This window comes from Marinobacter sp. P4B1, assembly GCF_001447135.1.
Lineage (GTDB): Bacteria > Pseudomonadota > Gammaproteobacteria > Pseudomonadales > Oleiphilaceae > Marinobacter > Marinobacter vinifirmus.
This window is the reverse complement of sequence record NZ_LLXM01000015.1, coordinates 389,774-446,035: the sequence shown is the minus strand read 5'-3', so window position 1 is coordinate 446,035 and position 56,262 is coordinate 389,774. Positions and strand designations below refer to the sequence as shown.

The following is a 56,262-nucleotide window of genomic DNA, read 5'->3' as shown; positions in this document are numbered from 1 at the left end:
GGAATTCGGCCTTGTCGATAATCAGCACCTGCTTGCCCGCGCCCTCCAGCGCCCGGGCCAGGGTAGCGCCGGCGGGGCCGGCGCCGACAATGATCACATCGTAGTAATCCATCAAATGCCCTCCGGTGTGGCTGGGAAGGTATAAAGATCCTGCCGGCTCCGGGGCAGCTGATTGTTATCGCCGTGGGTGAATACCACCTGGAACAGCTGCAATGAGCCGGCCCGGAAGGCGGCAATGGAGCCGGCCAGGTACAGCCGCCATGCCCGGGTGAAGTGCTCGTCGTACATCTCCGTTACCTTGTCCTGGTTGGCGGTGAAATTGTCCATCCAGTGGCTCAGGGTCTGGGCGTAGTGCAGGCGCAGGTTCTCCACATCCAGCACCGAGAAATCGCCGTGTTCGCAGAGTTCCATAAACTCGCCAATGCTGGGCGGGTAGGCGCCCGGGAAAATCCGTTTCTCGATCCAGGCGTTCATCAGCATCGGCCGGTTACGCCCGATACTGTGCAGCAGGGCAATGCCATCGGGTTTGAGGGAGCGTTTGATCAGTTCCGACAGGGCCGGGTAGTTGTCCTTGCCCACATGCTCCAGCATGCCGATGGAGACGAAGGCATCGTACTGGCCTTCAATGTTGCGGTAGTCGTCTTCCACATAGGTGACCAGGTTATCCAGACCCTGCCGCTCTGCTTCGGCCCGGGCATAGGCCAGCTGTTCCCGGGATATGTTGTAGGCATGCACGGTTACCCCGTAATTGCGGGCCATGTACCGTGCCAGGCCGCCCCAGCCGCAACCGGCTTCTACCACCGTCATGCCCGGTTTCAGGCGCAGTTTGCGGCACACATGTTCCAGTTTGGCCAGCTGGGCCTGTTCCAGGGTGTTGTCTGCCTGTTCGTAATAGGCACAGGTGTACTGCATTTCCGCCGTATCCAGCCAGAGCCGGTAGAACTCGTTGCCCAGATCGTAGTGGTGGTGGATGTTTTCCCTGGCTTCGGAAATTCCGGTAGGCCGGGGGTTGTGGTTGCGCCACAGTGCATCCAGCCATTTCGGCCACTTCTGCCGGGCCGGATGAACCGCCCGGTACATGGCTTCCATAAGATCCGGAAGGTCGCCGTCTACTTCCAGCCGGCCGGCGCTGTACAGGTCTCCGAACGCCAGGTTGGGATTTGCCACCAGTGAATACAGGGCTTTGGGGTCGGCCAGGCTCAGGGTGAACCGGGCGGGTTGCTGTTCCGGTTCGATGGTCTCGCCGTTCCACAGGCGGAAGCGCACCGGTGGCGAACCGGCCATGCGCATCAGCTTGGCCACCAGCCAGCGCTCGTAGCTGTGGGGTTCCCGGTCGGTCTGGCTGTTTTCGAGGGGCAGGGTCAGCACATGGCCCTGGGCTCTTGGGTCGCTTCCGCTATATTCCGGTTTGCGGGCGGTGTTCTGTGTCACGGCAGGCTCTCCCTTTGTTCTCTGTGCTCCTGTGCGGTCCCGAAATCAGGCTGAGAGTCGCGTTTCTGACTCAGTATAGAAAATGATCAGGATTTGTCAGGTATTGGCGAAAACGGAGGGCAAAGCGGGGAGAAAAGCGGGATCGGGCGGGTGCCCGATCCCGGAAGGTACAAGTCTTAGTAAGTAGCACTCATGCCAAACCATTCAGGGAATATGATGATCATCGCCAGCACCAGGATCTGGAGCAGGATGAACGGCAGTATGCCCTTGTAGATATCGGTGGTTTTGACGTTCGGTGGCGCCACCCCTTTCAGGTAGAACAGGGCGAACCCGAACGGTGGCGTCAGGAAGCTGGTTTGCAGGTTCATGGCCACCAGGATGGCGAACCAGAGCATGTTGATGCCCAGGGCTTCGGCCACCGGCGCCAGGATCGGCACGATGATGAACGAAATCTCCACGAAGTCGATAAAGAAGCCCAGAACCAGGATCACCAGCATGGCCAGGATGATGAAGCCCCACTGTTCGCCCGGCAGCATCAGCAGCCATTCTTCCAGAAGGTAGTCGCCGCCGGTGTAGCTGAACACCATGGAGAAGGCGGTGGCACCGATCAGGATGGCGAACACCATGGCGGTTACGCTGACGGTATCCTTGGCCGCATCCCACACCATCTTGAACGAGAACTGGCGATAGATGATGGCCAGGACCACCGCACCCACACCACCCAGTGCGGACGATTCGGTGGGGGTGGCAATGCCGGTAAAGATCGAGCCCAGCACCACCACAATCAGTGCCAGCGGCGGGATAATCGCGAGCAACGCATCGCGTATTTCCTTGCCACGGCTGATGCTGTCATCCGGCGGCATGGCCGGAGCTGTCTGGGGCTTGAGGCGGGTGATCACCAGGATGTAGATAATGTACAGGCCGATCAGAACGATGCCGGGCATCACTGCGGCCTTGAACAGGTCGCCCACCGGCAGGCCCAGCACATCCCCCAGAATGATCAGGATAATGGACGGCGGCACAATCTGGCCCAGGGTGCCGGACGCACAGATAGTACCGGTGGCCAGGCGCTTGTCGTAGTTATGGGCCAGCATCACCGGCAGGGAGATCAGGCCCATGGCTACCACACTGGCGCCGACCACGCCGGTGGACGCAGCCAGCAGTGCTCCCACCAGGATGGTGGAGATAGCGAGGCCGCCCGGCAGGCCGCCAAACAGCCGGCCCATGGACGTGAGCAGCTGCTCGGCCAGCCTGGTGCGCTGCAGCACCACGCCCATGAAGATAAACAGGGGTACGGCCATCAAGACGGTGTTCTGCATCACACTCATGATGCGGTAGGGCATGAACGCGAACAGATCCATGCCTTCAGCGAAGATGCCAAAGAACAGCGCCACGCCACCGAAGGTGAAAGCCACCGGGAAACCCAGCATCAGCATGACCAGTGCCACGCCGAACATAATCATGCCGATCATGCCAGACCTCCCGCACTGTGCTCGCCTTCGTATTCTTTATCACCTGCCATCACCCTCAGGGCGTAGGTGGCCATGTTCAGGCCGGCGGTCGCCATAAACACGGCAGAGAAAGGAATCACGGCTTTGATAATCCAGCGGTGTGGCAAGCCGCCCGGGTCGCCGCTGCCTTCACCCATCTGGTAGGCGTCCTGGGCAAAGCTGTAACCGTAGAAGCCGATCAGGTAGGCGAAGGGCACGACAAAGATCAGGGCGCCAATCAGGTTCACCCAGGCTTTGCGCTTCTGGCTCCAGTTGGTGTAGAACACGTCTACCCGAACGTGGCTGTCTGTGCGCAGGGCATAGGGAATGCCCAGCAGGAACACCACCGAATACAGGTGCCATTCCATTTCCTGCATGGCGATGGAGACGTCGTTAAACACATACCTTGTGAGCACGTCGTAGAACACGTTGGCGGCCATCAGGATCATGGCAATGCATGCCACCCAGCCACACACTTTCGAGACCCAGGCCAGGCCCTCGTCCAGTTTTATTATCCAGCGCATCTGTACATCGTCCTCCGCAGAGCGGATTTTCTGTTCTGATTAGAAAGCAAAAAGCCGGGACCTCTCCAAGAGCGATCCCGGCTCTGTTGCTGCATGGCGCCCAGTTTACTCGACTTCCGCCATGGTGTTGAGATAGGCCCTTTCGGAAATATCCGTGTAAGCCCGGCTCTGCTCCTGGTAGCTCAGCTGGGAATCAATGATCTTCTTGGCGATTGCACTGTCTTCCGCCGCTTCTGTCAGCAGTTTTTTGTTGGCATCGTACATGGCCTGGAAGATGTCTTCCGGGAACTGTTTGATCTGTACGTTCGGGTAGTCTTGCTTGATGTTGGCCCAGGCCTTGGCGTTTTCATGCTGGGAATGTACCAGCATGTCGTAGGAAGCGGTGCGCATGGCTACCCGCATGATTTCCTGCAGGTCTGCCGGCAGGCGTTCCCATACACGCTTGTTGACCAGGAACTGCAGCTCGGTGGCCGGCTCGTGCCAACCGGTGTAGTAGTAATCGGCGATCTGCTGGAAGCCAAGACGCAGATCCAGGGCCGGACCTACCCACTCAACGGCATCAATGGTGTTGCGCTCAAGGGCTGTGTACAGCTCGCCCGGGGCGATGTTGGTGGGGTTAACACCCACCTCGGCGAAGACTTCGCCGGCAAAGCCCGGGATGCGCATTTTCAGACCTTGCAGGTCTTCCAGCGACTTGATTTCCTTGCGGAACCAGCCGCCCATCTGCACACCGGTGTTGCCGCCGGGGAACGACAGCATGTTGTGGGGCTCATACACTTCCTGCATCAGCTCCATGCCGCCGCCGTGGTAGAACCAGGCGTACTGTTCCATGGCGTTCATGCCGAACGGCATGCTGGTGAAGAACAGGGTTTCCGGAACCTTGCCTTTCCAGTAGTAGGAGGCAGAGTGGCCCATGTCGTACTGGCCTGCCTTGACCATATCGAACACGCCCAGCGGCGCTTTGTGCTTGTTGGCGGAGTCGATGCGGATGGTCAGCCGGCCGTCAGACATTTTCTCGACGGTTTCGGCAAAACGCTTGGTTGTGTCACCGAAAATGGGAAAGTTGGGGCCCCAGGTTTCGGCCAGTTTCAGGGTGAATTTGTCTTGTGCCAGCGCCTGTGTGGCGGCAAATGTCGTTGCCACAGCCAGTACAGCCGCGGATAGAACAGAACGGATCTTCATTGCTCTTCTAACCTCTGATGTTGTTGTAATTGTCTTTGGCTCAGAGCCAGCCGCTTTTTGGGTGACCGGCTTGTTCTTGCAGTCTAGTTCACAAACACAATGGTTGTGCTATGCAGCTGCTCGAATTAAGACATATGTCTAAGGCCTCGGAGCTATACGAACGGTTTTCACAAATCGTTCATCCGGCCGATCTGGCTGGCCAGGCGCATGGCTTCATGTTCTTCCAGCGATTTCAGGTCTTCCAGCAGAGACTTGGCTTCGGGGATCTCTGCCTTGCCGATCAGGCTGTCGTAGAGCGCCATGACCTGGTCATGAAAATCAAAGATCTCCCGGGCAATGCCGGCGAAGTCCAGCGCTGAGTAATCGGTGCTGCAGGTCCGGTTTTTTTCGATGGGTTTGTGCACCCCGTAATCGTAAAGCCGGGTTTGCATGGCTTTCGGATCGGCCTGGTTTTCATATTCGGCCACCGCCTTTTCCAGCAGGGTCTCGTGGCTGCTGATGTAATCCAGCAGGGCACTGGCCCGCTCGTCTTTATGCTGGCCGGCCGATTCGTGCAGGCAACGCGCCAGGTGGGCGTGCAGTTGCCGGGTCCAGTCGATCAGGTCTGCGAAGGTTTTGATTTCCATACGGCATATCTCCGGTCAGAATGGCTGTTGAAATGTCGGTTTGTCTGTAAGTCTAGACAATATTCTCTGCCTGCCATGCCCTTTGCCTGTTGATCGGGATCATAAGCCTGATGAGTCGTAGCAATCCCTTCCGTTTCTTCCTGTCCCGGCTGACCGAGGATTACCTGCTGCTGGCACTGGTGGTTGGGCTGGTGCCCTTGCTGTGGGCGGTGTCACCCTCTTTGAGTGAGCTTGCCGGGCTGGTGCACTGGCAAACCCTGGCGGCGCTCACCGGTTTTCTGGTGCTGAGCCGTGGGCTTGAAGACAGTGGTGCCCTGGCCCGTTGTGGTGTTTGGCTGATGGGCCGGTTTCGCACGGAGCGTTCATTGGCACTGGCGCTGGTGGTTTTTTCCTGGCTGTTGGCTGCGGTAGTGACCAACGATGTGGCCCTGTTTATCGTGGTGCCCCTGACTGTTGCCCTGGCCGCGGTGGTGCCGGTTCCGCTGGGCCGGCTGGTGATTTTCCAGGCCCTGGCTGTGAATGTCGGGTCGGCTCTGACGCCCATCGGTAATCCCCAGAACCTCTTCATCTGGCAGACCCGGGGCATCGGGTTTGGTGAATTTATGGCGGCCATGCTGCCCCTGGTGGGGCTGTTGACGTTGGTCTTGCTCCTGGCCACGGTGCTGGCGTTTCCCGCCCGGCCGGTTGTTGTCCGGCCGGCGCAAAGGCCGGTCAACCGCAGACTGTTGTGGGTGTCTTGCCTGTTGTATCCGGGTTTTATTGTGGCGGCGGAGCTGGGCGCTGTGGTTGTGGCTGCGCTGGCCGTTGTGCTGTTGTATGGCCTGCTGTTCCGGGCGGTTCTGCGCGGGGTCGACTGGCTGCTCCTGCTGGTATTTATGCTGATGTTTGTGGATCTCGGGCTACTGGCCGGGCTGCCTCAGACGGATGCGCTTGTGGCCTGGCTGCTGGCACTGCCCGGCGGTGTGATGACGGCATCGGTGGTGGTGTCGCAGTTCATCTCCAATGTGCCGGCCACCATTTTGCTGGCATCCTTGGCTGACGACTGGCAAGCCCTTGCCTGGGGTGTGTCGGTGGGCGGATTCGGGTTGGCGATCGGTTCGCTGGCCAACCTTATTGCCTTGCGCCTGGCCCGGGTTGAGGGGTTATGGCGGGAGTTTCACCTGTGGTCATTGCCGGCACTGGTGCTGGCCCTGGGAGTGGCTGCGCTGGCGCACTACGTTGTTTGATGCGCCTTCGAAACCATCGTAACGCCGGCTTTTCAACACCATAGTGCAAAGCCGCAGCCAGGCTGATGGCAGCAGCCAGGGCGATCAACACGCCCAGCGGGCCGGGCAGGCCGGCGCTGTATGCGGCGCTTATGATGCCGTAGCCGATATTCTGATGAACCAGGTAAAGCGTGTAAGAGATGCTGCCAAGCCACAGCAGCGCCGGGCGTGTAAGGACATTGAGGCGGCCGGCAACGGCCAGGATAAACACGCCGTAACAGCCGAGCACAAACAGGTTGTATGGGGCTTTGTAGGCGACCAGGCAGTGGCCAATGGTGAGTGCCAGCAAGGCGGTGTCAGCACCGCCAGGCCGGCCATGGCGATACCACCGGTAAATCAGCATGCCGCTGATGAACAGTGGCGCGTAGCGGGTGAAGAGCAGGTCCTTGACCAGAAGTTCGAGGCTGTCCGGAATGGCTTTCCACCAGATCACGGCGGCATAGCTGATGAATGTCCAAAGCCAGAGCATGGGCCGTAAGCGCTGCCAGCCTCCGAGCCCGTAAAACAGCAGGGCAATCCAGACATAGAAGGTCGCTTCGATCACCAGGCTCCAGTAGGCGCCGTCTACATGGGGGTGGCCCAGATATTCGTGCAGCAGGGTGGTGTTGAGCAGGGCCGAGCCCAGGCTCACCACGCGATCGTCCGGCCCCATTACTTGCACTGTCAGCCAGGTAAGAACGATTCCCGCCCAGAGTGCCGGCAGCAGGCGAAAGGCCCGGGCCAGGCCAAACTGGCCCGGGCTTCGGGTGCGCTCCAGAGTCATGAAAATGACAAACCCGCTGAGGATAAAGAACAGATGCACGCCGTAACGTCCGAACTCCAGAAACGAGGGGCTGCTGAAGGTGTGGCCGTAGAGCTTGTCGTAATACGGCAGGTAATGGAACAGCACCACGCCGAGGGCAGCGATACCTCGCAGTGAGTCCAGGGCGGTCAGGCGGGCTTGGGCGTTTTGCATTGCGGTTCCGGTTGTCGTCAGGGCAAGTGGTCAGTTTAGTCCTGTGCGGACCGGCCGACTACGGGCTTGCTATACCATTCGATTTCCGTGCGCTGACGGTCTGTTCATTTGCCGGGCCTGACCTGTGCCCGGGTAGGGTATATGATGATAAGAAACCTTGGTCAGGGAGCGAGTGAGATGACGGTAGAGCTGGGTATTATCGAAGGATTTTATGGCCCGGTGTGGAGCTGGGGCGAGCGGCGCCAGCTGGTTAATGCCCTGACCACCCATGGCTATGGTTTCTACCTGTACGCGCCCAAGGCTGATCCGTACTTGCGCCGGCGCTGGCAGGAGCCGCATCCGCCGGAACAGGCCGAGGCGTTGGCGGATTTTGCCGGATTCTGCCGGCGCGAAGGGGTGCGTTTCGGCGTAGGGCTGAGCCCGTTCGAGGTTTTCAATAACTTCGATGACATCGCCCGGGATGCCCTGGCGAAAAAACTGAAAATGCTGGATCGCCTGGGTATTCAGGAGCTGGCCATCCTGTTCGACGATATGCACCCGGATACCCCGGAACTGGCCCGAACCCAGGCCGGAATTATCCGGTGGGTGCAGGAGCATACCGCGGCTGCAAAAATCAGCGTGTGCCCAACCTACTATTCCGATGACCCGGTGCTGGACCGTGTGTTCGGCCAGCGGCCGGCGGATTATCTGGAAACCCTGGGTGCGGAGCTGGACCGCGATGTGCGGATTTTCTGGACCGGGGAGGAAGTCTGCTCCCGGGAGATTTCACCGGGCCACCTCAAACGTATCAGCAAGTTGCTGGGCCGCAAGCCGCTGCTCTGGGACAACTATCCGGTCAACGACGGCGACCGCATGTCCCGGCACCTGCACCTGCGCGGATTTACCGGCCGCCCTGCGGGCAACGCCGCCTATCTTTCAGGCCACGCCATCAACCCTGCGCTGCAACCGGTGCTCACCAGTATTCCGGCCATTACCCTGGCGGAATCCTATCGCCAGGGGCCGGATTACCAGTATGGCCAGGCGTTTTTGCATGCGGCAAGGGAGGTATTGGGGCTGGAGCTGGCGGAACAGCTGCACAGAGACTTGCTGGTGCTGCAGGATACCGGGCTGGGGCGTATCAGCGATGAGAAAAAACAGGCGCTGATGCACACCTACGATGCCTTTGATCACCCGGCTGCCCACGAAATTCTGCGTTGGCTGGCCGGGGATTACCAGGTTACCGACGAAATGGTGGCCACCCAGTAACCCGGTTACTCCAGGTAGTAGTCGAAGGTAGAGACTACACGCACGGTTTTTAACGGCTGCTGTTGTTCCGAAACCCCCGGGGCCTGGTCCCGGGCGAGGATCTGGAAAATCCCCTGATTGGCCCGTCGCAGGCCGCCGAGCTCGGCATCGGCATCCCGGGCAAATTGCTGGGCGGATTCCCGGGCGGCAGCGGTGGCTTCGGCGATCATTTGCGGCTTGATATCGTTCAGGCCACTGAACAAATAGGTGGGGCCGCCGGGGCCGTAGTCCGACGACAGCACCACACCGGAATCCACCAGTTCGCTCACGTTCTGTGCCGCCTGGCGGATACGGTCTATGTCGGTGCTGCGCACCATCAGGGTCTGGTTGATGATGTACTGCTGCTCGTTGTTGTTGCCGGAGTATGGATTGGCGCGGGTATCGGTAACATCCAGCCGCTGCAGTTCAACCGACGACTCCTCAATCGCCTGCAGTTTCAGGAAGGCCATGATGGCTTCGCGGCTGCTGCGGGTTTTGTTCTGGGCTTCATCCAGCGTGCTGCCGGTGGCGACAAAACGGATTGGCCACAAGGCAAGGTCTGCCTGCACCTCGCGTTCCGCCACGCCCTTGACCGTCACGTAGCGGTCGGCCGTGCGCAGCCCCATCAGTCCCTCGCTGAGCAGAGACGCGGCAAAAATGGCACACAGGCCGATGATCAGGGCAGAGACAACTTTCATGCTTACTCCTTGTGATTAATCACAGTTGGTCGTGGTGCGCTGGCCGAACCGGGCCTGCATGGCCTCTCGCTCCCGTTCCGGGTCTCGGAATTCCCGGGGCATGGGCTGGATAAAGTATAGATAGTCGCCTTTGTGACGGTGCTTTGCCAGCGGCATGTCTGCTTCGTTGGCCGGCCATTCGACAGGCGAGATTACCGTGATATCCAGTTCCGGTGCACGTTGTTCCAGCACCGCCACGGTACCAAGGCGCTGCTCGCTGTGGAAGGTGCCGGTGGTATGCACCAGTTGATGCCCGGGCCGGTTGCGGAGCGCTTCCACCATCCGGTGCGCCATGGTGTTATCCCGGAGCAGTTGGGCCTGGTAGGTGTTGAGCATGCGCCCGGAGAGTTCAGCCTGTTCCGTACCATGGCTGCCGCTGATGGCGTCTATGAACTTGTCCCGATATTCCGGGGTGTCCAGGAAGGCCTGCTGCGGCAGGGCTGAGCGCTGCGCTTCCGGCAGTCTGTCCAGGTAAGCCTTACCCTCGCGGCCGACACAGCGAACGGTGTCCGCCGGTGCGTTGGCGGCGATCACCGGTAACTGATGCTGGCGTGCAAATTCCACCAGCGGCCGGTAGGAGGCCTTGTAGTTGTCCCAGGCGTTGGCGTCTTCCAGCATTTCGGTTTCGCCGATTGTGCCGGCCAGGTAGGCATCCACGGCAGCCTGGTGGTCCAGGTTGAACTGTTCCATGCTCAGGATCTGGGCGGGGTTTTGCCGGTACAGGGCTTGTTGCAGCCGGGCCTGGAGCAGGTGAGAGGCGTGGTGGCCATGGTACTCGCCGATCACTACGATATCGGTGTCGGCCAACTGGCGGGCCAGTTCCTGGACGGTAACCGGAGCGCCGGTCTTCGCTGCCAAAACCACCGCATCGTACTGGCTGCTGGGCCGTGCCGGGATGTTGTCTGCCGGCACAGCGGCGCACCCGGTGACGGTGGCGAGTGTTAACAGGAGGCTGGCGAATAAAGGTTTCATAGGAGCTTATACGCTTCGCCGCTCAGTCGGTTTTCTGGCGGGAGTCTTCGCGCCAGTCCGGGCCCAGCCGGGCTTCCACATATTCCCGGATAAACTGCCGGACCTTCTGGGACGGCGTTACATCTTCCTCTTTGCACAGGGCTTCAAAGACCTTTTTCTTTTCCGGGTCAATCAGCAGGGTAAGGCGTGCGGTTCGGTTTTCCTTGGGCATAGGTATCAACGCTCATGCTATGTTAATCAGGTTAACATTGAATGTAATCGTAATGAGCATATAATGATAAGGTCTCGTTCGCAACCAGGAGCCGCTAGCCATGTCCCACCGTGCTCATCTTTTTTCGCTCAGATTCGCCCACGCTGTCCGTGAGGCCTGTATTGACGAGCGCTACACCGGTGGCCGTTTCCTGAAAGATGCGATGGCCGGCATCACGGTCGGTATCATCGCCATTCCCCTGGCCATGGCGCTGGCGATTGCCAGTGGCGTTGCGCCCCAGTACGGGCTGTACACGGCCTTTATTGCCGGCTTTGTGATCGCCCTGTTCGGCGGCAGCCGGTTCAGTATCTCCGGCCCGACCGCGGCCTTTGTGGTTATTCTCTACCCGATTGCACAGAGCTATGGCCTGGGTGGCTTGTTGTTGGCCACCCTGATGTCCGGGGTGTTGCTGGTGATTATGGCGCTGATGCGTCTCGGGCGCTTTATCGAGTATATACCCGAGTCCGTCACTTTGGGCTTTACCGCGGGTATTGCCGTGGTGATTGCCACCCTGCAGGTGAAGGACTTTTTCGGTTTGCCAGTCGAGACCATGCCGGAGCATTACTGGGACAAACTGGCGGTGCTGGGCCAGCAATTACCGGCGCTGGATGCCATGAGCACCCTGGTGGCGCTGGCTACGCTGGCGGTCATGCTGCTCTGGCCCCGCCTGAAAACCCCGGTGCCGCCGCACCTGCCGGCGGTGGTGGTGGGTAGCCTGCTGGCGTTGTGGATGAACAGCCAGGGGGCTGCCGTTGAAACCATCGGCTCCCGTTTCAGTTACCTGCTGCCGGATGGCAGCACCGGTGCCGGTATTCCGCCGTTCCTGCCGGAATTCGCCTGGCCCTGGCAGCAGGCGGGGGCAGCCGGTGAGCCGATAGGGCTGAGCTGGGAACTGTTCCGGGAGCTGATCCCGGCGGCCTTTGCCATTGCTATGCTGGGCGCCATCGAATCCCTGCTGTGCGCAGTGGTGCTTGATGGCATGACCGGCAAGCGCCACAGCGCTAACAGCGAATTAATGGGGCAGGGCATCGGTAACATTCTGGTGCCGTTCTTTGGTGGCATTACCGCCACTGCCGCCATTGCCCGCTCCGCTGCCAACTACCGGGCCGGCGCAGAATCGCCGGTGTCTGCGATGATCCATGCCGTGGTGGTGTTGCTGGCGCTGGTGTCGCTGGCCGGCATCCTGGCCTACCTGCCCATGCCCGCCATGGCCGCGTTGCTGGTGATGGTGGCCTGGAACATGAGTGAAGCACCGAAGGCGGTTCACCTTCTGAAAACCGCGCCCCGCAGCGATATCCTGGTGTTCCTGACCTGCTTCGGCCTGACCGTGGCGCTGGATATGGTAATTGCTATCACCACCGGCGTGTTGCTGGCGGCGGTGCTGTTCATGCGGGAGATGGCGCAGATGACCAAGGTGACCGATATTACCGGTAACAAGCGCATCGTACAGGCGGAGCTGCCCGAGGGCTGGCAGGTATTCAAGATCAACGGCCCGCTGTTCTTTGCGGCGGCAGACCGGGTGTTTGGCGAGCTGGCAGGCCTGTCCCGGCAGGCCAGGGGCCTGGTGCTGTATATGGACGGTGTCACCATACTGGATGCGGGCGGTTTGTCGGCCCTGAACAAGCTGATTTCCAGCTGCCGGAATACCGGCACGGAAATAGTGATTGCGGACTTGCAGTTCCAGCCTTTGCGCACGCTGGCAAGGGCTGGCGTAAAGCCGGAGCCCGGTATCAGCCGCTTTTATCCCACCCTGGAAGCGGCCCTGAATGGCGTTGTTTCTGGCGAAGCCTGAAAACTGCGATAAACTGCCCCGCATAGTTGATGCAAGGGGCAGACATGCTTCCGTTCCGGATTGTTGATCGAATCAAGTTTGTTGTTGAGCGCCAGCTGGTCAAAGGTGCCGGCTTCCAGTTACTGGTGGTGGGCGGTTTTATCGGCCTGATTTCGCTGATTGGCGGCCTGCTGGTGGTGTTGCCGCCGGCCGGTGAGTTCAAGGATGCCGGCTCCGCTATCTGGTGGGCCTTCCTTCGCCTGACCGACCCCGGCTACCTGGGGGACGATGTCGGCACCTGGCAGCGCATTGTGTCTACCCTGCTGACCATCTCCGGCTATGTGGTGTTTATGGGCACCCTGGTGGCCATCCTCACCCGCTGGCTGATTGCCAAGATGGAAGACCTGGAACGGGGCCTGACCCCGGTTACCCTGAAAAACCATGTGGTGGTTCTGGGCTGGACAGCCCAGACCCCGCCGCTGGTGGCCGAGTTGTTTGGTTCATCCGGCCGGATGCAGCGCTTTCTGGAAAAGCACGATACCCAGAAACTGCGGCTGGTTGTACTGGCGGAAGAAGCCAGTGGCGAACAGGTGCACGAGCTGATCAACGAGCCGGGCGTGGGCCGCCGGGCCCGGGAAGTGATCCTGCGAAGCGGCTCGGCTATTCAGCCCGAAGCCCTGCACCGGGTCGCCTGCCTGGACGCTGCGGCAGTGATTGTGCCCAGCCAGGGCCATGATGCCGGCAGCCTGGTGACCTCCGATATCGAAACCGTCAAAGCCCTGTTGTCTATCGCCGCCCAGGCCCGCCATTTCAGTTCTCCGTTGCCGTTTGTGGTGGCAGAAATCCAGGACATGCGAAAGCTCCCGGTGGTCGAGCGGGCCTATCCCGGCTCGGTCGAGGTGGTGGCCGGTGATGCCACCATTAGCCGCCTGATGGTGCAGAACGTGCTGCACCCGAACCTGTCCGAGGTTTACAACGAATTGCTGACCGCCGGTGAAGGCAACGAGATCTTTGTGCGGGGTGGCGAAACCGCCGAGGGCCTGACCCTGAGCGAGCTGGCAACGCAGCGGCCCCATGCCGTCGTGCTGGGCTTGTTGCAGCCGGCAGCCAAAGGCTGGCAGGTTAACCTGCTGGCGCCGTCAGACACGGTGATCCGTAACGAAGACCGGGTAGTGCTGATGGCCAGCGACTATGAACACACGGGGCCGGATGCCAAGGTGGACCCCCTGGCTGCAGTGGAACGCATCAGCGGCTCTGTGCAGCCGAGCCGCCAGCAGGGGCCTCACCGGGTGCTGGTTCTCGGCTGGAACCGGCGGGTGCCGAGCCTGGCGGCGGAGTTTGGCAGCTACGCGGGGCGACAGTTCCAGCTGGACATGGTATCGGCAACCCCGCTGGAAGAGCGTCAGCGTGAGATGTCCCGCTATGGCGTGGACCTTGAACGGATCAATGGCCGCCTGCTGGAAGCCGATTACATGGTGGAAGAAGACCTGCGCAAGCTGGCGCCGGCCAGTTACGACACCGTGATGTTGCTGAGCAGCGACCGGATAGGCTCCGGGGAAGAGGCCGATGCCCGTGCCATGGTGGGTTACCTGCAGCTGGAAGATATTCTGTCGGAATCCACCCGCCGGCCCCAGGTTATTATGGAGCTGAGTGATCCGGACAACCGCCACCTGTTGTATGGCCATCAAAGTGAAATGCTGATCAGCCCGATGATTCTGAGCCACGTCCTGGCCCAGGTGGCTTTACGAAGGGAATTGCGGGTGGTGCTCGACGAGCTGTTCACGGCCGGCGGCGCCGAGATCCAGTTCCGTGATCCCCACGACTACCCGCTGCCGGCCAGCGCGACCTTCCAGTTACTGGAGAAAACAGTCGCGGCCCGGGGCGAGATTGCGCTGGGTGTATTCAGGGCCCGGGCCGATGAGCGGGGGCGCCACCTGGTCATGAATCCGCCCCGTAAACAGTACCTGGACCTGCAGGAGGGAGACCAGTTGCTGGTGATGTGCCAGACCTGAGGCCGGCCCGGTTCAGTCGATGGTATCGAGCAGGGCATCCATGATGTCGTCCATCACTACAAAGCCGCACATTTCGTTGTCTTTCAGTACCAGCAGTCGCTTGACCCGGTAATCGGACATCAGGGTAGCGGCATGCTTGAGGGCAAGGTTTTCGCCCACGCTGATCACCGGCTTGGCGCAGACATCGTAGACATTCAGCAGATCGATATCGCCATCCTCTGCAATCACCGATTTGAGCACGTTGGTATAGGTGATCAGCCCCCAGGCATCGTGTTCGCTCTGGCGCTCGACCACCAGGGATTTCACGTTGTGGCGCTTCATCAGCGTCAGTGCCTCCCGCAGGGTTGCGAAGGGCGAGATCTTGATGATGTCGGTGACCATCACATCTTTGACCAGTTTCATGAGCGCTCTCCGATCAGATTGAGTCTTTCAGGTGTTGTTCGAATTTTTCCACCTGGGCCATGTCGATGCCACCCAGGTGCTCCAGCGGAACGGTAAAGATCAGGCCCTGGGAGTCTGCCGGGTCCGGCATGATCACCTTCTGCAGGGCTTTGAGAATCTCCAGCGACAGGCCTTTTTCCAGCACCATCAGGAGCACGCTCTGGCTGCCGTCGTAGGTCAGGCCGAAGAACGTCTTCTTGGCGGTGTTGCTGATGCCGCGGCCGGTCATGACGGTAATGCCGCCGGCGCCGAGTTCGCGGGCTGCATCGATGCAGTCCTGTTCCAGGTCTTCAGGGACAATTGCTACCAGTGCAGAGAACTTCATTGGGTTTCCTTCCTGCGTTCAGAACGGTATTGGGACACGATGGCATAGGTCATCACAGTAACGATCGGGAAGATCGAGGCAAAGGCAATCAGGCCAAAACCGTCGATCAGGACATTACGGCCTTCTATGCTGCTGGCCAGTCCAATCCCCAGGGCCGTTACCAGCGGTACCGTGACTTCCGAGGTGGTCACGCCGCCAAGGTCATAGGCCAGTGCCACGATGTATCGGGGGGCGAGCAGGGTGAGCAGAATCACCAGAATATAGCCGCCCATAATGTAATAGTGAATGGAATCTCCGGTGATGATCCGGTGCACACCAATGGTGATGCCAACGGCCACCCCCACAGCTACCAACAGGCGAATGGCATTGCCGTTGAGGGCACCCGCGGCGGCTTCTTCCGCCTGCTTGCCGATGGCGATCAGTGCCGGTTCTGCCATGGTTGTGGCAAACCCGATCATCAGGGCGAAAAGGTACACGGGCGCATAGCTGTCCATGGCCATCAGTTGCTCGGCCATGCTGGTGCCGATGGGGAACAGGCCCAGTTTCAGGCCGACAACAAAGGCATACAGGCCGAGGATCACCAGCGCAAAGCCGAAGGCAATCTTCTTCGGATTGCTCAGCTTCCGGCGTAACACCAGGTACTGGAAGAACAGAACGGTGATGATGATCGGCAGCACATCCCTCAACATGCCGGCCAGGTCGAGCAGGGCCGCAATTATGCCGGACTTCGCCGGGGCTTGCGCAACCTGCGCTGTGATGGCCTCCATGGCTGCGGCCCCGGTGCCGCCGGAGTAAACCACCATGCCGTACACCTGCACGGTGATCATGGGCACCATGACGGACAGTGCCACCAGGCCAAAGCCGTCAATCAACGGGTTCCGGCCCCGGATCGAGGCCGCCAGGCCGATGCCGAGAGCGGCGATCAGGGGCACCGTCACCACATTGGTTGTCACCCCGCCGGAGTCATAGGCCAGTCCGACAATTTCCTCCGGCGCAAACCAGGTAACAATCACCACGATGACGTAGCCGGTGATCATGAACCAGTGCAGCGGGTAGCCGAAAATGGTGCGGAAAACCCCCAGGGCAACGACGAACCCCACAGAGACAGCCACCAGTATCCTCAGGGTGAGGCCGTCAATGCGCCCCTCACTGATGGTCTGGGCCTGCTCTGCCACTGCAATCAGCGCGGGCTCGGCAATAACCGCGGAGAATCCCATGGCAAAGCCGAACGACAGCAGTATGGCCAGGGAGCCCTTGCGGGCGAACTGGTTCGACAGGCTTTTGCCCACCGGGAAAATGCTCAGCTCCAGTCCCTGTAAGAACAATGCCACGCCCACGGCAACAATTAACAGGCCGATGGCCATGCTGCCGAGGTCATCCGGCACCTGCTGCAGAATAGCCAGCTGGAAGAAACCGACCACCACGACGATGGGTAACAGATTTTTCAGGGCGTGTAACAACGAATGCAAAAAGGACCGGATATAAAACACGGAGAGCCCTTGTAGGTGCCAGGTGGACGCTGTGGCTGATCCAGGTCAGTCCGGTTAATCCTAGCATGGGATATGCTGGGGGTAATCAAAGAGTTCAGCCCGCGTGCAGGGGGTATTTTTCAGGCATTTAGACCTGCTGATGGGTATTCACAGAAAAAATGCCGAAAATACACCATATAAATTTCAATTATAAATTCGAAAGCACTAAAGTTACGCCCAACGTCATCACCTGCCGGGTTTGTCAGACAGGTGGTTGGCCTCGGAAGCTGCTGGCCGCAGCGTTCCGAACCTTTTGAACATAAACGTAGAAAGGATAGAGATCATGCCCTACGCACAAGACGTCGACCAAATCGCTTCCATCCTGAAGCAGAACCCGACCTGGAACGCCATCAACCCGAAGCACGCTGCCCGCATGCGCGCCCAGAACAAATTCAAGACTGGTCTGGACATCGCCAAGTACACCGCCAAGATCATGCGTGAAGACATGGCTGCGTACGATGCTGACTCTTCCCAGTACACCCAGTCCCTGGGTTGCTGGCACGGTTTCATCGGCCAGCAGAAGATGATCTCCATCAAGAAGCACTTTGGTACCACCAAGCGTCGTTACCTGTACCTGTCTGGCTGGATGGTTGCTGCCCTGCGCTCCGAGTTCGGCCCGCTGCCTGACCAGTCCATGCACGAGAAGACTGCTGTTTCCGGCCTGATCGAAGAGCTGTACACCTTCCTGCGCCAGGCTGACGCATGGGAACTGAACCACCTGTTCCGCGCCCTGGACGAAGCTGAAGAAGCTGGCGACAGCGCCAAGGCTGCTGAGCTGATCAAGCAGATCGACAACCACGAAACCCACGTTGTGCCGATCATTGCCGACATCGACGCTGGTTTCGGTAACGCCGAAGCGACCTACCTGCTGGCCAAGCAGATGATCGAAGCCGGTGCTTGCTGCATCCAGATCGAGAACCAGGTATCTGACGAGAAGCAGTGTGGCCACCAGGACGGTAAAGTAACTGTTCCGCACGCCGACTTCCTGTCCAAGATCAACGCGGTTCGCCTGGCGTTCCTGGAGCTGGGTGTAGACGACGGTGTTATCGTTGCCCGTACTGACTCCCTGGGTGCTGGCCTGACCAAGCAGATCGCTGTAACCAACGAGCCGGGTGACCTGGGCGACCAGTACAACAGCTTCCTGGACGGTGAGTACATCGACGACGCTTCCCAGATCGAGAACGGCGACGTTGTGATCAAGTCCAACGGCAAGCTGCTGAAGCCGAAGCGCCTGGCCTCTGGCCTGTTCCAGTTCAAAGCTGGCTCTGGCGAAGACCGTGTTGTTCTGGACTGTATCACCAGCCTGCAGAACGGCGCAGACATGCTGTGGATCGAAACCGAGAAGCCGCACGTTGGCCAGATCGCTGCCATGGTTAACCGCATCAAGGAAGTGGTACCCGACGCCAAGCTGGTTTACAACAACAGCCCGTCCTTCAACTGGACTCTGAACTTCCGTCAGCAGGTATTCGACGCATGGAAGGAAGAAGGCAAAGACGTATCTGCCTACGACCGTGCCAAGCTGATGAGCGCCGAGTACGACAACACCGAGCTGGGTCAGCTGGCTGACGAGTGGTGCCGTAACTTCCAGCGTGATGCGTCCCGTGAAGCAGGTGTATTCCACCACCTGATCACTCTGCCGACGTACCACACTGCGGCTCTGTCTACCGACAACCTGGCCAAGGGCTACTTCGGTGACGAAGGCATGCTGGCCTACGTTGCTGGTGTACAGCGTCAGGAAATCCGTCAGGGCATCGCTACTGTGAAGCACCAGGACATGGCCGGTTCCAACATCGGTGATGACCACAAAGAGTTCTTCGCTGGTGAAGCGGCTCTGAAGGCCGGTGGTAAAGACAACACCATGAACCAGTTCGGTTAATCGACCGGTCCATGATGTTCCGGTGAGGGCGCAGCCCTCACCGACCACAGAAAACCCCGCATGGCTTGCGCCCTGCGGGGTTTTTGTTTTTTGACACCGGCGTTTCGGGCTATGTGACTGATTTCTGGTGCCAAGAGACTTTCTGCAGTGGTACAGAGGCGACAGGCTGTTTCAGCACTGCAACAGGTTGGAGGTCGGCTGGAAATCCGGGGATTGTACTGAGTGTCGAAAGTGGCTTTTTATTCAGTATGTTATGGGACTTGACCTGGAGTTGGCACGGTAATCGCTCTTACCGTTGTACGGATCTGGACCTTGGCTTACCCGACTACCTGAGGGACTGGGGCGGATCCCGTTAAGCCAATCCCATCAAAAGGACATGACATCATGAAAACTAAAAAAACTCTGCTGGCAGCTGCTATCGCTCTGGGCCTGGGCCTTTCCGCAGGCGCTTACGCCGACCTCGGTGGTAATGGTAGCCCGAACGTGAATGCTGATGAGGGATCCGGAAACACCAATTCCGGTAACGACAACTCAACCACCAATACAACCACAACCACTGACAACACCGATAATTCAGACAACAGCAGCAGTCTGAATGATGCCTTCAAGATTTCCGACGCGGGTAACAACATGTCGGACAACTCGGATAACTCCGATAACAGCGACAACAGCGACAACAGCTCCAGTGTTGCTGACTCGTTCAAGATTGCCGATACCGGCAACAACATGTCGGATAATTCCGATAACAGCGATAACTCCGATAATTCGGATAACTCGGATAACTCCGACAACAGTTCCAGTGTCTCAGATTCGTTCAAGATCGCGGACACCGGCAACAACATGTCAGACAACTCCGATAATTCTGACAACTCTGATAACTCAGACAACTCGGATAACTCCGATAACTCCGATAACTCCGACAACAGCACCAGCGTGAACGACTCGTTCAAGGTTGCTGACAGCGGCAACTCGGACAATTCGGATAATTCCGATAACTCAGACAATTCGGATAACTCTGATAACTCAGACAACTCCGATAGTTCCGACAACAGCACCAGCGTGAATGATTCGTTCAAGATCGCCAGTGACAGTTCGGACAACTCCACCACCAACACTGACTCCAACAACAGCGACAGCAGTGACAACTCTGACAACAGCACCACTACGCTGAACCTGTCGATGGAAGTGTTCATGAACGACGCCGAGCTGAGTGGTTCGGTCACCGGCAGCAACGTCACCTATGGCGATGCCAATGGTGGTGGCTCCTACGTTGACACCCGGACCTCCAACGAGATCTCCGGTGGATCTGCCAACTTCACCGGTGTGGGCGCCATTGCCCAGAACGCCGGCGTTGGCAGTGTGACCCAGGCCAACGTGAGCGTAATGTCCAACCTGAGCGCAGGTGGCACAAACTGAGGCAAAGCAGGGCTGCCTTTTCCGGGCAGCCCTGGCTTGTCGGGAGATGTGTCATGGCCAGAATCATGAACAGAATGCTGATAACTGTGCTGGCGGGATTGCCGGCCCTGGCCGTCGCCCAGGACTGGGCAGGCTTCGAGCCCATGGACGCCGGGCAACTGGAAGAGGCCAGTGGCCGACAGGGCATTCCCGTCCAGTGGCAACTGAATGACACCGAGCAGAATGCCATGGTCAGCGACAACGTATTGTCGGGAAATATTCTGACCGGTGATAACCGGATTTCTGACCAGGCGTTCCAGAACATGAGCGGTGTGGCCACGGTTATCCAGAACACCGGTAACCAGGTGGTGATCCAGGACAGCACCCAGATCAACATTCTTCTTAACCAGTAATCCGGAGGTGGGCTATGGCGATTCAGGCAAAGGTGCTGGCTGGTGCCTTGGGCTGTGCGCTCTGGTCCACCGTTTTTGCCGGTACGATTCTGGTACCCGGAACCGGTGGTGATATTCCCGTATCGGTCAGCAGTTTTCAGGACCGGCGTTTCACTGACGTGATGCGGCAACAATATGATTTCAGTTGTGGCTCGGCGGCATTGGCATCTTTACTGTCGTTCCACTACGACCGCCCGGTTACCGAGCAGGAAGTATTTGCCAATATGCTGGCCCTGGCGGACCAGGACAAGGTGCGCCGAGAGGGCTTCTCGATGCTGGATATGAAGCGTTACCTGGAGGCTGAGGGTTATCAGGCGGATGGTTTCAGAATGCCGCTGGCGGGTATCCGCGACCAGGTGCGGGTTCCGGTGATTGCGTTGGTAACCCTCGGTGGCTACCGGCATTTCGTGGTGATCAAGGGCATCAGTGATACAGAGGTGTTGGTGGGCGATCCGGCCCGGGGCCTGAAAGCCTACAGCGTGGCGGAGTTCGAACAACACTGGGATGGTTCGGCGTTTGTAATCCGCAGCCACCTGGACCAGGGACGTGCAGGCTTCCTGGCAAAAAATGACTGGCCGGGGCTGGCCCGGGCGCCGTTGTTCAAAGGGCTGGGAAGCCCGGCTTTGGGCCACACCCTGCCGTACTGGCCCAGTACACAGGATTGGTGAGGCTATGAAACGCAAAGCGTGCTTTCTGGTTGCCTTCTTGATGCTTGCCGGCACAGCAGGGGCGGAGCTGAAGCTGCCCGTACAAGCCCTGCCGGATGCCGAACTGGCGATGCTGCGTGGCGGTTTCGTGCTGGATGGCTTGGAGATTGCCATCGGCCTGGAACAGCTGGTGGCTGTGAACGGTGAAACCCTGGTGGTGAACCGGCTGAACATCCCGGACCTGAACCAGGCCATGAACAGCGACCGGTTGACGCAACAGGTACAACAGATGGAAACCGTTATGAATGTTCAGGCCGCCGGTGCTGCCGGGATGTCGCTGACTTCTGCCCCGGTGGGTAATGGCGGATGGATGACGGTGCTGCAGAACAGCCTGGACAGCACCACCATCCAGCACATCCGCACCCTCAATATCGAGCTGAACAACCTGGGCGGGGCTTACCGGTTCCCGAGGGATTCCGGCTTGCCCCTGTTGCCCTGAGTCTGCCTTACAGGTTGATCGGCAGTTTCAGGGTGATTTCACTGTTCGGCGCGCTGTCTGTTACCCCCACCGCGACGGTCAGGCTCAGGGTTGTGGAGTCTGATACCCGGTGGGACAGTCCGAAGGCCAGTGAGCCCACCTGGATGCGGTCAAAGTTGGCGGCAAACAGGTCGTTGCCGAACTCCAGGGTGGTCTTGCGGATCACTGAGTGGTCATAGCCCAGGCTGAACGAGGTGCGTTCGTTGAACGCGAAGCCCATGCCGAAACCGAAGCGCACCACATCGCCGGGGTCGACCGTGCCGCCGTTCTCGAAGCCCTGGTCTTCCTCGATGGTCCACACGTAGCTCAGATTGCCGAACAGCACGGCAGGGTCTGACGGGTAGATGAAGGATATTCCGGGTTCTACGGACCAGAAGCCGGAGCCGGTTGGGCGCTCAGCCAGTTCGAAACCAATCGGGTTGCCTTTGTTGTCGGTGAGGACTTTCTGCTCGACATCATAAGGGCCGTCCCCGGTCGGGGCCTTGGCCCGGAAGGTGCCGATCAGGTAGGGCCAGCCATCCAGGCCATCGTTCAGCTGGTAACGCAGGGAAAGCTCGACATCTCCAAGTCCGTCACCGGAGGATTCCCGGACAAAATCGACCGGAGTCCCGTCGAAAACCTCCCGCTCCCGCAAGTCTTCGTTGATGCTCAGGTATGGCACCCGAAAACCGGCCTCAAACCGGCTGGTAAAACCGTACTTCAGGGAGACTGCACCCACGAAGATATCCCGCTGCACTTCCGAGATGTTGATCAGCCCGATCAACAAGGCAGGAATCACGGTATAGCCCTCAATGGCGACCCGGGTCGCGTTGCTGTGGGCGTGGGAGAATGACGGCTCAATGGTAAACCGCCCCGGCCGGGTAACAATGCCCCGGTCTGCGGTGATTGAAGCGATATCCGTGGCTGCATCCTGGGCCCGGGCTTCTGCCTCTGCTTTAGCTGTTGAGTCAGCGGGTTGCTGCGGGCTGGTTCTGCTGATGCCACCAGAGGTGAATTCCGGCGTTGGTGGTTCTGCGTGAGCCAGGGGTATCAGCGCAACGGCGAGTGCCAGGGTGGACAGTTTTGTGTTCATGATCCTTCTCCGTTACCCCGGTCAGGGTTTTGGTGGGAGCTGTGGTTGGACAGATGCTGAAGTTGGTGTTTCTCCAGCAACCGGTACAGGGACACCCGTGAAATCTTCAGCAGCCGGGCGGCCGCCGAGATGTTCTGGTGCGTCAGGGAAAGACTGGTGCTGATGGCTTCCTGGTCGGCCTTGGCGCGGTAGGCCTCCAGCGAGAGCCGGTCGGGGTGGCTGGCCAGCGGTGCGCCCAGCAGGCCCAGGTCTTCGGGCTCCAAACGCAGGCTCCTTGCCAGCAACATCGCCTGGCTAAGGCGGTTCTGAAGTTCTCGCAGGTTTCCAGGCCAGCTGTGCCGCGCCATGGCAATCAGCGTGGCATTGCCGATCCGGTAGCTTTTCCCGCCTCCGGTTTCCAGTATTCGGTCCACCAGGTAGGGCAGGTCTTCCAGCCGTTGCCGTAAAGGCGGCAGGGTGACGGTCAGGTTGCCCAGCCGGTAGAACACGTCTTCCCGGAACTGGTGTTGCCGGACCAGTTGGTCAAGCGGCGTATTGCAGATGGCAATAACCCGTGTATCAACGGTAATAACCCGGTTAGAACCTACGGGTTCAATCTGGCCTTCCTGGAGAAAACGGAGAATGGCGGACTGTTGTTCGGGGGTCAGTTCGTCGGCACCGGCCAGCACCAGGGTGCCGCCATCGGCGGCTTCAATCCGGCCTTTACGGGCCTTTAGCGCGTGGGTGAAAGCGCCACGCTCATGGCCGAACAGTTCGCTCTGGGTCAGCGACGGCGGGAGTGCCGCGCAGTTAACCTTGACCAGCGGCTGGTGCTGGCGATCCGAATGCCGGTGAACAAATTCCGCTGCGGCTTCTTTGCCGGTTCCGCTTTCACCGTAGATCAGCACCGGCTCACCGGTGGCGGCAAACCGGCGCAGCAGGCTCCGGGTGCGGCGGATGGTTTCAGACGGGCCTTCCAGCACAACGTCCTGGTAGCCGAGGTGTCCTGCGCTGTTGTCGGCCTGGTTCAGCCTGCTCATACCCCACATATGGCCCAGGCTGTTGTTCAGGCGCGGCCAGTCGGCGGGCAGGGTGTGGTAGTCCTGGCAATAATCCCGGATCAGCCGCTGTATTTCGGGCTGCTCCTTCTGGGAGGGCTGAACCAGCGCCAGCCAGCAGCGCACCGGCAACAGCTCCAGCCAGTGCCGCACACCCTCTGCCTGTTCCGGTGACAGCCCGGCCAGGTTACATACGCCGACAGGCTTGCCAACCCACCCGGGGTGCAGGGCAACCGGTGGGCTGGCGGCGTTCACAAAGGTGACCTGCCAGTGTTTTTCGACAGGCAGGCCGGTTGTATCCTGACGGGAATCCGCTGACAGCCAGACAAGCGGTCGCTTCTGTTCCATGGTCTTTGCTCCGGCAAAGTGGCTGAACAATCGACGGCTTTTATGATCAGGGGATCTTTCGGGTACTGCTGCGGGAACTGCTATAGTCGTCCACGGCCCTGTGGCCTGCCCGGGTTCAGGGCGGCTGAATCCTCGAGCAGGTTACAAGCAGGTTTCGAACCAATTCTGGAACCTTCCCGTGTTTCAGAGGCTTGCCGGTATGGCCCCTTAACCTGCCCGTCCGGTTTGTAAATATTGTCGACACGGACATCGAAGTGGAGCAGTGATTTGATGTTGTCTGACCAATGGATTGTGTTTCTGGTGCTCGGCATCACCCTCGGGCTGTTTGTCTGGAACCGGCTGCGCTTTGATGTGGTGTCCATGCTGGCCTTGCTGGCAGTAGCTATGGCCGGGCTGGTGCCGTCTGACCAGTTGTTCGCAGGCTTCGGCCACCCGGCGGTGATTACCGTGGCGGCGGTGCTGGTTATCAGTCAGGGGCTGGTCAACGGCGGGGTGGTCGATGCCGTGGCACGGCTGCTCGGCAAGGTAGGCCGTAACGCCGTGTTGCAGGTGATTACCCTGACGTTGGTGGTGGCCCTGTGCTCTGCGTTTATTAACAACGTAGGGGCCCTTGCGCTCTTGATGCCGGTGGCTATCTGGATGTCCCGTAAATCCGGCCGGTCGCCCTCCTTGCTGCTTATGCCCCTGGCGTTCGGCTCACTGCTGGGTGGCACCATCACCCTGATCGGTACACCGCCGAACATCATCATTGCCAGCTACCGGGAGGCAGGTTCGTTCGGCCTGGTGGATTTCGCCCCGGTGGGCCTGGCCATCACTGTGGCCGGTATCCTGTTTATCGGGCTGATAGGCTGGCGCCTGACGCCGAAGCGGGACGATCCTGCTGCCGGCGACAAGCTGTTCAGTGTGGGGGACTACGTGACCGAACTGCGGGTGCCTGAGGGTTCCGACTATGCCGGTAGTACCTTGCACAACCTGCTGACAGCCGGAGAGGGCGACAAGAGTGTGGTGGTGCTGGCCCTGATCCGGGGTGACAAAACCTCTCCGGCACCGTCCACCTACAGCGTGTTGCGGGAAGGGGATCTGCTGCTGGTTGAGGCGGATACGGAAAGCCTGCAGGAGTTTGTGGATTTCACCGGGCTCGCCCTCGCCAATGTCGTCGGGGAAGAGGAAAGCGACGATTCGGACGAACAGGCCGGTGAAGACCCTGGCAAGGCGAGACCTGCCGGCGAGTCCGCGGAAACGCAGATTGCTACCGGTGACGTTCGCCTGACCGAGGCCATTATCACGCCTTCGTCGCAGCTGGTGGGCCGCACCACTAACCGGCTGAACCTGCGGGAGCGGTATGGTTTGAACGTGGTGGCGGTTGCCCGGCAGGGCCATCGCCTGAAAAAGCGCCTGGCCGATATCCGTTTTCGTTCCGGCGACATCCTGCTGGTTCAGGGCTACCAAGACACCCTGATGGGCACCCTGCAGCAGCTGGGTTGCCTGCCACTGGCGGAAAGGGAGTTGAGTCTGGGGCGGCAGAGCAATCTCTGGCTGGCTGGCGGGCTGTTCCTGGCAGCGATTGCCGTCATCCTGTCCGGCTGGCTGACACCACCGGTGGCCCTGGTGGCCTGTGCCGTGGCCATGGTGCTTACCCGCTTGCTGGACACCTCAGAAGCCTACCGGGCCATCGACTGGTCGGTGATTGTGTTGCTGGCGGCAATGATCCCGGTGGGGCAGGCCCTGGAAAGCACCGGAGGTGCCGCGCTCATTGCCGGCCAGATCCTGGATGTGGCCGCCGGGCAGGCACCCTGGGTGGCACTCACGATTATCCTGGTGGGTTCCATGCTGCTGTCTAACGTGGTTAACAATGCGGCGGCAGCGGTGTTGGTGGCGCCCATTGCCCTCGGTATCTCGGCCCAGCTTGGTTTGTCGCCGGATGCTGCCCTGATGGCGGTTGCGGTGGGTACTTCCTGTGCCTTCCTGACGCCTATCGGGCATCAGTCCAATGCCCTGGTCATGGAGCCGGGTGGTTACCGTTTCGGGGATTACTGGCGGCTGGGTTTGCCACTCTCTGCGGTGGTGACGGCCACCGCAGTGCCGATGATTCTGTGGGTGTGGAACTGATCAGTCCTGTAACAGGCCTTTGAAGAAGGTATCCACCAGCGCCGGAGCGATTTCGGCCAGGCGCCAGCGCTCCGGTGTTGCCAGCCAGTCAAAGAACAGGCCCAGCATCTGGGTGTGGAGCAGGTAGGCCGCCTGCTCCGGGGTGAGGCCCGGGCGCAGTTGTTTGCGGATTTCCGGGATACTGAAAATGCTGCTGACAAAGGCCAGGCCTTCATCCGCCAGTTCCCGGTGCTTGTTCAGGGCCTGGTCGGACTCATTCCGGTGGAACAGAATGTAATACACCCGGAAGTACCGGGCATCTTCCGCCAGTTTGCGCAGGGCCACGACACACAGTTCTTTCAGGTTCTCCAGGCTGTGCCCGCCCCGGCTGGCATCGTCTATCATTTCACCCAGTGGTGCCCGTACCCGCTCCAGCATGGCATGAAGGATGTCCTGCTTGTTACGGAAGTGCCAGTAAACGGCGCCCCGGGTAACGCCGGCTGCCCGGGCGATTTCTTCCAGTGAGGCGCGGGCTACGCCCTTGTCCATGAACACCTGCTCGGCGCAGTCCATGATGGCTTCCCGGGTGGCTTCCGCTTCTGCTTTTGTTTTTCGTGCCATGGTTCTCGTGTGGTGGTCTGTGTGTTTGGCAAAGGAGTATAAACGAGAACAGTTTACATACATACACGAATGAATGTATGTTATCGCGCTCTTAATTTTTCCGATCCGGTGTTCAGGAGAACGCACATGCCCTTCGAAAGCTCTCATCGACCGTTGGCCCGTAACGGGCTGATCCTTGCAGGTTTGTCTGCCCTGTTAGTGCTGGCGGGCTGCAGTAACGACGATCAGCCGGCACAGCAGGGTGGGGGCGGCATGCCACCGGCAGCCGTGGTGGTGGAAACCGCTGAACTGACAGACGCCAGTGTGCGCCAGGACTACGCTGGCCGTGCCCGTGGTGCCCGGGAAGTGGAAGTGCGCGCCCGGATCAGCGGTATTCTGGAGCAGCGCCTGTACGACGAAGGGCAGATGGTGAGTGAGGGCGATGCCCTGTTCCGGATTGATCGAAAGCCGGCCGAGGCGGCGCTTCAGCGTGCCCGAGCCCAGCGCCAGGTAGCGGAAGCCAACCTGCGCCAGGCCGAGCGGGAGTGGAACCGGATTTCCTCGCTTTACGAGCGTAATGCGGTTAGTGAGCGCGACCGTGACTCGGCGCAGTCTGCCCTGGAACTGGCCCAGGCCAATATGGCCGTGGCGAATGCCGGCATGACCCAGGCCGAGCTGGACGTGGGCTATACTGAGGTGACTGCACCGATCAGCGGGGTTACCAGCCTGGAAGACTTCCCGGAAGGCAGCCTGATTGATACAGGCACCCTGCTGACCACCATCGTGCAGCTGGACCCGATTCATGTGCGCTTCGCGCTGCCGGAAAACGACGCCACCATCCGCCGGGTTGCCCGTGAAGGCATGGCCAGTGCCGGTGAAGAGCAGAACGTGAACGCCCGGCTGGTGCTGTCGGACGGCAGCGAATACCCGCTGGATGGCCGTATCGACTTCACCGCCTCGACCCTCGACCCGCGCACCGGTTCGGTGTCGGCCCGGGCCGTGTTCCCGAACCCGGAACAGATGGTTGTGCCTGGCCAGTTTGTCCGGGTAAGGGTGGAGTTGCAGTCGTTTGACGACATCATCACCGTGCCGGAAAAAGCGGTTGCCCAGGGCCCGCAAGGCCCGGTGGTGTATGTAGTGGACGACGAAGGCAAGGCCCGCGCAAAGGCGGTTGAGCTTGGCCCGGTTTCCCAGGGCCGGCAGATTTTGCTTGAAGGGCTGGAAGCCGGTGACCGCTTTATTGTCAGTGGCCTGACCAACCTCCGCGACGGCGCACAGGTGAATGTGACCAATGCCGAAGACGGGGAGGGTACTGACTGATGCTACGCACCTTCATAGACCGCCCGATTTTCGCGACGGTCGTCTCCATTATTATTACCCTGGGTGGTGCCCTGGCACTGCTTGGCCTGCCGGTGGAACAGTACCCCAACGTGGTGCCACCCCAGGTGGTGGTCGACGGCCGCTTCCCCGGCGCCAGTGCCGATGTTATCGCCGATTCCGTGGTGGCCCCACTGGAGCAGGAGATCAACGGCGTGGACGACATGATCTACCTGGAATCCAGCGCCACCGACTCCGGAAGCTTCCGGGTAACCGTGTCGTTTGAAATCGGCACCGACCCGGACCAGGCCACCATCAACGTCAACAACCGGGTGCAGCAGGCATTGGCACGGCTGCCCCAGTCGGTGCGGGACCAGGGCCTGAAGGTGGAAGCCCGTTCCACCTCCATCCTGCAGGTGATTACCCTGTCCTCTCCGGACAACTCCATGGATGTGGTGGAAATCTCCAACTATGCCCTGCTCAACGTGCTGGACGAGCTGGTGCGCCTGCCGGGTATTGGTGATGCCTCGTTGTTTGGTGCCCAGGACTATTCCATGCGGATCTGGCTGCGGCCCGACAAGCTAGCCCAGTACGAACTGACCCCCGGTGATGTGGCCAACTCCCTGCGCGGCCAGAACGCCCAGTTTGCCGCCGGCCGTATCGGTGCCGAACCGGCCCCGGAAGGCCAGGCCTTCACCTTCAGTGTGTCTGCGCCCGGCCGGCTGGCCAGCCCGGAAGAATTCGGCGAAGTGATCCTGCGCAGTGACGAGCAGGGTGCCTCCCTGCGCCTGAAGGATGTTGCCCGCATTGAGCTGGGAGCCCAGAACTACGACTTTGCGGCGGTCTACAACGGTGGCGCTACCGTACCCATGGGGGTTTACCTGCAGCCCGGTGCCAACGCCCTGGATGCCGCCGAGGCGGTCGACGAAGCGATGAAGGAAATTGCTGACCGTTTCCCGGCGGGGCTGGAATACAACGTTCCCTACGACACCACCCGCTTTATCGACATTTCCATCCAGGAGGTGATCAATACCTTCATTGTGGCGGTGTTGCTGGTGGTGCTGGTGACCTTCCTGTTCCTGCAGCATATCAACGCGACCCTGATCCCGCTGATTGCCATTCCGGTCTCGCTTGTCGGCACCTTTGCGGGCATGCAGGCGCTGGGCTTCTCGGTCAACCTGCTGACCCTGTTCGGGTTGATACTGGCCATCGGGGTGGTGGTGGATAACGCCATCATCATCATGGAAAACGCCGAGCGCCTGATGAAGGAAGAGGGCATGTCGGCCTACAACGCCGCCGTGGCTACCATCGGCCAGGTTTCCGGGGCGGTAGTGTCGTCAACCCTGGTGCTGGTGGCGGTATTCGCGCCGGTGGCCTTCCTGGGTGGCCTGAGTGGCGAGCTGTACCGGCAGTTTGCGATAACGATTGCGGTGTCGGTGGTGATCTCGGGTATCGTGGCGCTGACCCTGACTCCGGCCATGTGTGCCCTGTTGCTGGGCCATGAGGGCAAGCAGCTGACGGTGTTCCGCTGGTTTGATGCCGGCTTCGACAAGCTCACCGCCGGCTTCTCTGCCGTGGTGGACTGGCTGTTAAGGCACGCGGTTGTCGGCGTACTGCTGTTTGCCGCCATGCTGGGCGGTACGGTCTTCCTGATGAAGGCGATGCCCTCCGGGCTGGTGCCCCAGGAAGACCAGGGCTTTGTGCTGACCGCCTATTCATTGCCTCCCACGTCCTCCCTGAGCCGGACCGAGCAGACCCGGGACGAGCTGGTGCAGAAGATGATAGCCATGCCGGAAGTGAAAGACGTGGTCGCCTTCGCCGGTTTTGACATCATCTCCAGCGCCCTGCGCACCAACAGCGGTGTGGCGTTTGTGACCCTGGAAGACTGGGCGGAACGGGAAGGCGAAGGCCAGGCGGCGGCTGACATTGCCAAGAAGGTGATGGGCATCGGCTTCGGCATGCCGGAAGCCTTCGTGATTGCCTTTACCCCGCCACCCATTCAGGGCTTGTCTACCACCGGTGGTGTGGAAGGTTACATCCAGGCCCGTGGCGGCCGCACCCCCGCTGAAATCAAGGCCATGGCCGACGGCTTCACCCAGGCCGCCAATGCCCGGCCGGAGCTGACCAACGTGCGGGTCACCCTGGACACGGGTATTCCGAAGTACCGAGCCAACGTCGACCGGGAAAAAGCCCAGGCCGCCGGCGTGCCCATCGACCAGATCTTCACCACCATGCAGAGCACCTTCGGTGGCCTGTACGTGAACGACTTCACCCTGCAGGGCCGCAACTGGCAGGTTAACCTGCAGTCCGAAGGTGAGTTCCGGAGCCACCCGGATGATCTGCGCAAGGTGTTCGTGCGCTCCAACTATGGCGAGATGATTCCGCTGAGTTCGCTGGTGGAGCTGGAACGCACCAGTGGCCCGGATATCCTCAACCGGTTTAACGTGTACCCGGCGGCCAAGTTGCTGGCAGACCCGACCCCGGGCCACACCACCGGTGAAGCCCTGACGGCATTGCAGGAAGTGGCGGCGGAGCAATTTGACCGCAACACGCTGCTGGGCTGGACCGGCGAGGCCTACCAGCTGCAGGATTCTGCCGATTCCGGCACCCTGGCCTTCGGCATGGGCCTGTTGCTGGTGTTCCTGATCCTGGCGGCCCAGTACGAGCGCTGGGGCCTGCCGGTGGCGGTGGCCACCGCTGTTCCCTTTGGTGTGTTCGGGGCGGCCCTGGCGTCGTTGTGGCGTGGCTTCCCGAACGACATCTACTTCCAGGTGGGCCTGCTGGTGCTGATTGGCCTGGCGGCCAAGAACGCGATCCTGATCGTGGAGTTCGCAGCCCAGAACCGCAAAGCCGGCATGAGCTCGTTTGAGGCAGCCAGCGCGGCAGCCCGTCAGCGCTTCCGGGCGATCATGATGACGGCACTGACGTTCATTGTGGGCTCTCTGCCGCTGGCGTTCAGCTCCGGTGCGGGTGCGGTTTCCCGCCAGGAAATCGGCACCGTGGTGGTCGGCGGTATGCTGGCGGCCAGTACCCTGGCGCTGTTCTTCGTGCCCTTGTTCTACAAGCTTATCGAAGATCTGGCCGATTGGCGGCGTAAGCGCAAAGCTGCCTGATCGCCGCGATAGCCTGCTGATTGCCGCCTGTGAGTGAGCTGAATCGGTGCTGGCTGTCGTAGTTATAATCTGAAAACCGCCGTCGGTGACTACCGGCGGCGGTTTTTTGTTTGGTACTCTCGTTTATTCATGGCGTATGAAGAGCGAGTTCGGAGAGGCTTTCCAAAAATTTGTGGAGCCAGGGATGGCGGAACAGAAGCGACACATGGATGTGCCGCCAGGAGCGGTTTTTGGAAAGCCTCTCCGAACTTGCTCCTGCACCGAGGTTTCAGGCTAGGGGATATTAGGTCTAAACATGAACAAGAAAGCGCTTCTGGCTGAACTTGAGCTGGCTCGCAGCCGGACAGAACAGCTGATTGTTACTTTGCCCGAAGAGAAACTGGATGTTCCGTATCACCCGGGCGTGAACCCACCGCTCTGGGAAATGGGCCACTCAGCGTTCTTCTACGAGGTCTTTGTCTTTAACCTGCTGGACGGTACGCCCAGCTATGATCCTTCCATGGATGACCTGTGGGACTCTTTCCATGTCGATCACAAAGATCGTTGGAGTCGGGATCTGTTTCCGGGCCGGGAAGAAACTCTCAAGTATTTCAACACCATCTACGACCGGGTTGCCGAACGCATCAACGGTCGGGAACTGACCGATAAAGAGCTGTATCTCTACCGCTACGCCATTTATCACCAGAACATGCACATCGAGTCGCTGATCTGGTGCCGGCAGACGGTGGGTTATCCGGCGCCGGTGGATTTCAAGGGCGATCGGCCGGCTCCGGGCGAGCCGGTGAGCGGTGATGCGCAGATTCCGGCCGGGCGTTGGGTGATCGGGATGCCGGGTGAGTCTGAACGGTATGCGACCGAAGACTTTGCGTTTGATGCTGAAAAGCCACGTTTTGAGGTGGAGCTGCCGGCGTTTGCGATCAGTCGTACCCTGGTGAGTAACCGGGAGTTTCAGGCGTTTGTTGAGGACGATGGCTACAAGCGCCCTGAGCTTTGGTCGTTTGGGGGCCGGAAGTGGCTGGAGACTGAAGTGGATGTAGCACTGGTGCATGGGGTCGCGGAGCCCCGGATGACGGTGCCACGGCATCCGCTGTACTGGCGCTGGCATGAAGGGCACTGGCAGGAGCGGGTGTTTGACCAGTGGCTGCCGCTGGAGCCGGGTGCGCCGGTTACCCATGTGACGTATTGGGAAGCGGAGGCGTTCTGCACATGGGCCGGGCGGCGGTTGCCGACGGAGTATGAGTGGGAGGTGGCGGCGTTGGGTAACAAGCCCGGTGAGCCTTTCCGTCGGTATCCCTGGGGCAACGAGCTGCCAGGTGCGTTGCGGGCGGATATGGACGGCCGGTCCATGGCCCGTAATCCGGTGTCGGATTATCCGTCAGGGGACAGTCCGTTTGGCTGCCGGCAGATGATTGGTTCGGTCTGGGAGTGGACCAGCAACGAGTTCCTGCCTTATGACGGCTTCAAGGTGGATATGTATCCATTCATGTCGACCCTGCAGTTTGCCACTCACAAGGTGACCAAGGGGGGCAGTTGTGCCACGTCATCCAACCTGGTTCGTGGCACTTACCGGCAGGCGTACCTGCCGTTCCGCGGTGATGTTTATACCGGGTTCCGCACCTGCGCGGTCTGAAGCCCTGATTTGTCCATGAGGTGGCTGGCGAGGGCTACGCCGGTCTCGCTCATGGTGAGGTAGGCTTCGTCTGCGCCGGCGATGCGGATTTTCTCGGCTTCGTCGGCGTACATGGTGTGGGCCACGATATAGCCCTCAAAACCGAGCTTGCGCAGCATCCGGGCGGCGATGAGCTTGCCTTCGATATCATTCATGGCCAGTACCACCGACTGCAGCGCAGGCATATGCAGGCCCTGCCAGAAGGTGTTGTCTTCGGCATCGGCAAAGACTACGTTCCGGCCTTCCTGCTGGTGCTTTTCCATTTTCGCCGGGTCGGAGTCCAGGCCCATGATTTTGGGTTCGTGGGGCTGAAGCCAGTCGTACGTGGCGGTGCCGGTGCGGCCCATGCCCATCACCAGTATGCGGGTATCGCCCAGGGAAATCGGCTGTTCGTCCGGGTGCCGTTTCTTGCTCTCGAAGCGGACGATGCGTGGTGACAGCTTCTCGAACAGGCTGTGGGCAAACCGGTTCAGGGGTGCCGAGATCACGAAGGACAGCGACACGGTAATGGCCAGCGGAATCAGCCATTCAGGCAGGGCGATGCTGGCGACAATCAGGCCGAATTCGCTGTAGTTGGTCAGCGACAGGGAGGTCAGGAAACTGCTGCGGGCACGCAGGCGGAAGCCCAGCAGCAGGAAGTAGAACAGTATGCCTTTGAGCGGCAGCAGCAGGGCGGCTACGACGGCAAAAATCAGGGCTTGCTGGTCTGGCAGGCCGCCAATGCCGATCTGCAGGAAGAAACCCACCAGGAAGATTTCCTTCACGCTCCACAGGGACTTGGCCAGTTCCTGGGAGCGGGGGTGGTTGGCCAGCATGGCGCCGAACACCAGGGCGCCCAGTTCCGAACTCAGGCCCACCGCCTCGAAACCCAGGCCACCGACCACCAGGGCCAGCAGCAATCCCAGCAGCACCAGCAGTTCGTCGTGACCACTGGCATCCAGCAGTTTGTAGAGTAGGGGCCGTAGCAGGGGCAGGCCAAAGACAATCAGCGCCCACTCGGAAGGGGTTTTGCCTGCGGCCAGGCTCATCACCACCAGGGCGATCAGGTCCTGCATGATCAATATGCCGATGGCTACCCTACCGTGGAACGCCCGCAGTTCCCGCTTGCTTTCCAGTACCTTGGCCGCCAGCACGGTGCTGGAAAAGGACAGGGCAATCGCCAGCATCAGGGCGGTGGTCCAGTCCAGGTCAAACAGCAGGTACAGACCGGGGGCAAACACCACGCAGGTGATGGCAAAGTGCAGCAGGCTGCCGCCGATCACTTCCGGGCTGACGATCGAGCGCAGCTTGAGTTTCAGGCCTACGGTAAACAACAGCAGCAGAACACCCAGGTGGGCGATGTGAGCCAGCACATCGGTGGGCTCTGCGGTAATTTCGGTGTTGGCGGCCAGGCCGCTGAGCACAAAGCCCGCGGCCAGGTAACCGACGAGTGGTGGCAGGCCGATGCCTTTAACAAGCAGGCCGATAACAAAGGCGAAACTGATCCAGATGGCTTCAGGCATGGCGCGTTCTTTTGACGGGAAAACAGGCCCGAAACCTTACCGTTTTTTTAACCGTAAATGTAGTGGCCGTTGGTGTCAGGGCTGCTGCTCTGCAAGAAACCGCCGGAACAGTTCTGCAGACTGCTCCGGGGCTTCCACCATGGGAGCGTGGCCGATGTCATCCAGAATGGCTTTGCGGGCATTGGGGATGGCGTCAACGAAGACGTCGGCGTTGCGGTAGTCGATCACCCGGTCCAGCTTGCCCCACACCACCAGAACCGGCGCCTGGATGTTGGTGATGGCATTGCGGAAATCCGGCTCAAAGCCGGTGTCGCGGATGGCGGCAAAGATGACTTCGTTGACTTCCCGGTTGGCGATGGCCTTTTCTTCCATTACGTCGAAGATGGGCCAGGGCACGAACGGGCGCTTCTCCAGGGCGAAATCCAGCAGCTTGTCGAAGTCACCTTCTTGCTTCGGAATCAGCGGGTTGTCGCCTTCCAGTACCAGGTCGACCAGTTCGCTCTCGTATTCGAAGATGCCTGCCGGGTCAAACAGCACCGCCGTTTGTACCTGGTCGGGATGGGTTGCAGAATAGAGAGCGGTGATGGCGCCGCCCATGGAGTTGCCCATCATGTGGAACCGCTCCACGCCCAGCTTTGCCAGCGCCTGGTTCAGGTAGCCCACCTGGTCTTCAAAGCGGTAGCCGATGTCCATGGGCTTGCTGCTGTCGCCATGGCCGGGCAGGTCGAAGGCGTAGATGTTGAACTCGCCTTTGAATTCCTTCGCCAGCCGGGTCCAGTTGTCCTTGTTGGCACCAAAGCCGTGAATCAGAACCACGGTGTCGCCGTCGACTCGCTCTTTGCTGCGCAGGTAGGTGATATCCAGTTCCCCGACTGCGACCTGTTCGGTTTCCAGCCCGGCGCTGGAGCGCTCCCAGCCGATGGCGCTGTCGTAGATACCCTGTTTCGAGCAAGCGCTGATCAGAAGGGTGGTAGCAAGCAACAGAACAAGGTTGAGTGCGTTACGGGGCACAGTGAACTCCTTTTCATGGTTTCGGGTTGATGGCCTAACACTAACCCATAAAAAAGCCCGGTCAATGACCGGGCTGACAGCTTTAACGGGCAGAGCCTGAAACTCAGCCTTGCTCCCGGGCAATGGCCCGGTAGGCAATGTCGTTACGGTAGAACATGCCGTTCCAGCTGATTTTCTTCGCCAGCGCATAGGCCCGTTGCTGGGCTTCGGTCACAGTGTTGCCCAAGGCGGTGGCGCAGAGTACGCGGCCGCCGGCGGTGACAACGTCGTCGCCGTTAAGCTTGGTGCCGGCGTGGAACACCTTCTCGCCTTCGGTTTCACTTTCCGGCAGGCCAGAGATCACATCACCCTTGCTGTAGTCGGCAGGGTAGCCGCCGGCAGCCAGCACGATGCCCACAGAGGCGCGGTCGTCCCACTCGGAATTGCACGCATCCAGCTTGCCATCCACGGCCGCCTGGCACAGCTCAACCATGTCAGACTTCATGCGCAGCATGATCGGCTGGGTTTCCGGGTCGCCGAAGCGGCAGTTGAACTCGATCACCTTCGGCGCACCGTTGGCATCGATCATCAGGCCGGCATACAGGAAGCCCTTGTAGGGATGACCTTCAGCCGCCATGCCGTTGACCGTGGGGTAGATCACCTCGTCCATGATTCGCTGGTGCACATCAGGCGTGACTACCGGGGCCGGAGAATAGGCACCCATGCCGCCGGTGTTGGGGCCGGTGTCGCCGTCGCCTACCCGCTTGTGGTCCTGGGAGGTAGCCATGGCCAGCACGTTCTTGCCGTCGACCATCACGATGAACGAGGCTTCTTCGCCGTCCAGGAATTCTTCCACCACCACGCGGCTGCCGGCATCACCGAAGGCATTGCCCGCGAGCATGTCGCGGATGGCATCCTCGGCTTCTTCCAGGGTCATGGCCACGATCACGCCTTTACCGGCGGCCAGGCCGTCGGCCTTGACCACGATCGGCGCACCCTTTTCACGCACGTAGGCGAGGGCTTCGTCTACATCGGTGAAGTTGGCGTAGTCGGCGGTCGGGATCTTCTGGCGGGCCAGGAAGTCCTTGGTGAAGGCCTTGGAGCCTTCCAGCTGGGCTGCACCGGCGCTGGGGCCGAAGATGCGCAGGCCGCGGGCCTCGAACTTGTCCACCACGCCTGCCACCAGAGGGGCTTCCGGGCCAACGATGGTCAGGCCGACGTTGTTCTGCTCGGCAAAGTTGGCCAGGCCGTCCAGGTCCATCACGTCCAGGTCGACGTTCTCCAGGTTCGGCTCTCGGGCGGTACCGGCGTTACCCGGTGCCACGAAGACTTTTTCTGCCTGCGGAGACTGGGCTGCTTTCCACGCCAGGGCGTGTTCGCGCCCGCCACTGCCAATAACCAGAATGTTCATGTGCTGCTCCTGAATACGTTGATCAGTGACGGAAATGGCGCATGCCGGTGAAGACCATGGCAATGCCATGCTCGTTGGCGGCGTCGATCACTTCCTGGTCGCGCATGGAACCGCCCGGCTGGATCACTGCGGTGATACCGGCAGCGGCGGCGGCATCGATGCCGTCGCGGAACGGGAAGAAAGCATCGGAGGCCATCACCGAACCCTTCACTTCCAGGTTTTCATCGGCGGCTTTGATACCGGCAATCTTCGCGCTGTAAACGCGGCTCATCTGGCCTGCGCCCACACCGATGGTGCGGCCCGCCCTGGCGTAGACGATGGCGTTGGATTTCACGTACTTGGCCACTTCCCAGGCGAACAGCAGGTCGTTCAGCTCTTCTTCGGTGGGCTGGCGCTCGGTAACCACTTTCACGTCTTCCATAGCGACCATGCCCAGGTCACGGTCCTGGACCAGCAGGCCGCCGGTTACGCGCTTGTAGTCCATGGTCTGGGCGCGCTCGCCGTCGAATTCGCCGCAGGCCAGAAGGCGTACGTTCTTCTTGGCAGCAACAATCTCGACCGCTTCCGGCGCCACGCTCGGGGCGATGATCACTTCCACAAACTGGCGATCCACGATGGCCTTGGCGGTAGTGGCATCCAGTTCCCGGTTAAAGGCGATGATGCCGCCAAAGGCGGACGTGGGGTCGGTGGCAAAGGCCAGGTCGTAGGCCTGCAGGATGTCGGCACCGATGGCCACACCACAGGGGTTGGCATGCTTGACGATGACACAGGCCGGGTCTGCGAAGGGTTTGACGCACTCCAGGGCGGCATCGGTATCGGCTACGTTGTTGTAGCTCAGTTCCTTGCCCTGCAACTGCTTGGCGGTGGCCACGCAGGCTTCTTTCGGGTTGCGCTCGGCGTAGAAGGCGGCGCGCTGGTGCGGGTTCTCGCCGTAACGCATGTCCTGAACCTTCACGAACTGGGCGTTGAAGGTGCGGGGGAAGTCGGTATTGTCGTTGTCCGGGGTACGGCCGCCCAGGTAATTGGCGATGGCACCATCGTAACCGGCGGTGTGCTCGAACGCTTTTACCGCCAGGTCGAAGCGGGTGCTGTAGGTGAGCTGGCCGTCGTTGCTGTCCAGCTCTTTCAGAACCCGGCTGTAGTCGGAGGCGTTCACCACGATGGCGACATCGTTGTGGTTCTTGGCGGCGGCGCGAACCATGGTGGGGCCGCCGATGTCGATGTTCTCGATGGCAGTCGGCAGGTCACAGTCCGGGTTGGCCACGGTCTCTTCGAACGGATACAGGTTCACCACCACCATGTCGATGGGGTTGATGCCGTGTTCGCCCATGATGGCATCATCGGTGCCGCGACGGCCCAGAATGCCACCGTGAATCTTCGGGTGCAGGGTTTTTACCCGGCCATCCATCATCTCGGGAAAACCGGTGTAGTCGGACACTTCGGTGACCGGTACGTTGTTTTCCTTGAGCAGGCGGAAGGTACCGCCGGTGGACAGCAGCTCAACGCCGCGTTCAGTCAGGGCTCGGCCGAAATCGACGATGCCGGTTTTATCACTTACGCTGATCAGGGCGCGACGGACGGGGGTGTTTGCCTGGTTTGCCATGGTGACTGCCTTCCTTTGTCAGATTAAAGCAGACCGTACTGCTTGAGTTTCTTGCGCAGGGTGCCGCGGTTCAGGCCAAGCATGGTGGAGGCCTTGGTCTGGTTGTTGCGGGTGTACTTCATTACCTGCTCCAGCAGGGGCGCTTCCACTTCTGACAGCACCAGCTGGTACACGTCAGAAACCGGTGCGCCGTCCAGCTGCGTGAAGTAGTTTTTCAGGGCCACTTCCACGCTGTCACGCAGGGTGACACTGTTGCCGCTATTATTTACCGTGTGCAACTGATGGACATCATCGTTGGCCGGGGTGCCCAGGTTGTCGTTTGCCAAAGTCTCAGCGGTCATGCTGCGAATACCTCTCCATTTCGTAAGCCTGCAAAGTACTGTTCGATGCTGTCTTTCTGCTCCAGCGCATCTTCGATGCCGTTGAAGCGTGTTCGGAACTGTTTGTTCTCGTCGTGGGACTGCAGATACCAGCCCACATGCTTTCTGGCGATACGCACACCCATTTTCTCGCCGTAGAAGCTGTGCAGTTCGGCCAGGTGCTCCGACAGAATCTGCTCGACTTCATCCAGCGGTGGCTCAGCCAGGTGCGTGCCGGTTTCCAGGTAGTGCAGAATCTCCCGGAAGATCCATGGCCGGCCCTGTGCCCCACGGCCAATCAGCAGGCCGTCTGCGCCGGTGTGCGCGAGCACCTGCCGGGCTTTTTCCGGCGTGGTGATGTCGCCGTTGGCGAACACCGGAATACCCACGCTGGCTTTTACCGCAGCGATGGTGTCGTATTCGGCGTTTCCGTTGTATTTGTCTGCCCGGGTGCGGCCATGTACTGCCAGTGCCTGGATGCCGGCGTCTTCGGCCATGCGGGCGATCACCGGTGCGTTGCGGTTGTCCCGGTCCCAGCCGGTGCGCATTTTCAGGGTGACCGGTATATCCACGGCGGCCACAACGGCCTCGAGGATTGCCCGCACCAGTTTTTCATCTTTCATCAGGGCAGAACCGGCGGCCTTGTTACAGACCTTCTTGGCCGGGCAGCCCATGTTGATGTCGATGATCTGGGCACCAAACTCGGCATTTTGCCGGGCGGCATCCGCCAGCATCTCAGGGTCGCCGCCGGCGATCTGTACCGAGCGGGGTTCCGGTTCACCCTGATGGTTCAGGCGGGTGCGCGATTTGCGCGTATGCCAGAGCTTGCTGTCTGCTATGACCATTTCCGATACCGCCAGACCAGCGCCCATTCGGCGGCAAAGCTGCCGGAAAGGGCGATCCGTTACGCCGGCCATGGGCGCAACAATAAGCGGGTTGGGCAGGGTGTACGGCCCGATTTTTGCCGTTGGCAGCATGATCTGAGTCCGTGTCACAGCGGGTTAAGCAAGGTTCGGTGGAGCGGTTGGTTAATTTCTGACCGCTCCGGTCTCCGAAGGGCGGTAATGATACCGCCGGGGGCACATCGATTGAAGGGGCGAAAGCAGGAAAAAATTGATTATTTTTCGTGCTTTCTGGTTGACTTTTGCGCTGTCAACTGTGTGCCGGCATGGCGGTTGTCCGGCGCTGTCAGGGGGATGCCGGCCGGAAATCCAGATTGTAGTTAACCGCGTCGCGGCCCGGATCGCGAATGCTGATGGCGATGCGAACCGGTGTTTCTACCGGCATGGCACCCAGCCCGGTGGCTTCGCCGGCCAGGTATTCATCAGGGGAAAACACACTCTGTGCAACCACGTCGCCGTTAAGGTTCGAGAAGGTCAGGGCGATGGCCGGGAACGGCTGTTCAAAGCCTGCCCGGTTGAGGATAACCGCATCGACGATCAGCTGGGTACGGTTTTCCGGATCGGTGCGTACCACCAGCTTCCGGCTCTGGATGGCGTCGACATCCACCAGGGGCTTGAGCTGGCAGCCGGCAAGTTCACAGCCTTTCTCGTAGAACGGGCGCAACTGGGGGATGGCAGACAGCCGGTCAAACTGGAACCAGGTAACCTGGGCCACCAGAACGCCAATCAGCACCAGTACCACCAGTGTCCAAAGGGCTGTGCGCAGGCCGCCACGGCCACCTCCCACGGATACCGGGTCTCGGCGCAGGTCCTGGTAAAGGTTGTCCGGCTGGAACGGTTTGGCGGGGCGGCTGATGACGGGATCGCCCACCCGGTCGTCATCGGCAGTCAGCGGCGGTTCATCATCGGCGTGGGGTTGTGCCGGTTCGGGCTCCGGCTCAACTTTCAGAAGTTCAGGTTCAGGTTCAGGTTCAGGTTCAGGTTCAGGTTCAGGCTCCGGTTCCTTTTCAGGCTTGTGCTCCTGCCCGGGTTCCACCTCTTCAAGCATGGCTTCTGCCCAGCTTTCGTCTACCTGATGGTTGTCGTGATCGTCTGAGTCGTCCCGGAAGCCGGGGGCATCGGGTTCATCCACATCCCGGAAGCTGTCGCTGAGCTCGTCCTCATCGAATGTGAGCTTGCTGCCGGCGTAGCGGCCTTCAGTGGCGTCTTCTTCGGGGTTGTCGGCAAACACAAACTCGTCTTCGCCAAAACCGACATCCGCGGGTTCTTGCGGCTTTTCCTCGGGGGGCGTGGCAATCGTCCCGCTTTCAGTGACCCGGTGTTCCAGAGCGTTGAACACGTTCATGCAGCTGCCGCAACGTACCTTGCCCCCGGCTACGCCGAGTTGTTCGTCGGTTACCCGGAAACGGGTTTCGCATTGGGGGCACTGGGTCTGCAGGCTGCTCTGGGTCATGCTTCGGTCCTGAAAGCGGGATCGCTAGGTCATTGCATTTTGGTCAGTACGAGTCAGGCAGTTTAGTCATAAACGCCTGGGCCGTCATCTGTCCCTGCGCCGTCCTGTGAGGCGTATCCAGTCTTCTTTCTGTTCCGGCTCGTCCATGATGAACCAGGGTTCGTAGGCATCCATCACTTCCCGGGCCTGGTTGAACAGAATGCCGGACAGTACCAGGTGGCCACCGGGCCTGGTCAGCTCTGCCAGCCTCGGCGCCAGACCAATCAGCGGCTGGGCCAGGATGTTGGCCAGCATTACGTCCGCCTGGGTGTCGGGATCATGTCCGGGCAGGTAGAGGTCCAGGCGGTTGTCTTCCACGCCGTTACGACGGGCGTTGTCGCGGCTGGCTTCCAGGGCTTGCGGGTCTGTATCCACGCCAATCACATGGTCCGCACCCAGCAGCAGGGCAGCCAGGCCCAGGATACCGGAGCCGCAGCCGTAGTCGGTTACCTGTTTGCCGGCAACATCCTGGCCGTCAAGCCATTCCAGGCACAGGGCGGTGGTGGGGTGGGTGCCGGTGCCGAAGGCCAGGCCGGGGTCCAGCAACAGGTTGGCGGCATCGGGGTCTGGCGCCTCGTGCCAACTGGGCACAATCCACAGGCGTTCACCGAACTGCAGCGGATGGAAATCATCCATCCAGGCCCGTTCCCAGTCCTTGTCTTCCACCAGTGTGACTTCAATCTCGGCCAGGGACTGCTGGGTTTGCTGGTGCCAGGCGTCGCGGATATCCGCTAACAGCTGTTCGATGTTGCGATCAGACTGGAACAGGCCGGTAACGGTGGTCTGGCTCCAGAGGGGAGTGGTGCCCGGATCGGGCTCGTACAGGGGCTGGTCGGCTGCGTCTTCCATGGAAACGGCGTCTGCGCCCATTTCCATTAACAGATCCTCCAGCTGATCCGCAGTATCCGGATCAGCTGGAATCTGGAGTTGTATCCAGGGCATGGTTAATCCCGCATCAGTTTCTCGAGGTAGTGGATGGTGAAGTCTACCTGTTTAAAGCCACCATCGCGTACCAGTTTTCGATGCAGGGGTTGATTGGTCTTGATGCCCTCGACCAGCATTTCGTCCAGCGCGTTCTTCATGCGCCGGCGGGCGATTTCCCGGTCGTCGCCCCAGGTGATCAGCTTGGCCACCAGGGAATCGTAGTACGGCGGTACGGTGTAGCCGCTGTACAGGTGCGAATCCACACGGATGCCGTTGCCGCCGGGAGCGTGGAAGTGCTTGACCTTGCCGGGGCTGGGCACGAACGTCTGCGGGTCTTCAGCGTTGATCCGGCACTCGATGGCGTGGCCGGAAATATGAATCTCGTCCTGGCTGTACTGCAGCGGCAGGCCGCTGGCAATGCGCAGCTGCTCACGCACGATATCCACGCCGGTGACCATCTCGGAAACCGGATGCTCAACCTGTACCCGGGTGTTCATTTCAATGAAATAGAACTCGCCGTCCTGGTACAGGAACTCGAAGGTGCCGGCGCCCACGTAACCGATTTCCTTACAGGCATCCACGCAGGCCTTGAGGGTGCGCTCCCGGGATTCCGGGTTGATGTTCGGAGCCGGTGCTTCCTCGATCACCTTCTGGTTGCGGCGCTGCATGGAGCAGTCCCGGTCGCCCAGGTGAATCACGTTACCGTGCATATCCGCCAGCACCTGGACTTCCACGTGGCGTGGAGTTTCCAGGAACTTCTCCAGATAGACGGTGGGATCGCCGAACGCGTTCTTGGCTTCGGTCTGGGTAATCTGTACCGCTTTCAGCAGGGCGGCTTCAGAGTGCACCACCTGCATGCCGCGACCACCACCGCCGGAAGCGGCCTTGATCATCACCGGGTAGCCAATCTGCTTCGCCAGCTTGAGGGTACGCTCGTCGTCGTCCGTCAGCGGGCCGTCGGAGCCGGGTACGGTCGGTACGCCTGCCTTCTTCATGGCTTCGATGGCGGAGACCTTGTTACCCATCAGGCGAATGGTTTCCGCCCGGGGGCCGATGAAGCGGAAGCCGCTTTTCTCGACCTGCTCGGCAAAGTCGGCGTTCTCCGCCAAAAAGCCGTAGCCCGGGTGGATGCCCACGGAATCGGTCACCTCAGCAGCGCTGATGATGGTGGGAATGTTCAGGTAGCTTTCTGTGGGGCTGTTCGGGCCAATGCAGACAGATTCGTCTGCAAGGCGCACGTGCATCAGGTCGCGGTCGACCTGCGAGTGCACGGCAACCGTCTTGATGCCCAGCTCCTTGCACGCGCGGAGAATGCGCAGGGCAATTTCACCGCGGTTTGCGATCAGAACTTTTTCTAACATGGCCATGGTTAGCAATCACCGAATTCAGGAAATGACGACCAGGGGCTGGTCAAACTCAACCGGCTGGCCATTTTCGACCAGGATTTCGGTAATGGTACCGGCCTTGTCGGCTTCGATCTGGTTCATCATCTTCATGGCTTCAACGATGCAAATCACGTCGCCAGCATTCACGGTCTGGCCCACTTCAACGAATGCAGCAGCCGTGGGTGAGGGTGAACGATAGAAGGTGCCAACCATCGGAGACTTCACGGTATGGCCTCTCGGTGCAGCCGGGGCAGCAGCTTCTGCAGCCGGTGCTGCTTCAGCCACGGGCGCCGGTGCCTGGGGCGCCTGCGGTGCGGCGTAGTGGCTTACATAATGGCCACCGGCAGCTGCCTGCTCGCGACGGCGGGAAATGCGTACCGAGTCGTCGCCTTCGTGAATCTCCAGCTCTTCGACATCAGACTCTTCGAGCAGCTCGATCAGTTTCTTGATTTTGCGAATATCCATAACTGTTTCAGTCCCGTTTTACTGGTCTATCGGTGAATTCGTTGCAGGGCAGCCTGCAGTGCCAGGTCATAGCCCTGGCTGCCCAGCCCGCAGATAACGCCTACGGCGATATCCGAAAAGTACGAGTGATGGCGGAAAGGCTCCCGCGCATGCACGTTGGAAAGATGCACTTCAATAAACGGAATGCCGGATGCCAGCATGGCATCACGCAGCGCCACGCTGGTGTGGGTGAAGGCGGCCGGATTGATAATGATGAAATCCACGCCTTCGGCCCGGGCTTCGTGCACCCGCTCGATCAGCTCATATTCCGCGTTCGATTGCAGGTGCAGGAGGTGATGGCCTTTGTCTGCCGCTTTCTCGCGCAACCGGTCATCGATATCGGCCAGGGTCTCATAGCCATACACCTCGGGCTCACGGGTACCGAGCATGTTGAGGTTGGGGCCATGGAGCACAAGTATGGTCGACATGGTAATTTTGCCTTGGTGTTATTTGAACAGGATCGCCGAAGATAACGGCACGTTACCTGAATGGTGCGTGCTTGTTAGCCTCGGATCAACACTTTTTGACAATCTTCCTGCTGCCGGATTGATCCTGAAAAAAGCTTACACAGCAATGACCGGCGGTGCGATGACATTTCGTTGATGGCCTCAATTGTCGGCCATGGTTGCCAAAGCGGCTATTCGACATTGGTTTCATGGGCCGGGCAGGGCGCCCGGCCCGGAAGTTCAGAGGCTGGAGCGATTCTCCAGCCTGGAGGGAGGGCTCAGGAGGCCAGGCTGATCTGGTTGCGGCCGTGTTCTTTCGAGCGATACAGGGCCTTGTCGGCCCGTTCGCACAGTGTCTGGGCACTGTCGCCCTGCCAGTCGGCAACGCCGCAGCTGAACGACACCCGGAACTCCTGTTCGCCGGCCTGCTGCTGCAGCTCGGAGAAGCGCTGGCGGATTTCGTCGAGCACGTTCTGCGCATCCCGGGCGGAGGTGTTGGGCAGGATCACCGCAAACTCCTCACCGCCGTAGCGGCCGATGTGGTCGGTTTTGCGCAGGCGCTGTTTCAGGAACATGGACAGGCTGCGCAGGATACGGTCACCGATGGGGTGGCCGTAGGTGTCGTTGACCTTCTTGAACTCGTCAATATCGATCATGGCAAAGGCCAGCGGCTGGTCTTTTTGTCTCGCCCTGACAATTTCCTGTTCCAGCAGGTACAGGGTGTGGGTGTGGTTGTACAGGCCGGTCAGGCTGTCGCGAATCATCAGTGCCAGCAGCGAACGGGCCCGGCGACCCCGGTTGTGGATGGTCGCCACCAGGTGTTTGGGGTCGATCGGCTTGGTCAGGAAGTCGTCGCCGCCCAGGCTCATGGCCTGCAGTTGCTTGTTCACGTCTTCCTCTGCCGACAGGTAGATAATGGGTACGCTGTGGAATTTGTCCTGCTGGCGGATAACCCGGGCGATCTCGGTGCCGGTGCAACCGGGCATGTACATGTCGAGGATGATGATTTCCGGAGAGAACTCGTCCAGGGCGTTGATGATCTGCATGGGGTCGGTGATGACGTAGGCGTTCATGCCGGCCCGCTTGAGCACCGTCTCCATGAATTTCGCCTGGGCCCGGGAGTCGTCCAGTACCAGCACCTTGTAGGGCTCGTTGGAATTGCCGTTGCAGTAGGTTTCGATTTTCTCGATCAGCTGGCCCGGGTCTACGGCCGGGTAAAAGAATTCCTCTCCGCCGCAGCGTGAAGCCCGCAACCGGGTTTCAATGGTGCCGTCGTCTTCGCTGACGAAGATAATCGGGATGGGGGTCTCGTGCCGGGCCTGTAACTGCTCTACGGTGCTGATACCCGCCAGGGCGGATCCGCCGAAGTTCACATCCATCAGGATGGTTTCCGGCTTGCTCTGGTTGCAGGCCTCGACCAGCTCCCGGGCAGTGCCGAAGGCAGCGGCCCGGAACCCGAAAAATTCCAGCTGGCGGATCAGCCGGTTGGCGGTTTCACTGTTGTCCAGGGCAATGTAGACCGGGGTGCGCCGGTATTGCTGCGGTGCCTGCCCCGTGGCCTGGTCGGAGCGGCGCTGGGTGCTCTGGCACAGGCTGCCGGTGGCTTCCTGTAATTGCGCAGCCAGGTTGTCATCCAGGGCTGAGCCCGGCGCCCAGCTTGCCAGCAGTTGCAGGATGCGCTTGCCGGCAACGGCGTGGTCATTCATCTCGAAGCGCAGGGCGTAGCGCACCAGTTTGTCGGTGTCTGCGGCAAACAGCTCGCGGAGGCTTTCGGCCTGGCCCCGGTTCTCGCTGATCTTCTGCCAGGTATCCAGTACCACCCGGGCCTGGGTGGTTACACGGCGGGCGAAGTGTTGCCTGAGTTTTTCTTTCTGGCTCTCGTCGTTCATGGGGCTCCGGCCTGTGTCCTTTTTATGAAGATGCACCCGATCCGCAGGGGTAACTTTCTAACCTTAGTCGGTTTTCAGAGTCTATAGTGTTTAATGTTGTCGGCGTAGATTGCACACTGTAAATGTTTGTCAACTCTGCGGCACCGGTCACGGGCCGCTGATCATGGAAATCGTTCAGGCCAGCATGGCCGGGGCCGGGAAATCATGGCAAGGAAGCACACAAACACGTTCGCAGCCCAGCAGGGTGAAATCTCCCTCAGCAGCCTGCTGATTCTGTTCACCAGCGGTCTGTTGGTGTTCATTCTTGCCGCTGCGTTTATCACCAGTTTCGGGCACTTCCGGGACTACGTGGCGGACCAGCTTACCGACCACGCCCTTGACGGAGCGACCGCTACCGGGCTTTCCCTCTCCAACGCGATTGACGGCTCAGACCCTGTGGCCTCGGCATCCCTGGTAGATGCGGTTTTTGACAGCGGCCGTTACCTGTCTGTGGAATACATCGGCCATGACGGCCAGGTGATTGCGGGCCGGCGTATGGCGTTGAAGGGTGCGGCCGCTCCCGGCTGGTTTATTCGCCTGGCGGAGCTGCCGTTGCCGCAGGCGGAGGCGGAAGTGGTGCGGGGCTGGTCGCGCCTGGGCAAGGTCAGGGTAGTCAGTCATCCGGGCCGCGCCTACGACGACCTGTGGCGTATAACCCTGGGTTTGCTGGTTAGCGTGCTGGTGATTGGCGGTGCGGGCCTGGTGGCCCTGTTTCTGTTGGTGCGACGGTTGCTGCGGCCGCTGTCGGCGCTGGAGCAGCAGGCCCGGGCCTGGGGCCTGCGGGATTTCCGGAACCGGGTGCGCACCCGTTCTACCCGTGAGCTGAACCGTGTAACCGAAGCCATGAACCAGATGGCGGACGACCTGGAGCGTTTGTTTGTAGGCCAGGGCCGGCTTATCCAGCATTTGCGCAAAGTGAACAGTGAAGACCCGGTAACCGGGCTGGCCAGCCGCAGTGCCTTTGACCAGCGCCTGAAAGCGGAAATCATGTCGGAAGAAAAGTCGGCTCCCGGCGTGTTGGCCATGATTCGCCTGGCGGGCTTTGCCGATTACAACATGGCCTATGGCCGGGAAGAGGGCGACCAGTTGCTGCGACAGGTGGCCGGAAGCCTGGCCGGGTTTACTGCCCGCCACCCGCAATCCTTTGCCGGGCGGCGCACCGGCGCGGAGTTTGTGGTGTTTCTGCCCGGGGCACCGGCAACCGATGCCCGGAAATGGCTTGAGCGGTTAATCCGCGAGTTGGACGGCATCTATTGCGACCTTGCCTCGCCCATGGACACGGCCGTTCACGGAGGGCTGGCGGTGGCTTTGCCCGGGGCCGGCGTTCGTGACCTGCTGGCGGCGGCGGATGAAGGCTTGCGGGCGGCCCAGGAAAAGTGCGAATCCGGTTGCTGCCTGGAGCAGGCCGGGGCGGACAGCCATCTCACCATGGAGTCCTGGCGCGAGCTGCTGGCTGGCGCTATTGAATCCGGGAACCTGTCATTGTGGCTGCAGCCAATGGTGACCTGTGAAGACGGTGCCCTGGCCCATTATCAGGCGTTTTCGCGCATTCCCTCGCCGGAGGGCGACCTCAAGGCCGGGGCATTTCTGCCCGTGGCCGAACGCCTGGGCCTGATTGCCGGCATTGACCGGTTGTTGCTGGCCCGGGTGCTGGCGATGCTGGAACAGACGCCGGACCAAACCCTGGCCATATCGCTGGGGGTTTCCTCCGTTGGTGATGACCGCTTCTGTGAAGACCTGCTGGAAGCGCTGACCCGGGCCGGGAACCGGGTGGCCAGGCTGTGGGTAGGCATTCCCGAACTTGCGCTGAACCATCATCGCAAAAAGGCTGGCTGGCTGGTTCGGGCGCTGGTGAAAATTGGTGTTCCGGTGATGGTGGATCGTTTCGGCGTCGGCGGGGTGCCGTTCAGCTATCTGAGAAATCTGCCTTTCCGGGGCATTCGTATCGACAACAGTTTTATCCACGACCTGGACAGCCACAGCGAGAACCGGTTCTGGGTGGGGTCGGTGATCGGCATCGCGCACAGCCGCGGCGTGCGGGTGTTTGCCACCGGAGTGGAAACCGAAGCGGAATACTCGGTAGTCTGTAAGCTGGGTATTGATGGCGCCATGGGATACCATCTGGGCAGGCCCTTCGGGGCAGACGAATAAGCAACGGGAGAACGGGAGACTTATGTCGGGCAAGATCAGACAGTACTTCAGGGACAAAAAGGAAGACGTACAGGATTACACCGGGGGCAGTGGTGTAATCGGTAAATTTGTACTGGCGGTGCTGGTGGTATACCTGCTGGTTACGATTGTGCTCGGCATGTACTGGAGCAGCGAGCCGGATACCTTCTCTGTGCGTGACCATACCCGAACCCTGGCCAACACCATGGAGCGGGAGCCGGTAACCGGGTTTGCCACCACCGCCACCATGATCCGGATTGCCGAAACCCTGCTGGACAAGCCGGGCGGATACATCTCCAACGACATCTTCCCTCCGGGCTTGTGGCTGGACAACATGCCGAACTGGGAGTACGGCGCGCTGGTGCAGCTGCGAGACCTGTCCCGGGCCATGCGTAAAGACATCAGCCGTTCCCAGAGCCAGTCGGCGGAAGACCCGGACCTGACCATTGCCGAGCCCCAGTTGCACTTCGACAGCGAGAGCTGGGCGATTCCCTCCACCGAGGCTGAGTACCGTCGCGGTATCAATGCCCTCAAGCGCTATCTGAACCGGTTGTCGGACCCCGCCCAGGCCGATGCCCAGTTCTTTGCCCGCGCGGACAACCTGGGCAACTGGCTGGCAGACCTGGAAACCCGTCTGGGCAGCCTGTCCCGCACCCTGAGCGAGAGTGTGGGCAAGGCCTCGGTGTCCGATGCGGTTGCCAACCTTGATCCGGACGATCCACTGTCTGAAGACATCGGCGGCGACGATGTGAAAACCGACTGGACCAGGATTGACGATGTGTTCTACGAAGCTCGCGGCAGTGCCTGGGCCCTGCTGCACATCTTCCGGGCCATTGAAGTGGACTTCCGCAAGGTGATTATGGACAAGAACGCCATGGCCAGTGTGAAGCAGATCATTATCGAGCTGGAAGGTACCCAGGAATCCATGTGGAGCCCGGTGATCCTTAATGGCAGTGGCTTCGGCCTGCTGGCTAACCACTCCCTGACCATGGCCGCTTACCTGTCGCGGGCCAATGCGGCAATCAGTGACATGCGGGATCTGTTGTCACGGGGATAACAACGGATATGCGTTACCCGGGAGGGTAACGCAGACACAAAAAAACCGGGGAGCTGTTAGGGCTGCCCGGTTTTTTTGTGCCTGATGCGTGATCAGCCTTTGTAGGCGTTCACGGCATCAACAATGGCTTGCTTGGCAGCGGCGGCGTTGTCCCAGCCTTGTACCTTCACCCACTTGCCCGGCTCGAGAGTCTTGTAGTTCTCGAAGAAGTGACGGATCTGGTCGCGCAGCAGCTCGGGCAGGTCGTCGATTTCTTTAACGTCGTGGTAAGTGGTGGTCAGCTTGTCGTGGGGAACCGCAACCAGCTTGGCGTCGCCACCGGCTTCGTCTTCCATGTTCAGTACACCCACCGGACGGCAGCGAATAACGGAACCTGCCTGGATCGGGTACGGGGTTACTACCAGCACGTCCAGCGGGTCGCCGTCGTCAGCCAGGGTGTGCGGGATGAAACCGTAGTTGGCCGGGTAGAACATGGGGGTAGCCATGAAACGGTCAACCAGCAGGGCGCCCATGTCTTTGTCCAGTTCGTACTTGACCGGGGAGCTGTTAGCCGGGATTTCGATGGCTACGTAGATGTCTTCCGGCGGGTTCTTGCCAGCGGGGATGTTGTCGAATTGCATGTGCGATCCTTCCTGCTACGTTAGTGTTCGTTTAACTGCGGTGGAAAATTGGGCGCAATTATACGGAAGTCTCCTGCCATTCGAAACTAAACCTTGGTCACAGCCGGATCTGTTTGGCAATCAGCTCCTTCATGATTTCCGTGGTGCCGCCGCCGATCGACAGGATTTTGGCATCCCGGTACAGGCGCTCCACCACCGATTCCCGCATGAAGCCCATGCCGCCGAACAGCTGCACCGCCTCGCGGGTGACTTTTTCGCACATGTCGACGGAGAAGTTCTTGGCCATGGCCACCTGTTTGATCGGGTTTTTGCCGGCCTGCATCAGCGCCGCGCAGCGATAGGTGTATTCCCGGGCGATGTCGATCTGGGTGGCCATGTCCACCAGCTTGTGGCGGGTTACCTGGAAGCCGGAGACCGGGCGGCCGAAGGCCTTGCGTTCCTTGACGTAATGCATCGCGGCTTCATAGGCCAGCTGGGCGGTCATGTAGGCCATGATGGACAGGCTCAGGCGTTCGGCCAGGAAGTTGCTCATGATGGCAATGAAGCCGGCGTTTTCGGCGCCGATCAGGCGGTCGGCCGGTACCCTGCAGTCTTCGAAGAAGAGTTCGGCGGTGTCGCTGGCCCACCAGCCCATCTTGCGGAGCCTGGTGCCGGTGCTGAAGCCGGGCATGTCACGGTCGATCAGCAGCAGGCTGATGCCGCCATGGCCCTCGCCGCCGGTGCGCACAGCCACGGTGTAGTGGTCGGCACGGGTGCCACTGGTGATGAAGGTTTTGCTGCCGTTGACGATGTAATGGTCGCCGTCTTTCACGGCTCGGGTTTTCAGGCTGGCGACGTCAGAGCCGCCGCCGGGTTCGGTGACCGCCAGGGCGGCAATTTTTTCGCCCCGGAGCACCGGCGGTACGATCTGATCGCGTATCTCTTTCTTCGCCCACTTGGCCACCGGTGGCAGGCCGATATCCAGGGAACCGATGCTGGCGACAAAGCCGCCGGAGGTGGAGCGCATCAGCTCTTCGGACGCCGCCACTTTCATGAAGATATCGCCTTCACCAACGCCACCAAGCGCTTCCGGGAAGCCAATGCCCAGCAGCCCTGCGTCGCCTGCCTTCTGGTAGATTTCTCGGGGGAATTCGCCGGCTTCTTCCCAGTTGTCGATATGGGGCAGTACGTGGGTTTCGATAAATTTACGGGCGGTCAGGCGAACCTGTTCGTGGGTTTCGTTGAAGTAGTCAGACACAATCGGGCTTCCCGCGTTCTTGTTGGTGTTATCCGGAGTGTCTCTTAAATTTCTTTACCAAGCAAGCGCTTGGTTTGTGCGTGTGGGCCAGAAAAAGCCGGCGCTGCTGGCCGGCTTGGTTGGTGCTTCTGGTTCAGGCACCGGGGCGGGCAATGCTCTTCACGCCTTCGCTGGTGCCCAGCAGCAGCAAGTCCGCCGGGCGCCGCGCGAACAGGCCGTTGGTAACCACGCCGACAATGTTGTTGAGCCGCTCTTCCACCTGGATCGGTCGGGAGATGTCCAGGTTGTGGATGTCGATGATGATGTTGCCGTTGTCAGTGACAAAACCGTCCCGGTAAACCGGGTCGCCACCGAGTTTGACGATTTCCCGGCCCACATGGCTGCGGGCCATGGGAATGACTTCCACCGGCAACGGGAATTCACCCAGAATGCCCACCATCTTGGATTCGTCGGCAATACAGATAAACGTCTTGGCGACGGCAGCCACAATCTTTTCCCGGGTCAGGGCGCCGCCGCCGCCCTTGATCAGCTCCAGGCGCTCGTTGGTCTCGTCGGCACCGTCGACATAGAACTCGATTTCGTTAACGGCGTTCAGGTCATACACCGGAATGCCGTGTTTTTTCAGGCGTTCGGCGGTGGCTTCGGAGCTCGCTACGGCGCCGTCGAAATCGTTTTTGTACTCGGCCAGGTAATCGATGAAAAAGTTGGCCGTACTGCCGGTGCCGACGCCTACGATGCTTTTCGGCTCCAGGTGCGGGGCAATGTGGTCTACGGCAGCTTTGGCAACGGCTTGTTTCAGTTCGTCCTGGGTCATGGCGGAGCTCCGGGGGATTGTCGGGTTGAATTCGCTTCTCATTATACGCTCGCAGTGTCTGTGCTTATAGACGGCTGCCGTGCAAAGTTTCTAAACTGTAGGTTTTTCCCAGCCACTCACCAGCAACCGGAACCATCATGCCGCAACGCTACATCAAGAAGATTCTCGATGCGCGGGTTTACGACATCGCCATCGAAACACCGCTGACTGAAGCCCGCAGCCTGTCCAAGCGCTTTGGCAACAATATTATGCTCAAGCGTGAAGACCTTCAGCCGGTGTTCTCCTTCAAGATTCGTGGCGCCTACAACCGGATTGCCCAGCTCTCGGAAGAGCAGAAAGCCAAGGGCGTGATCTGTGCCTCCGCCGGTAACCATGCCCAGGGCGTGGCGTTGTCGGCCAGGCAACTGGGCATCAAGGCCGTGATCGTGATGCCCCAGACCACGCCTGACATCAAGGTGAAGTCGGTGCGGGACCGGGGCGCCCGGGTAGTACTCAAAGGCGACGCCTTCGACGAAGCTGCCGCCCATGCCCAGGAGTTGATCAAAAAACACGGCTACACCTACATCCCGCCCTACGACGACCCGGACGTCATCGCCGGGCAGGGCACCGTAGCCATGGAAATGATGTGGCAATTTTCCCAGCCCCTGCACGCGGTATTCATCCCCGTGGGCGGCGGCGGCCTGATCGCCGGCATGGCGGCGTACATCAAATACCTGCGCCCGGACATCAAAGTGATCGGCGTGGAACCGGAAGACTCCAACTGCCTGCAAGCGGCCATGGCTGCCGGTGAGCGGGTGATACTGGACGAAGTAGGCATCTTTGCAGACGGTGTGGCGGTTAAACAGATCGGGGAAGAACCCTGGAACATCTGTAAAGACGCCGTCGATGAAGTCATCACCGTTTCGACTGACGAAATCTGCGCTGCCATCAAAGACGTATTCGAAGACACCCGCTCCATCGCCGAACCAGCCGGCGCACTGTCGGTGGCCGGCATGAAAAAGTACATCGAGCGGGAACAGCTTGAAGGCGAAAACCTGGCCGGCGTGCTCAGCGGCGCCAACATGAACTTCGACCGCTTGCGCTACATCTCCGAACGCACCGAAATCGGCGAAAAACGCGAAGCCATCCTGGCCGTCACCATCCCGGAAAAACCAGGCGCGTTCAAAACCTTCATCAACGCCCTGCACAAACGCAGCATCACCGAATTCAACTACCGCTACGCCGATGCCAGCGAAGCCGTCATCTTCGTTGGCATCCAGATCCAGGCCGGCGGCCTGGGCCGTGAAGAACTGGTGCAGGAACTGCGCGAAACCGGCTACTCCGTCATCGACCTCACCGACAGCGACCTGGCCAAGCAACACATCCGCCACATGGTCGGCGGCCACGCCCCGTCGGTCAGCAACGAAGTCATCTACCAGTTCGAATTCCCCGAACGCCCGGGCGCGTTGCTGAAGTTCCTCATGTCCCTCGGCACCCGCTGGAACATCTCCCTGTTCCACTACCGCAACCACGGCGCAGCCTACAGCCGCGTTTTGCTGGGTGCCCAGGTTAACGAAGCGGAAATTCCGGATTTCGAGAAGATGCTGGAGAAGGTTGGCTTCCGCTACGAAAACATGACCGATAACGAGGCCTACCGGTTGTTCCTGGGTGCGGGTAACGGAAACCAGAAGTAGACCCGGTCAGAAGCAGAAGCAGAAGTAGAAGTAGAAGCAGTTGTGGGGCACCTTTCCGGGAATTTCGAAGGCCATGGATGGCCGGAGAGAAGCGCACATGGATGTGCTCGTAGCGGTTCCCGGAAAGGTGCCCCACAACTGATTCGGCCGCCTTGCTCCGGTGCAGGCCGTCCGGTTTCGGCCGGCCTACCCTTACGTAATCGTAACCTGTCAATAATTGTAAAATTGAAGTTACGTGTTAGTCTTTCGTCTAATTCTCCAAGTCGAGAATAGCTACCTGATTTTCCAGCCAATTAGAACCAAGAAAAAACGGGACCACGTGAAATGAGAGGCAAGCCAGACATCATCCGCACCATCGTACTGATCTTTGCGGTCGGCCTTGTCATTACCGGGTTTACGTCACTTCAGGCTTCAGAAGACAAGCGCTCCGCCAGAGACGTTCCTGTGACCAGCTTCGTACAGTCAGCCAGTCAGGGCTTGAACCGGTAACGACGCTTATCCGTTACCACCCCGTGTAACGGTACATCCCACGGCTCGATGGGCAGTTCCCTTACCTTCTGGAAATCATGGGCCAGGCCAATCAGCTTGGGCGCCATGCCCGGGCGAATACGGCTGAAGGCGAACGTACGGTCGTAAAAACCGCCGCCCATGCCCAGCCGGCCCCCGTTTTCATCAAAACCTACCAGCGGAAACAGCACAGCATCCAGTGCCCATGCCGGCCTGCGCCTTGAGCGCGGGAACGGCGGTTCGGGAATGCCGAAGCGGTTAGCACTCAGCCGGATGCCGTCGAAATAGGGGCTGAATACCAGCTTGCCCGGGTAGATCGGGTGCAGGATCGGCAGGTAAAAGTGGATGCCTTTGCGGCGAGCCAGGTCGATATACAGGTGTGGGTCGATCTCGCCGTCGTTGGCCAGGTAGATGCCGATATGCCGGGCGCGGTGCAGGTCCGGATGTTTCAGAAGGTTCAGAGCCAGCTGTTCAGAGGCTTGCTGCTGTTGCTCAAAACTCAGGGACCGGCGCTTGCGGCGCAAATGCTTGCGAAGTTCGGTGCGGGACAGGGTGTCCGGATGGGCTTCAAAGGGTTTGGGAGGGTGTAACTGCGACAAAATAAAGCTTCCCGGGCTGCCGTTATCGGATGTAGCCCTTGAACCCAAAGTTCAAGGTCGGTGGCCGCTGTGACATATCAGGCTTTCCCCCGTGGGGGACATGCTCACAATGCCCTGAAGTAGCCACCTGGGTAGTGCGCATCGGCTCGAGGACGTACCCGACCAGCGAACAGCCCAGGAAGTTGAATCCATTATACGGGCAGGGCCGGGGCCGATTGCAACCCCATTCCGGAAAGTTTCCGGAATCAGTTGCCGGAACTGCCCCCAAGGGCTTCGTCCAGGCGGTTGTCCATGGCTTTCAGGAGGCTGCTGGTGGCGTCAGACATGGTGTCACGCTCCAGCAGTTCGTGAGTAATATTCAGGGCAGCCATGACGGCAATGCGCTCGGTGCCGAACACTTTGCCGCTGGCCCGGATTTCCCGCATTTTGCTGTCCAGGTGCCGGGCTGCGCGCAGCAGGGCCTCCTGCTCTTCCAGCGGGCAGGCCACCAGGTATTCCTTGTCGAGAATCCGGACTTCAACGGTGGTTGACTGCTGTGACATCAGTGGTGCTCCAGCGCTCTCAGGCGGCCGATCATGGCTTCAATCTTGTTTTTGGCAAGATCGTTCTTGTGCATCAACTGGGCCCGTTCCCGGTTCCAGTCGTCCTGCAGCTCGCGCAGCAGGGCGTTATCCTTCTCGAGCTTCTTGCAGCGTTCAATCAGTGTGTCCAGCTTGTCCGCTAATGCCTGTACTTCGGACTGTTCCATGACGTGCCCAATATGAGTAATTTGGATGTCGGTAACTATAAGTGCCCGCACCATAACGGTCAATTTACCGCATTGTCATGGCGCCGGGGCCGTGAAGCCTGTCACTTTCAGCGGCAGGTCAGCCGCCGGATCCGGCAAATCCCAGCTTGCGGCTCTTTTGCCAGCTGCGCAAGGCCGGGAGTAACGAAACCACGAATGCCGCCACCGGTACCGAGCCCAGCAGGAGCCATTCTGCCCGGTTCAGGCCACGAAGTCCGACCTGTATGCCGTACTGCTCCAGCAGCCAGGGGCCCAAGCCGGCAATGGCGCCGGCGCCCAGCAGCAGCGCCAGGGCACAGGCCGCCAGGGCCAGTACCACGCACTCATAGCTGTACAGCGAGGCAATCAGGATGGGCGGGGCACCGGTAGCCCGCAACACCGCCACCTCCTGCTGGCGCTGGGCCTGAATGGTCAGCAGCACCGCAACC

53 protein-coding genes and 1 other RNA gene (2 of these 54 only partly in view) are annotated in these 56,262 nt (G+C 60.1%); 18 read left to right on the top strand and 36 right to left on the bottom strand.

Going from position 1 to position 56,262, the window contains the following annotated elements:
- From AQ621_RS13715 to AQ621_RS13690, 6 genes are all read right to left on the bottom strand, one after another.
- Window positions 1-112: the 5' end (the start) of an NAD(P)/FAD-dependent oxidoreductase gene (locus AQ621_RS13715; RefSeq protein ID WP_058341904.1), read on the bottom strand. The gene continues 1,013 nt to the left of window position 1, outside the view; only the first 112 of its 1,125 coding nucleotides appear in the window; its start codon is at window positions 110-112; its stop codon lies off the left edge, out of view.
- Window positions 112-1,431, bottom strand: a complete 1,320-nt coding sequence (locus tag AQ621_RS13710) for an SAM-dependent methyltransferase (protein ID WP_058341903.1) — start codon at window positions 1,429-1,431, stop codon at window positions 112-114. Before AQ621_RS13710 ends, AQ621_RS13715 begins: the two co-directional genes overlap by 1 nt.
- Before the next feature lie 176 nt (window positions 1,432-1,607).
- Window positions 1,608-2,903, bottom strand: coding sequence for a TRAP transporter large permease (locus AQ621_RS13705; RefSeq protein ID WP_058341902.1), 1,296 nt, complete (start codon window positions 2,901-2,903; stop codon window positions 1,608-1,610).
- Window positions 2,900-3,445 carry a TRAP transporter small permease subunit gene (locus AQ621_RS13700; RefSeq protein WP_058341901.1) on the bottom strand — a complete coding sequence of 182 codons (546 nt, stop codon included), beginning with the start codon at window positions 3,443-3,445 and terminating at the stop codon, window positions 2,900-2,902. The genes AQ621_RS13705 and AQ621_RS13700 overlap by 4 nt, the downstream gene beginning before the upstream one ends.
- A gap of 105 nt (window positions 3,446-3,550) precedes the next feature.
- A complete protein-coding gene (locus AQ621_RS13695) occupies window positions 3,551-4,627 on the bottom strand; it encodes a TRAP transporter substrate-binding protein (protein WP_022988398.1) in 1,077 nt (358 codons plus the stop codon).
- Between the two features lie 167 nt (window positions 4,628-4,794).
- On the bottom strand, window positions 4,795-5,253 hold the full coding sequence (locus tag AQ621_RS13690) for a hypothetical protein (RefSeq protein WP_058341900.1): 459 nt from the start codon (window positions 5,251-5,253) through the stop codon (window positions 4,795-4,797).
- 110 nt (window positions 5,254-5,363) lie between these two features.
- On the opposite strand from AQ621_RS13690, the gene AQ621_RS13685 reads away from it, so the two are divergent.
- The gene (locus tag AQ621_RS13685; protein ID WP_058341899.1) at window positions 5,364-6,479 is read left to right on the top strand and encodes an SLC13 family permease; all 1,116 of its coding nucleotides are present in this window, start codon (window positions 5,364-5,366) and stop codon (window positions 6,477-6,479) included.
- On the opposite strand, the gene AQ621_RS17410 is transcribed toward AQ621_RS13685, so the two are convergent.
- Window positions 6,364-7,473, bottom strand: coding sequence for an acyltransferase family protein (locus AQ621_RS17410; protein ID WP_145840286.1), 1,110 nt, complete (start codon window positions 7,471-7,473; stop codon window positions 6,364-6,366). The genes AQ621_RS13685 and AQ621_RS17410 overlap by 116 nt on opposite strands.
- 177 nt (window positions 7,474-7,650) lie before the next feature.
- On the opposite strand from AQ621_RS17410, the gene AQ621_RS13680 reads away from it, so the two are divergent.
- Entirely contained in the window at window positions 7,651-8,718 is a 1,068-nt protein-coding gene (locus tag AQ621_RS13680) for a beta-N-acetylglucosaminidase domain-containing protein (protein WP_058341898.1), read from the top strand.
- Window positions 8,719-8,723: 5 nt separating this feature from the next.
- On the opposite strand, the gene AQ621_RS13675 is transcribed toward AQ621_RS13680, so the two are convergent.
- Genes AQ621_RS13675 through AQ621_RS13665 form a run of 3 tightly spaced genes read right to left on the bottom strand, consistent with a single transcriptional unit; the run spans window position 8,724 to window position 10,656 of the window.
- Window positions 8,724-9,434: an SIMPL domain-containing protein gene (locus tag AQ621_RS13675; RefSeq protein WP_058341897.1), complete on the bottom strand. Its 711-nt coding sequence runs from the start codon at window positions 9,432-9,434 to the stop codon at window positions 8,724-8,726.
- A gap of 15 nt (window positions 9,435-9,449) precedes the next feature.
- Complete coding sequence (locus AQ621_RS13670) at window positions 9,450-10,445, bottom strand: ChaN family lipoprotein (protein WP_082641092.1); 996 nt, start codon at window positions 10,443-10,445, stop codon at window positions 9,450-9,452.
- A gap of 22 nt (window positions 10,446-10,467) precedes the next feature.
- Window positions 10,468-10,656, bottom strand: a complete 189-nt coding sequence (locus AQ621_RS13665; RefSeq protein ID WP_022988393.1) for a hypothetical protein — start codon at window positions 10,654-10,656, stop codon at window positions 10,468-10,470.
- A 100-nt stretch (window positions 10,657-10,756) separates the two neighbouring features.
- On the opposite strand from AQ621_RS13665, the gene dauA reads away from it, so the two are divergent.
- Together dauA and AQ621_RS13655 are read left to right on the top strand one after the other, a co-directional pair.
- A complete protein-coding gene (dauA, locus tag AQ621_RS13660; protein ID WP_058341896.1) occupies window positions 10,757-12,487 on the top strand; it encodes a C4-dicarboxylic acid transporter DauA in 1,731 nt (576 codons plus the stop codon).
- Window positions 12,488-12,531: 44 nt separating this feature from the next.
- Window positions 12,532-14,478: a CASTOR/POLLUX-related putative ion channel gene (locus AQ621_RS13655; protein ID WP_058341895.1), complete on the top strand. Its 1,947-nt coding sequence runs from the start codon at window positions 12,532-12,534 to the stop codon at window positions 14,476-14,478.
- 12 nt (window positions 14,479-14,490) lie between these two features.
- On the opposite strand, the gene AQ621_RS13650 is transcribed toward AQ621_RS13655, so the two are convergent.
- The 3 genes from AQ621_RS13650 to AQ621_RS13640 are packed head-to-tail and all read right to left on the bottom strand — an operon-like array spanning window position 14,491 to window position 16,713.
- Entirely contained in the window at window positions 14,491-14,880 is a 390-nt protein-coding gene (locus AQ621_RS13650; protein WP_058341894.1) for a CBS domain-containing protein, read from the bottom strand.
- A gap of 13 nt (window positions 14,881-14,893) precedes the next feature.
- A complete protein-coding gene (locus tag AQ621_RS13645; RefSeq protein WP_022988389.1) occupies window positions 14,894-15,244 on the bottom strand; it encodes a P-II family nitrogen regulator in 351 nt (116 codons plus the stop codon).
- Window positions 15,241-16,713, bottom strand: a complete 1,473-nt coding sequence (locus AQ621_RS13640; protein ID WP_227508340.1) for a DUF1538 domain-containing protein — start codon at window positions 16,711-16,713, stop codon at window positions 15,241-15,243. Before AQ621_RS13640 ends, AQ621_RS13645 begins: the two co-directional genes overlap by 4 nt.
- 343 nt (window positions 16,714-17,056) lie before the next feature.
- Between AQ621_RS13640 and AQ621_RS13635 the strand changes: the two genes are divergently transcribed.
- The 5 genes from AQ621_RS13635 to AQ621_RS13615 all read left to right on the top strand — a co-directional run bounded on the left by AQ621_RS13635 (window position 17,057) and on the right by AQ621_RS13615 (window position 21,642).
- The gene (locus AQ621_RS13635) at window positions 17,057-18,649 is read left to right on the top strand and encodes an isocitrate lyase (protein WP_022988387.1); all 1,593 of its coding nucleotides are present in this window, start codon (window positions 17,057-17,059) and stop codon (window positions 18,647-18,649) included.
- 384 nt (window positions 18,650-19,033) lie between these two features.
- Window positions 19,034-20,065 carry a hypothetical protein gene (locus AQ621_RS13630; RefSeq protein ID WP_058341892.1) on the top strand — a complete coding sequence of 344 codons (1,032 nt, stop codon included), beginning with the start codon at window positions 19,034-19,036 and terminating at the stop codon, window positions 20,063-20,065.
- 53 nt (window positions 20,066-20,118) lie between these two features.
- Complete coding sequence (locus tag AQ621_RS13625) at window positions 20,119-20,457, top strand: hypothetical protein (RefSeq protein WP_036219135.1); 339 nt, start codon at window positions 20,119-20,121, stop codon at window positions 20,455-20,457.
- A gap of 14 nt (window positions 20,458-20,471) precedes the next feature.
- Window positions 20,472-21,164, top strand: a complete 693-nt coding sequence (locus tag AQ621_RS13620; protein ID WP_058341891.1) for a C39 family peptidase — start codon at window positions 20,472-20,474, stop codon at window positions 21,162-21,164.
- A 4-nt stretch (window positions 21,165-21,168) separates the two neighbouring features.
- Window positions 21,169-21,642: a hypothetical protein gene (locus AQ621_RS13615; RefSeq protein ID WP_058341890.1), complete on the top strand. Its 474-nt coding sequence runs from the start codon at window positions 21,169-21,171 to the stop codon at window positions 21,640-21,642.
- A gap of 7 nt (window positions 21,643-21,649) precedes the next feature.
- Here AQ621_RS13615 and AQ621_RS13610 read toward each other — a convergent pair whose 3' ends face one another.
- Window positions 21,650-22,753: a transporter gene (locus AQ621_RS13610; protein ID WP_058341889.1), complete on the bottom strand. Its 1,104-nt coding sequence runs from the start codon at window positions 22,751-22,753 to the stop codon at window positions 21,650-21,652.
- Window positions 22,750-24,138 carry a sigma-54-dependent transcriptional regulator gene (locus AQ621_RS13605; RefSeq protein WP_058341888.1) on the bottom strand — a complete coding sequence of 463 codons (1,389 nt, stop codon included), beginning with the start codon at window positions 24,136-24,138 and terminating at the stop codon, window positions 22,750-22,752. Before AQ621_RS13605 ends, AQ621_RS13610 begins: the two co-directional genes overlap by 4 nt.
- 270 nt (window positions 24,139-24,408) lie before the next feature.
- On the opposite strand from AQ621_RS13605, the gene AQ621_RS13600 reads away from it, so the two are divergent.
- A complete protein-coding gene (locus AQ621_RS13600; protein ID WP_058341887.1) occupies window positions 24,409-26,247 on the top strand; it encodes an SLC13 family permease in 1,839 nt (612 codons plus the stop codon).
- Here the strand turns inward: AQ621_RS13600 and AQ621_RS13595 are convergent, their stop codons facing one another.
- Entirely contained in the window at window positions 26,248-26,847 is a 600-nt protein-coding gene (locus AQ621_RS13595; protein ID WP_058341886.1) for a TetR family transcriptional regulator, read from the bottom strand. It lies immediately after the preceding gene.
- 126 nt (window positions 26,848-26,973) lie between these two features.
- Between AQ621_RS13595 and AQ621_RS13590 the strand changes: the two genes are divergently transcribed.
- The 3 genes from AQ621_RS13590 (at window position 26,974) to senA (ending at window position 32,886) form a co-directional block, all read left to right on the top strand.
- Window positions 26,974-28,146, top strand: coding sequence for an efflux RND transporter periplasmic adaptor subunit (locus AQ621_RS13590; RefSeq protein WP_058341885.1), 1,173 nt, complete (start codon window positions 26,974-26,976; stop codon window positions 28,144-28,146).
- A complete protein-coding gene (locus tag AQ621_RS13585) occupies window positions 28,146-31,256 on the top strand; it encodes an efflux RND transporter permease subunit (RefSeq protein ID WP_058341884.1) in 3,111 nt (1,036 codons plus the stop codon). Before AQ621_RS13590 ends, AQ621_RS13585 begins: the two co-directional genes overlap by 1 nt.
- 295 nt (window positions 31,257-31,551) lie before the next feature.
- Entirely contained in the window at window positions 31,552-32,886 is a 1,335-nt protein-coding gene (senA, locus tag AQ621_RS13580; RefSeq protein ID WP_058341883.1) for a selenoneine synthase SenA, read from the top strand.
- On the opposite strand, the gene AQ621_RS13575 is transcribed toward senA, so the two are convergent.
- From AQ621_RS13575 to aroQ, 11 genes are all read right to left on the bottom strand, one after another.
- Window positions 32,856-34,427 carry a cation:proton antiporter family protein gene (locus AQ621_RS13575; RefSeq protein WP_058341882.1) on the bottom strand — a complete coding sequence of 524 codons (1,572 nt, stop codon included), beginning with the start codon at window positions 34,425-34,427 and terminating at the stop codon, window positions 32,856-32,858. The two genes, senA and AQ621_RS13575, sit on opposite strands and share 31 nt — an antisense overlap.
- A 75-nt stretch (window positions 34,428-34,502) precedes the next feature.
- A complete protein-coding gene (locus tag AQ621_RS13570) occupies window positions 34,503-35,438 on the bottom strand; it encodes an alpha/beta fold hydrolase (RefSeq protein ID WP_058341881.1) in 936 nt (311 codons plus the stop codon).
- A gap of 103 nt (window positions 35,439-35,541) precedes the next feature.
- Window positions 35,542-36,828 (bottom strand): phosphoribosylamine--glycine ligase, encoded by a 1,287-nt coding sequence (purD, locus tag AQ621_RS13565; protein WP_058341880.1) that lies wholly within the window; start codon window positions 36,826-36,828, stop codon window positions 35,542-35,544.
- 22 nt (window positions 36,829-36,850) lie between these two features.
- Window positions 36,851-38,431, bottom strand: coding sequence for a bifunctional phosphoribosylaminoimidazolecarboxamide formyltransferase/IMP cyclohydrolase (purH, locus tag AQ621_RS13560; protein WP_058341879.1), 1,581 nt, complete (start codon window positions 38,429-38,431; stop codon window positions 36,851-36,853).
- Window positions 38,432-38,454: 23 nt separating this feature from the next.
- Window positions 38,455-38,772, bottom strand: a complete 318-nt coding sequence (fis, locus tag AQ621_RS13555; protein ID WP_022988371.1) for a DNA-binding transcriptional regulator Fis — start codon at window positions 38,770-38,772, stop codon at window positions 38,455-38,457.
- On the bottom strand, window positions 38,769-39,767 hold the full coding sequence (dusB, locus tag AQ621_RS13550; protein ID WP_058341878.1) for a tRNA dihydrouridine synthase DusB: 999 nt from the start codon (window positions 39,765-39,767) through the stop codon (window positions 38,769-38,771). Before dusB ends, fis begins: the two co-directional genes overlap by 4 nt.
- A gap of 211 nt (window positions 39,768-39,978) precedes the next feature.
- Window positions 39,979-41,145: a DUF3426 domain-containing protein gene (locus AQ621_RS13545; protein ID WP_058341877.1), complete on the bottom strand. Its 1,167-nt coding sequence runs from the start codon at window positions 41,143-41,145 to the stop codon at window positions 39,979-39,981.
- Window positions 41,146-41,229: 84 nt separating this feature from the next.
- Window positions 41,230-42,126, bottom strand: a complete 897-nt coding sequence (prmA, locus tag AQ621_RS13540; protein ID WP_058341876.1) for a 50S ribosomal protein L11 methyltransferase — start codon at window positions 42,124-42,126, stop codon at window positions 41,230-41,232.
- A 2-nt stretch (window positions 42,127-42,128) separates the two neighbouring features.
- Window positions 42,129-43,475, bottom strand: a complete 1,347-nt coding sequence (gene accC / locus AQ621_RS13535) for an acetyl-CoA carboxylase biotin carboxylase subunit (protein WP_022988367.1) — start codon at window positions 43,473-43,475, stop codon at window positions 42,129-42,131.
- Between the two features lie 18 nt (window positions 43,476-43,493).
- On the bottom strand, window positions 43,494-43,958 hold the full coding sequence (gene accB / locus AQ621_RS13530; protein WP_022988366.1) for an acetyl-CoA carboxylase biotin carboxyl carrier protein: 465 nt from the start codon (window positions 43,956-43,958) through the stop codon (window positions 43,494-43,496).
- A gap of 26 nt (window positions 43,959-43,984) precedes the next feature.
- Window positions 43,985-44,425, bottom strand: coding sequence for a type II 3-dehydroquinate dehydratase (aroQ, locus tag AQ621_RS13525; protein WP_022988365.1), 441 nt, complete (start codon window positions 44,423-44,425; stop codon window positions 43,985-43,987).
- On the opposite strand from aroQ, the gene AQ621_RS13520 reads away from it, so the two are divergent.
- The gene (locus AQ621_RS13520) at window positions 44,415-44,600 is read left to right on the top strand and encodes a hypothetical protein (protein ID WP_022988364.1); all 186 of its coding nucleotides are present in this window, start codon (window positions 44,415-44,417) and stop codon (window positions 44,598-44,600) included. The two genes, aroQ and AQ621_RS13520, sit on opposite strands and share 11 nt — an antisense overlap.
- 121 nt (window positions 44,601-44,721) lie before the next feature.
- Here the strand turns inward: AQ621_RS13520 and AQ621_RS13515 are convergent, their stop codons facing one another.
- Entirely contained in the window at window positions 44,722-46,332 is a 1,611-nt protein-coding gene (locus tag AQ621_RS13515; RefSeq protein WP_058341875.1) for a GGDEF domain-containing response regulator, read from the bottom strand.
- Window positions 46,333-46,536: 204 nt separating this feature from the next.
- Here AQ621_RS13515 and AQ621_RS13510 point away from each other — a divergent pair, with 204 nt between their 5' ends.
- Both AQ621_RS13510 and AQ621_RS13505 read left to right on the top strand, forming a co-directional pair.
- Window positions 46,537-48,522, top strand: coding sequence for a bifunctional diguanylate cyclase/phosphodiesterase (locus AQ621_RS13510; RefSeq protein ID WP_058341874.1), 1,986 nt, complete (start codon window positions 46,537-46,539; stop codon window positions 48,520-48,522).
- Between the two features lie 22 nt (window positions 48,523-48,544).
- Window positions 48,545-49,597, top strand: coding sequence for a DUF2333 family protein (locus AQ621_RS13505; RefSeq protein ID WP_058341873.1), 1,053 nt, complete (start codon window positions 48,545-48,547; stop codon window positions 49,595-49,597).
- 92 nt (window positions 49,598-49,689) lie between these two features.
- Here the strand turns inward: AQ621_RS13505 and ppa are convergent, their stop codons facing one another.
- The 3 genes from ppa to rpiA form a co-directional block, all read right to left on the bottom strand.
- A complete protein-coding gene (gene ppa, locus AQ621_RS13500) occupies window positions 49,690-50,217 on the bottom strand; it encodes an inorganic diphosphatase (RefSeq protein ID WP_022988360.1) in 528 nt (175 codons plus the stop codon).
- A gap of 97 nt (window positions 50,218-50,314) precedes the next feature.
- On the bottom strand, window positions 50,315-51,454 hold the full coding sequence (locus AQ621_RS13495; RefSeq protein WP_058341872.1) for an acyl-CoA dehydrogenase family protein: 1,140 nt from the start codon (window positions 51,452-51,454) through the stop codon (window positions 50,315-50,317).
- 133 nt (window positions 51,455-51,587) lie between these two features.
- Window positions 51,588-52,268 carry a ribose-5-phosphate isomerase RpiA gene (gene rpiA / locus AQ621_RS13490; protein ID WP_058341871.1) on the bottom strand — a complete coding sequence of 227 codons (681 nt, stop codon included), beginning with the start codon at window positions 52,266-52,268 and terminating at the stop codon, window positions 51,588-51,590.
- 137 nt (window positions 52,269-52,405) lie between these two features.
- Between rpiA and ilvA the strand changes: the two genes are divergently transcribed.
- On the top strand, window positions 52,406-53,941 hold the full coding sequence (ilvA, locus tag AQ621_RS13485) for a threonine ammonia-lyase, biosynthetic (RefSeq protein WP_058341870.1): 1,536 nt from the start codon (window positions 52,406-52,408) through the stop codon (window positions 53,939-53,941).
- A gap of 324 nt (window positions 53,942-54,265) precedes the next feature.
- Complete coding sequence (locus AQ621_RS17695) at window positions 54,266-54,430, top strand: hypothetical protein (RefSeq protein WP_173637054.1); 165 nt, start codon at window positions 54,266-54,268, stop codon at window positions 54,428-54,430.
- Here the strand turns inward: AQ621_RS17695 and AQ621_RS13480 are convergent.
- The 5 genes from AQ621_RS13480 to AQ621_RS13465 all read right to left on the bottom strand — a co-directional run.
- Window positions 54,412-55,047: a 5-formyltetrahydrofolate cyclo-ligase gene (locus AQ621_RS13480; RefSeq protein WP_058341869.1), complete on the bottom strand. Its 636-nt coding sequence runs from the start codon at window positions 55,045-55,047 to the stop codon at window positions 54,412-54,414. The two genes, AQ621_RS17695 and AQ621_RS13480, sit on opposite strands and share 19 nt — an antisense overlap.
- Before the next feature lie 4 nt (window positions 55,048-55,051).
- A non-coding RNA gene (ssrS, locus tag AQ621_RS17405) (6S RNA) lies at window positions 55,052-55,231 on the bottom strand.
- A 61-nt stretch (window positions 55,232-55,292) separates the two neighbouring features.
- Window positions 55,293-55,589: a cell division protein ZapA gene (locus AQ621_RS13475; protein ID WP_022988353.1), complete on the bottom strand. Its 297-nt coding sequence runs from the start codon at window positions 55,587-55,589 to the stop codon at window positions 55,293-55,295.
- Window positions 55,589-55,795 (bottom strand): TIGR02449 family protein, encoded by a 207-nt coding sequence (locus AQ621_RS13470; RefSeq protein ID WP_022988352.1) that lies wholly within the window; start codon window positions 55,793-55,795, stop codon window positions 55,589-55,591. Before AQ621_RS13470 ends, AQ621_RS13475 begins: the two co-directional genes overlap by 1 nt.
- A gap of 118 nt (window positions 55,796-55,913) precedes the next feature.
- A protein-coding gene (locus tag AQ621_RS13465) for an ABC transporter permease (RefSeq protein WP_058341868.1) crosses the window boundary here: on the bottom strand, window positions 55,914-56,262 show its final stretch. Its footprint extends 926 nt past the window's final position; only the last 349 of its 1,275 coding nucleotides appear in the window; its start codon lies off the right edge, out of view; it ends in the stop codon at window positions 55,914-55,916.

Bases quoted from the DNA above. Each gene is read 5' to 3' on its own strand.
- AQ621_RS13705 (WP_058341902.1), bottom strand. From the start codon at position 2,903: ATGATCGGCATGATTATGTTCGGCGTGGCACTGGTCATGCTGATGCTG.
- AQ621_RS13700 (WP_058341901.1), bottom strand. From the start codon at position 3,445: ATGCGCTGGATAATAAAACTGGACGAGGGCCTGGCCTGGGTCTCGAAA.
- AQ621_RS13695 (WP_022988398.1), bottom strand. From the start codon at position 4,627: ATGAAGATCCGTTCTGTTCTATCCGCGGCTGTACTGGCTGTGGCAACG.
- AQ621_RS13690 (WP_058341900.1), bottom strand. From the start codon at position 5,253: ATGGAAATCAAAACCTTCGCAGACCTGATCGACTGGACCCGGCAACTG.
- AQ621_RS13685 (WP_058341899.1), top strand. From the start codon at position 5,364: ATGAGTCGTAGCAATCCCTTCCGTTTCTTCCTGTCCCGGCTGACCGAG.
- AQ621_RS17410 (WP_145840286.1), bottom strand. From the start codon at position 7,473: ATGCAAAACGCCCAAGCCCGCCTGACCGCCCTGGACTCACTGCGAGGT.
- AQ621_RS13680 (WP_058341898.1), top strand. From the start codon at position 7,651: ATGACGGTAGAGCTGGGTATTATCGAAGGATTTTATGGCCCGGTGTGG.
- AQ621_RS13675 (WP_058341897.1), bottom strand. From the start codon at position 9,434: ATGAAAGTTGTCTCTGCCCTGATCATCGGCCTGTGTGCCATTTTTGCC.
- AQ621_RS13670 (WP_082641092.1), bottom strand. From the start codon at position 10,445: ATGAAACCTTTATTCGCCAGCCTCCTGTTAACACTCGCCACCGTCACC.
- AQ621_RS13665 (WP_022988393.1), bottom strand. From the start codon at position 10,656: ATGCCCAAGGAAAACCGAACCGCACGCCTTACCCTGCTGATTGACCCG.
- dauA (WP_058341896.1), top strand. From the start codon at position 10,757: ATGTCCCACCGTGCTCATCTTTTTTCGCTCAGATTCGCCCACGCTGTC.
- AQ621_RS13655 (WP_058341895.1), top strand. From the start codon at position 12,532: ATGCTTCCGTTCCGGATTGTTGATCGAATCAAGTTTGTTGTTGAGCGC.
- AQ621_RS13650 (WP_058341894.1), bottom strand. From the start codon at position 14,880: ATGAAACTGGTCAAAGATGTGATGGTCACCGACATCATCAAGATCTCG.
- AQ621_RS13645 (WP_022988389.1), bottom strand. From the start codon at position 15,244: ATGAAGTTCTCTGCACTGGTAGCAATTGTCCCTGAAGACCTGGAACAG.
- AQ621_RS13635 (WP_022988387.1), top strand. From the start codon at position 17,057: ATGCCCTACGCACAAGACGTCGACCAAATCGCTTCCATCCTGAAGCAG.
- AQ621_RS13630 (WP_058341892.1), top strand. From the start codon at position 19,034: ATGAAAACTAAAAAAACTCTGCTGGCAGCTGCTATCGCTCTGGGCCTG.
- AQ621_RS13625 (WP_036219135.1), top strand. From the start codon at position 20,119: ATGGCCAGAATCATGAACAGAATGCTGATAACTGTGCTGGCGGGATTG.
- AQ621_RS13620 (WP_058341891.1), top strand. From the start codon at position 20,472: ATGGCGATTCAGGCAAAGGTGCTGGCTGGTGCCTTGGGCTGTGCGCTC.
- AQ621_RS13615 (WP_058341890.1), top strand. From the start codon at position 21,169: ATGAAACGCAAAGCGTGCTTTCTGGTTGCCTTCTTGATGCTTGCCGGC.
- AQ621_RS13610 (WP_058341889.1), bottom strand. From the start codon at position 22,753: ATGAACACAAAACTGTCCACCCTGGCACTCGCCGTTGCGCTGATACCC.
- AQ621_RS13605 (WP_058341888.1), bottom strand. From the start codon at position 24,138: ATGGAACAGAAGCGACCGCTTGTCTGGCTGTCAGCGGATTCCCGTCAG.
- AQ621_RS13600 (WP_058341887.1), top strand. From the start codon at position 24,409: ATGTTGTCTGACCAATGGATTGTGTTTCTGGTGCTCGGCATCACCCTC.
- AQ621_RS13595 (WP_058341886.1), bottom strand. From the start codon at position 26,847: ATGGCACGAAAAACAAAAGCAGAAGCGGAAGCCACCCGGGAAGCCATC.
- AQ621_RS13590 (WP_058341885.1), top strand. From the start codon at position 26,974: ATGCCCTTCGAAAGCTCTCATCGACCGTTGGCCCGTAACGGGCTGATC.
- AQ621_RS13585 (WP_058341884.1), top strand. From the start codon at position 28,146: ATGCTACGCACCTTCATAGACCGCCCGATTTTCGCGACGGTCGTCTCC.
- senA (WP_058341883.1), top strand. From the start codon at position 31,552: ATGAACAAGAAAGCGCTTCTGGCTGAACTTGAGCTGGCTCGCAGCCGG.
- AQ621_RS13575 (WP_058341882.1), bottom strand. From the start codon at position 34,427: ATGCCTGAAGCCATCTGGATCAGTTTCGCCTTTGTTATCGGCCTGCTT.
- purD (WP_058341880.1), bottom strand. From the start codon at position 36,828: ATGAACATTCTGGTTATTGGCAGTGGCGGGCGCGAACACGCCCTGGCG.
- purH (WP_058341879.1), bottom strand. From the start codon at position 38,431: ATGGCAAACCAGGCAAACACCCCCGTCCGTCGCGCCCTGATCAGCGTA.
- fis (WP_022988371.1), bottom strand. From the start codon at position 38,772: ATGACCGCTGAGACTTTGGCAAACGACAACCTGGGCACCCCGGCCAAC.
- dusB (WP_058341878.1), bottom strand. From the start codon at position 39,767: ATGCTGCCAACGGCAAAAATCGGGCCGTACACCCTGCCCAACCCGCTT.
- AQ621_RS13545 (WP_058341877.1), bottom strand. From the start codon at position 41,145: ATGACCCAGAGCAGCCTGCAGACCCAGTGCCCCCAATGCGAAACCCGT.
- prmA (WP_058341876.1), bottom strand. From the start codon at position 42,126: ATGCCCTGGATACAACTCCAGATTCCAGCTGATCCGGATACTGCGGAT.
- accC (WP_022988367.1), bottom strand. From the start codon at position 43,475: ATGGCCATGTTAGAAAAAGTTCTGATCGCAAACCGCGGTGAAATTGCC.
- accB (WP_022988366.1), bottom strand. From the start codon at position 43,958: ATGGATATTCGCAAAATCAAGAAACTGATCGAGCTGCTCGAAGAGTCT.
- AQ621_RS13520 (WP_022988364.1), top strand. From the start codon at position 44,415: ATGGTCGACATGGTAATTTTGCCTTGGTGTTATTTGAACAGGATCGCC.
- aroQ (WP_022988365.1), bottom strand. From the start codon at position 44,425: ATGTCGACCATACTTGTGCTCCATGGCCCCAACCTCAACATGCTCGGT.
- AQ621_RS13515 (WP_058341875.1), bottom strand. From the start codon at position 46,332: ATGAACGACGAGAGCCAGAAAGAAAAACTCAGGCAACACTTCGCCCGC.
- AQ621_RS13510 (WP_058341874.1), top strand. From the start codon at position 46,537: ATGGCAAGGAAGCACACAAACACGTTCGCAGCCCAGCAGGGTGAAATC.
- AQ621_RS13505 (WP_058341873.1), top strand. From the start codon at position 48,545: ATGTCGGGCAAGATCAGACAGTACTTCAGGGACAAAAAGGAAGACGTA.
- ppa (WP_022988360.1), bottom strand. From the start codon at position 50,217: ATGCAATTCGACAACATCCCCGCTGGCAAGAACCCGCCGGAAGACATC.
- rpiA (WP_058341871.1), bottom strand. From the start codon at position 52,268: ATGACCCAGGACGAACTGAAACAAGCCGTTGCCAAAGCTGCCGTAGAC.
- ilvA (WP_058341870.1), top strand. From the start codon at position 52,406: ATGCCGCAACGCTACATCAAGAAGATTCTCGATGCGCGGGTTTACGAC.
- AQ621_RS17695 (WP_173637054.1), top strand. From the start codon at position 54,266: ATGAGAGGCAAGCCAGACATCATCCGCACCATCGTACTGATCTTTGCG.
- AQ621_RS13475 (WP_022988353.1), bottom strand. From the start codon at position 55,589: ATGTCACAGCAGTCAACCACCGTTGAAGTCCGGATTCTCGACAAGGAA.
- AQ621_RS13470 (WP_022988352.1), bottom strand. From the start codon at position 55,795: ATGGAACAGTCCGAAGTACAGGCATTAGCGGACAAGCTGGACACACTG.